The organism is Pseudomonas sp. S32 (assembly GCF_016648095.1).
GTDB classification, from domain to species: Bacteria; Pseudomonadota; Gammaproteobacteria; order Pseudomonadales; family Pseudomonadaceae; genus Aquipseudomonas; species Aquipseudomonas parafulva.
In genome coordinates this window covers 57,672-108,631 of the sequence record NZ_JACVVF010000016.1, presented here as the reverse complement: position 1 = coordinate 108,631, position 50,960 = coordinate 57,672, and the positions used below count along the sequence as shown (strand labels likewise).

Below are 50,960 nucleotides of genomic sequence, written 5' to 3'. Positions count from 1 at the left end.
ACAAACGTAGGAGCGAGCGCAGCTCGCGATGCGCCGCGCGGGCGGCGCTCGCCCTCACAAGCGCCACACCTCTTCCGCCAACCACATGCCAGCCCCACCCCAAAAGCCATCCCCGGCAAAACCCAGGATCAGGTCTATGCTTGAGACAACACAACCTGACCCCTCAACCGACAAACCATTGACCTGGCGCGCTACCCGCCCGGTCAAAAACTGCTAGAACACGCGCTTTTCGCATTTGCAAGTAGAGGAATCGCCAGATGAACTTTACAAGGTGCAGAACAGCCAAATTACATAACACCCAGTCAAATGATATTAATTATCATTCCGATATTTGTAATTCGTTACCACTCGCAAGAAACATAATTAACAAAACCGCGCGCAATCCCCGAATCTCAAGGCTTTCAGCCAGTTACAAAGGTGTTTTGTACTAAATCCTACGAATAAATTTGCCACAGAAATTTTACTTGCACCGGGTTTACCCATAAAATCAGCGCGATTGATTCAGCTGCGACATTTGGTCACTGCGTCTGCGACACCAGGTCGCCGTACTACTTAATTCAGACTGCAGAGCTGGGTCTCTGTATAAGGAACTCAAGCATGTCCGATTCGGCAGGACTCATCGCCCACAACTGGGGCTTTGCCATCTTCCTTCTGGGTGTCGTCGGCCTGTGTGCCTTCATGCTCGGCCTGTCCAGCCTGCTCGGTAGCAAGGCCTGGGGCCGCGCCAAGAACGAACCCTTCGAATCCGGCATGCTGCCCGTTGGCAGCGCCCGCCTGCGCCTGTCCGCCAAATTCTATCTGGTCGCGATGCTGTTCGTGATCTTCGATATCGAAGCCCTCTTTCTCTTTGCATGGTCTGTGTCCGTCCGCGAAAGCGGCTGGACCGGGTTCGTCGAAGCACTCGTTTTCATAGCAATTCTGTTGGCAGGTCTTGTCTACCTATGGCGCGTCGGGGCTCTTGATTGGGCTCCCGAAGGGCGCCGCAAGCGGCAAGCGAAGCTGAAACAATGAGGCTTTGGCATGCAATACAATCTCACCAGAATCGATCCGGATGCGCCCAACGAGCAGTACCCGGTCGGTGAACGGGAAACCGTCACTGATCAACTGCTAGAGGACCAGGTCCACAAGAACATCTACATGGGGAAACTCGAAGATGTGCTGCGTGGGGCGGTTAACTGGGGCCGCAAGAACTCCCTTTGGCCGTACAACTTCGGCCTGTCCTGCTGCTACGTGGAAATGACCACGGCCTTCACGGCACCCCACGACATCGCCCGCTTCGGCGCCGAAGTCATCCGGGCCTCGCCGCGTCAGGCCGACTTCATGGTCATCGCCGGTACCTGCTTCGTGAAGATGGCGCCGATCATCCAGCGCCTGTACGAGCAGATGCTCGAACCCAAGTGGGTCATCTCCATGGGTTCGTGCGCCAACTCCGGCGGCATGTATGACATCTACTCGGTCGTTCAGGGGGTCGACAAGTTCCTCCCCGTGGATGTCTACGTGCCTGGCTGCCCGCCACGCCCTGAGGCGTTCCTGCAGGGCCTGATGCTGCTGCAGGAGTCGATCGGCCAGGAACGACGCCCGCTTTCCTGGGTAGTGGGTGATCAAGGCATTTACCGTGCCGAGATGCCCGCCCAGAAAGACCTGCGTCGTGAGCAGCGCATTGCCGTCACCAACCTGCGCAGCCCCGACGAAGTCTGATCCAGCGACCTGCCGCCCGCTCCTCAAGGAGCCGGCGGCCTGGCTTCATTCTTAACGCTGACCCAAAGCGACCGAGACCATGACAGCGGACAACGCTATTTTCATTCCGCCCTACAAGGCAGACGACCAGGATGTGGTCGTCGAATTGCACAACCGTTTTGGCGCCGAAGCATTCGTCGCCCAGGAAACCCGCACCGGCATGCCCGTGCTGTGGGTCAAGCGCGCCCAGCTCAAAGAGGTGCTCAGCTTCCTGCGCGGCGTCGCCAAACCGTACAGCATGCTGTACGACCTGCACGGCGTTGACGAACGCCTGCGCACCCAGCGCCGCGGCCTGCCGGCGGCCGACTTCAGCGTGTTCTACCACCTGCTGTCCATCGAACGAAACAGCGACGTGATGATCAAGGTGTCGCTCAGCGAAGGCGACCTGAACCTGCCTTCGGTCACCAGCATCTGGCCGAACGCCAACTGGTACGAGCGCGAAGTGTGGGACATGTTCGGCATCGACTTTGCCGGCCACCCGCACCTGAGCCGCATCATGATGCCGCCCACCTGGGAAGGTCACCCGCTGCGCAAGGACTACCCTGCCCGCGCCACCGAATTCGACCCCTACAGCCTGACCCTGGCCAAGCAGCAGCTCGAAGAAGAGTCGGCACGTTTCAACCCAGAGGCCTGGGGCATGAAACGCCAGGGCGCCAACGAGGACTACATGTTCCTCAACCTGGGCCCCAACCACCCTTCGGCCCACGGTGCCTTCCGCATCGTGCTGCAGCTGGACGGTGAAGAGATCGTCGACTGCGTACCGGACATCGGCTACCACCACCGTGGTGCCGAAAAAATGGCCGAGCGCCAGTCCTGGCACAGCTTCATCCCCTACACCGACCGCATTGACTACCTGGGCGGGGTGATGAACAACCTGCCTTACGTACTGGCGGTCGAGAAGCTGGCCGGCATCCAGGTGCCGCAGAAGGTCGATGTGATCCGCATCATGCTGGCCGAGTTCTTCCGTATCACCAGCCACCTGCTGTTCCTGGGTACCTACATCCAGGACGTGGGCGCCATGACCCCGGTGTTCTTCACCTTCACCGACCGCCAGCGCGCCTACACCGTGATCGAGGCGATCACCGGTTTCCGCCTGCACCCGGCCTGGTACCGCATCGGTGGCGTTGCCCACGACCTGCCGCGCGGCTGGGACAAACTGGTGAAGGACTTCGTCGAATGGCTGCCCAAGCGCCTGGACGAGTACACCAAGGCGGCCCTGCAAAACAGCATCCTCAAGGGCCGTACCATCGGCGTCGCTGCCTACAACACCCAGGAAGCCCTGGCGTGGGGCACCACCGGTGCCGGCCTGCGTTCCACCGGTTGCGACTTCGACCTGCGCAAAGCCCGCCCGTACTCCGGCTACGAGAACTTCGAGTTCGAAGTACCGCTGGCCCACAACGGCGACGCCTACGATCGTTGCATGGTGCGTGTGGAAGAGATGCGCCAGAGTATCCGCATCATCGACCAGTGCCTGCGCAACATGCCGGAAGGCCCGTACAAGGCGGACCACCCGCTGACCACGCCGCCGCCCAAAGAGCGCACCCTGCAGCACATCGAAACCCTGATCACCCACTTCCTGCAAGTCTCGTGGGGCCCGGTGATGCCGGCCAACGAGTCGTTCCAGATGATCGAGGCGACCAAGGGCATCAACAGTTACTACCTGACGAGCGATGGCGGCACCATGAGCTACCGCACCCGCATCCGGACGCCGAGCTACCCGCACCTGCAGCAGATCCCTTCGGTGATCAAAGGCAGCATGGTCGCCGACCTCATTGCGTACCTGGGCAGTATCGACTTCGTTATGGCTGACGTGGACCGCTAAGCATGAACAGCACGCTTATCCAAACCGACCGTTTCGCCCTGAGCGAAACCGAGCGCTCGGCCATCGAGCACGAAATGCACCACTACGAGGACCCGCGTGCGGCGTCCATCGAAGCCTTGAAGATCGTGCAAAAGGCGCGTGGCTGGGTACCGGACGGCGCCATCCACGCCATCGGCGAAGTGCTGGGCATCCCGGCCAGCGACGTGGAAGGTGTGGCCACCTTCTATAGCCAGATCTTCCGCCAGCCCGTTGGCCGCCACATCATCCGCGTGTGCGACAGCATGGTCTGCTACATCGGCGGCCATGAATCGGTCGTCAGCCAGATCCAGAGCGAGCTGGGCATCGGCCTGGGCCAGACCACTGCCGACGGACGCTTCACCCTGCTGCCGGTGTGCTGCCTGGGCAACTGCGACAAGGCCCCGGCCCTGATGATCGACGACGACACCTTTGGCGACGTGCAGCCTGCCGGCGTCACCAAGCTGCTGGAGGGTTACGTATGACCATTACTTCCTTCGGCCCGGCCAACCGCATTGCGCGTTCGGCCGAAACCCATCCTTTGACCTGGCGCCTGCGTGAAGACGGCGAACCGGTCTGGCTGGCCGAGTACGAGTCCAAGAACGGCTACGCCGGTGCCCGCAAGGCCTTGGCGCAGATGTCGCAGGACGACATCGTGCAGGCAGTCAAGGACTCCGGCCTCAAGGGCCGGGGTGGTGCTGGCTTCCCCACGGGCGTCAAGTGGGGCCTGATGCCCAAAGACGAATCCATGAACATCCGCTACCTGCTGTGCAACGCGGACGAAATGGAACCCAACACCTGGAAAGACCGCATGCTGATGGAGCAACAGCCCCATCTGCTGATCGAAGGCATGCTGATCAGTGCGCGGGCCCTGAAGGCCTACCGCGGCTATATCTTCCTGCGTGGCGAATACACCACCGCCGCCAAGAACCTCAACCGCGCCATCGATGAAGCCAAGGCCGCCGGCCTGCTGGGCAAGAACGTGCTGGGCAGCGGTTTTGACTTCGAGCTGTTCGTGCACACCGGTGCCGGCCGCTACATCTGCGGCGAAGAAACCGCACTGATCAACTCGCTGGAAGGCCGCCGCGCCAACCCGCGCTCCAAGCCGCCCTTCCCTGCCGCCGTGGGTGTGTGGGGCAAGCCGACCTGTGTGAACAACGTCGAGACCCTGTGCAACGTGCCGGCCATCGTCGCCAACGGCAACGACTGGTACAAGGCGCTGGCCCGTGAGGGCAGCGAGGACCACGGTACCAAGCTGATGGGCTTCTCCGGCAAGGTGAAAAACCCGGGCCTGTGGGAACTGCCGTTCGGCGTTACTGCCCGCGAGCTGTTCGAGGACTACGCCGGCGGCATGCGCGACGGCTTTACGCTCAAGTGCTGGCAGCCGGGTGGCGCCGGTACTGGCTTCCTGCTGCCCGAGCACCTCGACGCACAGATGTACGCCGGTGGCATCGCCAAGGTGGGTACCCGCATGGGTACGGGCCTGGCCATGGCCGTGGACGACAGCGTCAGCATGGTTTCGCTGCTGCGCAACATGGAGGAGTTCTTCGCCCGCGAGTCGTGCGGCTGGTGCACCCCATGCCGTGATGGCCTGCCATGGAGCGTGAAGATGCTACGCGCCCTGGAAAAAGGCCAGGGCCGCGCCGAAGACATCGAGACGCTGCTGGGCCTGGTCAACTTCCTCGGCCCAGGCCGTACCTTCTGTGCTCACGCACCGGGTGCCGTCGAGCCCTTGGGCAGTGCCATCAAATACTTCCGGTCCGAGTTCGAGGCCGGTGTCGCGCCAGCAAGCGCTGCCGACGCCCTGCGCCCGAACCTGGCCCAACCGATTACGGTTGGCGCATAACAAGATGAAACGCGGGTGGTCCGTGCCACCCGCCGGCTTTGCAGGCGCGCGCAGGTATGACGCGAGTCGCGGGCCCACCGATTTCCATTAGCCACGCCCGCTCACGCGGGCCAACGAAGAACTTTGAACAATGGCCACTATCCACGTAGACGGCAAAGCGCTCGAAGTCAATGGTGCAGACAACCTGTTACAGGCCTGTCTGTCGCTCGGCCTCGACATCCCCTATTTCTGCTGGCACCCGGCGCTTGGTAGCGTTGGCGCTTGCCGGCAGTGCGCGGTCAAGCAGTACACCGACGAGAACGACACCCGTGGTCGTATCGTCATGTCCTGCATGACCCCTGCCTCCGACGGCACCTGGATCTCCATCGAAGACGAAGAGTCCAAGGCGTTCCGCGCCAGTGTCGTCGAATGGCTGATGACCAACCACCCGCACGACTGCCCGGTGTGCGAGGAAGGCGGTCACTGCCACCTGCAGGACATGACGGTAATGACCGGCCACAACGAGCGCCGCTACCGTTTCACCAAGCGTACCCACCAGAACCAGGACCTCGGCCCGTTCATCGCCCACGAGATGAACCGCTGCATCGCCTGCTATCGCTGCGTGCGCTACTACAAGGACTATGCCGGTGGTACCGACCTGGGCGTGTACGGCGCTCACGACAACGTGTACTTTGGCCGGGTCGAAGACGGCGTGCTGGAAAGCGAGTTCTCCGGCAACCTGACCGAGGTCTGCCCGACTGGCGTATTCACCGACAAGACCCACTCCGAGCGCTACAACCGCAAGTGGGACATGCAGTTCGCCCCGAGCATCTGCCATGGCTGCTCCAGCGGCTGCAACATCAGCCCCGGTGAGCGCTATGGCGAACTGCGCCGTATCGAGAACCGCTTCAACGGCTCGGTCAACCAGTACTTCCTGTGCGACCGCGGCCGCTTCGGCTACGGCTACGTCAACCGCACCGACCGCCCACGTCAGCCGCTGCTGGCCGACGGCACCAAGCTGGGCCTGGATGCTGCACTGGACAAGGCCGCCGACCTGCTGCGCGGCCGTACCATCGTTGGCATCGGCTCGCCACGCGCCAGCCTCGAAAGCAACTATGGCCTGCGTGAGCTGGTGGGCGCCGAGTACTTCTACTCGGGTATGGAGGCCGGCGAACTGGCCCGCGTACGCCTGGCGCTGAGCGTGCTGAACAACAGCCCGCTGCCGGTACCGACCCTGCGCGACATCGAAGACCATGACGCCGTGTTCGTGCTGGGTGAAGACCTCACTCAAACTGCCGCGCGCCTGGCCCTGTCGGTGCGCCAGGCCACAAAAGGCAAGGCCGAGGCCATGGCCGAGGCGATGAAAGTACAGCCTTGGCTGGACGCCGCCGTGAAGAACATCGGCCAGCACGCGCTGTACCCGCTGTTCATCGCATCCCTGGCTGAAACCAAGCTGGACGACGTGGCCGAAGAATGCGTACACGCCGCGCCAGCCGACCTGGCCCGCATCGGCTTTGCCGTGGCCAACGCCATCGACCCAAGCGCCCCGGCCGTTGCTGGCCTGGACAGCGAAGCCCAAGCCTTGGCCCAGCGCATCGCCGACGCCCTCGTGGCTGCCAAGCGCCCACTGGTGGTCGCCGGTACCTCGCTGGCCGACCCGGCGTTGATCGAAGCGGCTGCCAACATCGCCAAGGCGCTGAAGCTGCGCGAGAAAAACGGCTCCCTGAGCCTGGTGGTGCCCGAGGCCAACAGCCTGGGCATGGCCATGCTCGGGGGCGAGTCGGTAGACGCTGCACTGGATGCAGTGATTGCCGGCAAGGCTGACGCCATCGTGGTGCTGGAAAACGACCTGTACGCCCGCGTACCGGCTGCCAAGGTCGATGCTGCCCTGGCTGCGGCCAAGGTGGTGATCGTGGCCGACCACACCAGAACCGCCACCGTCGAGCGCGCCCACCTGGTGCTGCCGGCTGCATCGTTCGCCGAAGGCGACGGCACCCTGGTGAGCCAGGAAGGCCGTGCCCAGCGCTTCTTCCAGGTGTTCGACCCGCAATACCTGGACAGCAGCATCCAGGTTCACGAAGGCTGGCGCTGGATGCACGCCCTGCGTGCCACCCTGCTGAACAAGCCCGTGGACTGGACCCAGCTGGACCACGTGACCAGCGCCTGCGCCGAAGCCGCCCCGCAACTGGCCGGCATCGTCAACGCTGCGCCAAGCGCCGCGTTCCGCATCAAGGGCATGAAGCTGGCCCGCGAACCGCTGCGTTATTCGGGCCGTACCGCCATGCGCGCCAACATCAGCGTGCACGAACCGCGTACCCCGCAAGACAAGGACACCGCGTTCGCGTTCTCGATGGAAGGCTACTCGGGCTCTGCCGAACCGCGCCAGCAAGTGCCGTTCGCCTGGTCGCCGGGCTGGAACTCCCCGCAGGCGTGGAACAAGTTCCAGGACGAGGTCGGTGGCCACCTGCGTGCCGGTGACCCCGGCGTGCGCCTGATCGAATCCCAAGGCGATCGCCTGAGCTGGTTCACTGCCATTCCGGGCGCCTTCAACCCGGCCCGTGGCAACTGGACAGCCGTGCCGTTCTTCCACCTGTTCGGCAGCGAAGAAAACTCGTCGCGCGCCGAACCGGTGCAAGCGCGCATCCCGGCTGCCTACGTGGCACTGGCCAAGTCCGAAGCGGACCGCCTGGGTGTCAACGAAGGCGCCCTGCTGAGCCTGAACGTGGCTGGCGTGGCCCTGCGCCTGCCGCTGCGTATCAATGAACAACTGGGCGCAGGCCTGGTGGCATTGCCCAAAGGCCTGGCCGGCATCCCGCCTGCCATCTTCGGGGCAACCGTCGACGGCCTGCAGGAGGCAGCACAATGAGCTGGTTCACCCCGGAAGTAATCGATGTGATCCTCAGCGTCTTGCGCGCCATCGTGGTGCTGCTGGCGGTGGTGGTGTGCGGCGCGCTGCTCAGCTTCGTCGAGCGCCGCCTGCTGGGCTGGTGGCAGGACCGTTACGGCCCGAACCGCGTCGGCCCCTTCGGCATGTTCCAGATCGCTGCCGACATGCTGAAGATGTTCTTCAAGGAAGACTGGAACCCACCCTTCGTCGACCGGGTGATCTTCACCCTGGCACCGGTGGTGGCCATGAGCGCCCTGCTGATCGCCTTCGTGGTCATCCCCATCACCCCGACCTGGGGCGTGGCCGACCTGAACATCGGCCTGCTGTTCTTCTTCGCCATGGCGGGCCTGTCGGTGTACGCCGTGCTGTTCGCCGGCTGGTCGTCGAACAACAAGTACGCCCTGCTGGGCAGCTTGCGGGCGTCGGCGCAGACCGTGTCGTACGAGGTGTTCCTGGGCCTGGCGCTGATGGGCGTGGTGGTGCAGGTGGGCTCGTTCAACATGCGCGATATCGTCGAGTACCAGGCACAGAACCTGTGGTTCATCATTCCGCAGTTCTTCGGCTTCTGCACCTTCTTCATCGCTGGCGTCGCCGTGACTCACCGTCACCCGTTCGACCAGCCGGAAGCGGAACAGGAACTGGCCGACGGCTACCACATCGAGTATGCCGGCATGAAGTGGGGCATGTTCTTCGTTGGTGAGTACATCGGCATCATCCTCATCTCGGCGCTGCTGGTCACCCTGTTCTTCGGCGGCTGGCACGGCCCGTTCGGCATCCTGCCGCAACTGTCGTTCCTGTGGTTCGCGCTGAAGACCGCGTTCTTCATCATGCTGTTCATCCTGCTGCGCGCCTCGATCCCGCGCCCACGCTATGACCAGGTGATGGACTTCAGCTGGAAGTTCTGCCTGCCGCTGACCCTGATCAATTTGCTGGTGACCGCTGCGATCGTGCTTTACAACACGCCAGCCGTCGCGGCCCAGTGAGGATTTGACCCATGTTCAAGTATATCGGCGACATCGTTAAGGGCACCGGCACCCAACTGCGCAGCCTGGCAATGGTGTTCTCCCACGGGTTCCGCAAGCGCGACACCCTGCAGTACCCCGAAGAACCCGTGTACCTGCCGCCGCGCTACCGCGGCCGCATCGTGCTCACCCGCGACCCCGACGGCGAAGAGCGCTGCGTGGCGTGCAACCTGTGTGCGGTCGCCTGCCCGGTGGGCTGCATCTCGTTGCAGAAGGCCGAGACCGAGGATGGCCGCTGGTACCCGGAGTTCTTCCGCATCAACTTCTCGCGCTGCATTTTCTGCGGCCTGTGCGAAGAGGCGTGCCCGACCACCGCAATCCAGCTCACTCCGGATTTCGAAATGGCCGAGTTCAAGCGTCAGGACCTGGTGTACGAGAAAGAAGATCTGCTGATCTCCGGCCCCGGCAAGAACCCTGACTACAACTTCTACCGTGTTGCGGGCATGGCGATCGCTGGCAAGCCGAAAGGCGCTGCGCAGAACGAAGCCGAGCCGATCAACGTGAAGAGCTTGCTCCCATAAGGACAGAAAGATGGAATTCGCTTTCTACTTCGCATCCGGGATCGCCGTGGTTTCCACCCTTCGGGTGGTCACTGGCACCAACCCCGTGCACGCCCTGCTCTACCTGATCATTTCGCTGATTTCCGTGGCGATGATCTTCTTCTCCCTTGGCGCGCCGTTCGCAGGCGCCCTGGAAGTGATCGCCTATGCCGGCGCCATCATGGTGCTGTTCGTGTTCGTGGTGATGATGCTCAACCTGGGGCCGGCCTCGGTAGCCCAGGAACGTGGCTGGCTCAAGCCGGGCATCTGGGCCGGGCCGGTGATTCTTGGCGCCCTGCTGCTGCTCGAGCTGCTGTATGTGCTGTTCGTCGCCCCAAGCGGCGCCGCCATCAGCGGCACCACCGTGGGCCCGAAGGCCGTTGGCATCAGCCTGTTCGGCCCCTACCTGCTGGTGGTCGAGCTGGCGTCGATGCTGCTGCTGGCGGCAGCGGTCACCGCCTTCCACCTGGGCCGCAATGAGGCGAAGGAGTAAATCATGGGTGCTATCCCTCTCGAGCATGGTCTGGCGGTCGCCGGCATCCTGTTCTGCTTAGGTCTGGTTGGCCTGATGGTCCGCCGCAACATCCTCTTCGTGCTCATGAGCCTGGAAGTGATGATGAACGCCTCTGCCCTGGCGTTCGTCGTCGCCGGCGCCCGCTGGGTGCAGCCTGACGGCCAGGTGATGTTCATTCTGGTGATCAGCCTGGCAGCCGCCGAGGCCAGCATCGGCCTGGCCATCCTGCTGCAGCTGTATCGCCGCTTCCACACTCTCGACATCGATGCTGCCAGTGAGATGCGCGGATGAACCTTCTCTTTCTGACTTTCGTCTTTCCCCTCATCGGCTTCCTGCTGCTGTCGTTCTCGCGCGGGAGGTTCTCGGAGAACCTGTCGGCCGTGATCGGCGTGGGCTCGGTAGGCCTGTCGGCGGCTACCGCCGCCTATGTCATCTGGCAATTCAACGTCGCCCCGCCTGAGGGTGGCGCCTACAGCCAGCTGCTGTGGCAGTGGATGTCGGTGGACGGCTTCGCCCCGAACTTCACCCTGTACCTGGATGGCCTGTCGGTCACCATGCTGGGCGTGGTCACCGGTGTCGGCTTCCTGATCCACCTGTTCGCCTCCTGGTACATGCGCGGCGAAGCCGGTTATTCGCGCTTCTTCTCGTACACCAACCTGTTCATCGCCAGCATGCTGTTCCTGATCCTGGGCGATAACCTGCTGTTCATCTACTTCGGTTGGGAAGGCGTGGGCCTGTGCTCGTACCTGTTGATCGGTTTCTATTACAGCAACCGCAACAACGGTAATGCAGCGCTCAAGGCGTTCATCGTCACCCGTATCGGCGACGTGTTCATGGCCATCGGCCTGTTCATCCTGTTCGCCCAGCTGGGTACGCTGAATGTGCAGGAACTGCTGGTGCTGGCACCGCAGAAATTCCAGGCAGGTGACACCTGGATGGTGCTGGCAACGCTGATGCTGCTCGGTGGCGCGGTCGGTAAATCCGCCCAGCTGCCATTGCAAACCTGGCTGGCCGACGCCATGGCGGGCCCTACCCCGGTTTCGGCACTGATCCACGCCGCGACCATGGTAACCGCCGGCGTTTACCTGATTGCCCGCACCAACGGCCTGTTCCTGCTGGCGCCAGATATCCTGCACCTGGTAGGCGTGGTGGGTGGCGTGACCCTGGTGCTGGCCGGCTTCGCCGCGCTGGTGCAGACCGACATCAAGCGTATCCTCGCCTATTCGACCATGAGCCAGATTGGCTACATGTTCCTGGCCCTGGGCGTAGGTGCATGGGACGCCGCGATCTTCCACCTGATGACCCACGCGTTCTTCAAGGCCCTGCTGTTCCTGGCGTCCGGCGCGGTGATCGTTGCCTGCCACCACGAGCAGAACATCTTCAAGATGGGTGGCCTGTGGAAGAAACTGCCCCTGGCCTACGCCAGCTTCGTGGTCGGCGGCGCTGCGCTTGCGGCCCTGCCTATCGTGACCGTGGGCTTCTACTCCAAGGACGAGATCCTCTGGGAAGCCTTCGCCAGCGGTAACTCCGGGCTGCTGTACGCCGGCCTGGTGGGTGCGTTCATGACCTCGCTGTACACCTTCCGCCTGATCTTCATCGCCTTCCACGGCGAAGCCAAGACCGAAGCCCATGCGGGCCATGGCATCAGCTACTGGCTGCCACTGGGCGTGCTGATCGTGCTGTCGACCTTCGTCGGCGCCTGGATCACCCCGCCACTGGCCGATGTACTGCCGCAAAGCGCCGGCCATGCCGGTGGTGAAGCCAAGCACGCACTGGAGATCACCTCAGGCGCCATCGCCATTGCCGGTATCCTGCTAGCGGCGTTGCTGTTCCTGGGCAAGCGCAGCTTTGTCAGCGCGGTCGCCAACAGCAGCCTTGGCCGGGTGCTGTCGGCCTGGTGGTTCGCCGCCTGGGGCTTCGACTGGATCTACGACAAGCTGTTCGTCAAGCCTTACCTGCTGATCAGCCACCTTCTGCGCAAGGACCCGGTCGACCGTACCATCGGTTTGATCCCGCGCATGGCCCGCGGCGGCCACGTTGCCATGAGCAAGACCGAGACTGGCCAGTTGCGCTGGTACACCGCTTCCATCGCCGTAGGCGCAGTGCTGGTACTTGGCGCTGTGGTAGTGGCCGCGGTATGACCATGAACCTTGCGAACCTTGCGACCCTGCAAAAGGAAATGAACCCGTCATGATTTTGCCTTGGCTGATCCTGATCCCCTTCATCGGCGGCTTCCTGTGCTGGCTGGCTGAGCGCTTCGGCGCCACCCTGCCACGCTGGATCGCGCTGCTGACCATGTCCCTGCTGCTCGGCATCGGCCTGTGGCTGTGGGCTAACGGCGACTACACCCTGGCCCCCGCTCCGGGCGCCGAGCCTGCCTGGGCCCTTGAATACAAGGTCCAGTGGATCCAGCGCTTCGGCATCAGCATCCACCTGGCGCTGGACGGCCTGTCGCTGCTGATGATCCTGCTGACCGGCCTGCTCGGCGTGCTGTCGGTGCTGTGCTCCTGGAAGGAAATCCAGCGCCATGTCGGCTTCTTCCACCTGAACCTGATGTGGATTCTGGGTGGTGTGGTCGGCGTGTTCCTGGCCCTGGACCTGTTCCTGTTCTTCTTCTTCTGGGAAATGATGCTGGTGCCGATGTATTTCCTCATCGCGCTCTGGGGTCATAGCTCGGCAGACGGCAAGAAGACCCGCATCTACGCCGCCACCAAGTTCTTCATCTTCACTCAGGCCAGCGGCCTGATCATGCTGGTGGCGATCCTGGGCCTGGTGCTGGTCAACTACAGCAATACGGGTGTGCTTACCTTCAACTACAGCGACCTGTTGAAGGCTGACCTGCCGGCCGGTACGGAGTACCTGCTGATGCTGGGCTTCTTCATTGCCTTCGCGGTGAAGCTGCCGGTGGTGCCCTTCCACTCCTGGCTGCCGGATGCCCACGCCCAGGCGCCCACCGCGGGCTCCGTGGACCTGGCCGGTATCCTGCTGAAAACCGCCGCCTACGGCTTGCTGCGTTTCGCCCTGCCGCTGTTCCCCAATGCCTCGGCCGAGTTTGCGCCCATCGCCATGACCCTGGGCCTGATCGGGATCTTCTACGGTGCCTTCCTGGCGTTCGCCCAGACCGACATCAAGCGCCTGATCGCCTTCTCCAGCGTTTCGCACATGGGCTTCGTGCTGATCGGCATCTACTCCGGCAGCCAGCAGGCCCTGCAGGGCGCCGTCATCCAGATGCTTGCCCACGGTGTTTCGGCTGCCGCGCTGTTCATTCTGTCGGGCCAACTGTACGAACGCCTGCATACCCGTGACATGCGTCAAATGGGAGGCCTGTGGCACCGCATCGCCTACCTGCCGGCCATCAGCCTGTTCTTCGCCGCAGCCTCTCTGGGCCTGCCGGGTACCGGTAACTTCGTTGGCGAGTTCCTGATCCTGCTCGGTAGCTTCGTGCATGTACCGTGGATCACGGTCATCGCCACCACTGGCCTGGTATTCGGCTCGGTCTACTCGCTGATCATGATCCACCGTGCCTACTTCGGCCCGAGCAAGGCCGACACCGTGCTGGCCGGCATGGACGCTCGCGAACTGATCATGGTCCTGGGCCTGGCAGTGCTGCTGATCCTGCTGGGCGTGTATCCGCAGCCGTTCCTCGACACCTCTGCCGCCACCATGAGTGGCGTGCAGCAGTGGCTCGGTTCCGCTTTCACTCAACTCGCTTCGGCCCGGTAAGAGCGCTATGGAATTCACCACTCAACACTTCATCGCATTGGCGCCGATGCTGATCACCACCCTCACCACGGTGGTGGTGATGTTGGCGATCGCCTGGAAGCGCAACCACTCGCAAACCTTCCTGCTGTCCACCGTGGGCCTGAACCTGGCCCTGCTGTCGATCCTGCCGGCGCTGAAGGTTGCCCCCCTGGCAGTTACCTCGCTGGTGACCATCGACAAGTTCGCCTGCCTGTACATGGCGATCATCCTGGTGGCAACGCTGGCTTGCGTCACCCTCGCCCATGCCTACCTTGGCGATGGCGCCAAAGGCTTCCCGGGCAACCGCGAAGAGCTGTACCTGCTGCTGCTGATGTCGGCACTGGGTGGCCTGGTGCTGGTCAGCGCCAACCACCTGGCCGGCCTGTTCATCGGCCTGGAGCTGTTGTCGGTGCCGGTGTACGGCCTGGTGGCCTATGCCTTCTTCAACAAGCGGTCACTGGAAGCCGGCATCAAGTACATGGTGTTGTCGGCGGCAGGCTCGGCTTTCCTGCTGTTCGGCATGGCGTTGCTGTACGCCGACGCCGGCAGCCTCACCTTCGACCAGCTGGGCAAGGCCCTGGCCGCCACCAGCATGCCAAGCCTGCTGGCCCAGCTGGGCCTGGGCATGATGCTGGTCGGCCTGGCCTTCAAGCTGTCGCTGGTACCGTTCCACTTGTGGACCCCGGACGTGTATGAGGGCGCTCCTGCCCCGGTTGCCGCGTTCCTGGCCACGGCCAGCAAGGTGGCGGTATTCGCCGTGGTGGTACGCCTGTTCATGCTGTCGCCTGCTGCAAGCAGCGGTGTATTGAGCACGGTGCTGGCCGTGATCGCGGTGGCATCGATTCTGGTGGGCAACCTGCTGGCGCTGACCCAGAGCAACCTCAAGCGCCTGCTGGGTTACTCGTCCATCGCCCACTTCGGCTACCTGCTGATCGCCCTGGTTGCCAGCAAGGGCCTGGCCATGGAAGCCATGGGCGTTTACCTGGTGACCTACGTGATCACCAGCCTGGGTGCCTTTGGCGTTATCACCCTGATGTCGTCGCCCTACGCTGGGCGTGATGCGGATGCGCTGTACGAGTACCGTGGCCTGTTCTGGCGCCGCCCGTACCTGACCGCCGTACTGACCGTGATGATGCTGTCGCTGGCGGGCATCCCGCTTACCGCAGGCTTCATCGGCAAGTTCTACATCATCGCCACAGGCGTCGAGTCGCAACTGTGGTGGCTGGTGGGTGCACTGGTGGTGGGTAGCGCCATTGGTGTGTACTACTACCTGCGCGTCATGGTGACTCTCTACCTGGTAGAGCCGAACCTGCGCCGTCACGATGCCCCGTTGAAGTGGGAACAGCGCACCGGTGGCGTCATGCTGCTGGCCATCGCCGTGCTTGCGTTCGTGCTCGGCGTGTATCCGCAGCCGTTGTTGGACCTTGTTCAACAAGCCAGCCTGCAACTGATCGGCTGATCGGTCCGGCAACACGAAAACACCCCGCTTGTGCGGGGTGTTTTTGTATCTGCGCCATCAAGGTGGTGCGCCATCCATGGCCACATCGTTGCGCCTCACTCACCGTGGCAGCTCAGCGCTGTATCCGGTAACGCCGCCTTGCGCAAGTCGCCCTTGGCTGGCGGCAGGTACACGCCGGGGTTTGGCATGCCGCTAGGGGACAACTCGTGGGTCATCTCGAACTCAGCGCGCACTGACCAGCCGCACGCCTCGGTGGTGCATTGCAAATAAGCAATTCGCAAGAAAATATGACGGCCTTCGCTGGTACGTATGCGCATGCGGCTATGGCAATGCGGGCAGACCAGTTTATAAGTACTCACGAGAAGTACCTGCTAGCATTGTCCATGCCCCTGCGATGCAGGCATGATCCGAACGCCACGTAGGTTTTGGCTGAATGCAGGGCTGGGTGGCTCATCTTCAAGTTCCTCATGCGGGAATCCTCCTAAAAAAACACAGGGCTGTATTCATAACGAGTAGTTTAAGCCCATGGAATATCATTAAACCAGTGATGGATATTTGTTATGAGTACTCATGTACTTGCTGCAGTGATGGACCGCCTCAAGCAGCTGACCGGTGCCCAAACTGACGCGGAGCTTTCACGGGCGTTGTCGATCAGCCCGCAGACATTGAGCAGCTGGAAAGTACGCAACAGTATCCCGTACTCCCTTTGCATAAAAATGGCTACGCACTATGCGTGCTCTCTGGACTGGTTACTGCTGGGCAGAGACCAGGCCGGCTTTAGCCCTCAGGACGACGGTGCGTGGGAGTCGGATTTGCTGGGGCGATTGCGCAGCCTGTCCCCTACTGACCGGCAAGCCATCTTGCTGGTGATCAAGGACAAACAACGGATACAGCTTCTGGAACAGAGGCTGACCGAACTGGGCATGCACCCTGGCAGCAGTGGCATCCCTTAACCCCGCCGCCGCCAGCGCTGAATCAGCTCGCGCGGGTCCAGTGAATCCAGCCAGACCATGACCTTCAGGCTGATGGGGATGACCACAACAGCCGCGACGAAGGCCGACATGCCTGGGGTCAGCAAAGGCGCCACGGATGAAACCAAGGGTTCGAAAAGGTGCCCTACCCCCACCGTCACGAACACCAGCAGCATTTTCTTGCCCAGTGTAAGCCGCTTGGCCGTGTTGGTGATGAGCCGATCCCGGGCTGCGCTGACCAGCAAAGCGCCAAGCAAGGCGGCGAACAACACATTGGCCTCCCCGCTCAACAGCTGTATCACCGCCTGGGATAACCCCCCTGCATCAAGTCGTTCAGCCATGGTGAACACCCCGGCGTGAGGAGCGTACGTAGGGCACGCCCAGGTAATGCATGATTGCCGCGTCCACGAAGCACAGGTAACACACCCGCAGCGCACGCCCATGGTCATGCCCGCACACGTCATCCAGGCGTTTGTAGCCCAAGCTGCGCAACACGGCCCTCCAGTTGGCAAACTCGCGGGCGGCCTCGATCACGGCGCAACGAGCGGCTACCTCGATTGCTGCATCACCTGTGGTTCGCTGCAACCTCAGGCGCTTGCGAAGCTTGTTGAGCTCAATGCGTGGCCAGAACGGATCGTGACAGTCGGCAGCCCGTGCAGTGTCTTGATGATTCATGACCGTACCTCACGCTTCGGCCAACAGGCCGTAGCGAATGGCCTTGATCACTGCCCCTACCCGGGTAGGTACGTCAAATTTGCGCAGAATGTTGGACACGTGGAAATTCACCGTCGACTCCTTGCACCCCAGTATCTGCCCGATCTCCCACGAACTCTTGCCATAGGCGCACCACAGCAGTACCTGCTGTTCACGGGGCGTCAGGCGTGCGGGGTCGCCGGTGGGCGTGCCTGTGGGGGTAGAAGCGACGGATTGTTGCGGACCTCTTGCATCGGTAACCATGTTCGAACTCCAGGGGTTTGCGACCGGCGGTGCTGCCGACCTGTGGCCACCTTACGAAGCAAGTGCGTGCCCGCTCTAGCGACGGGCTTTGTAAAGAAACTTCGTACACTTGCGCCCTACCAAAAGTGCGATAGATTTGCTGGCTTTCGGCGTGCTCCGAGCGCCATTTCGCTCGTCTCAACGCAGTTGTTCATCCGCTATTTACCTGGAGCCCTACAATGCGTCGCGTTTTGTCCCTACCCCCCTGCGTGGGCCTGCTGGGTGCGTTCATGGCTGCCCAGCCCGCGCAGGCAGCTGCACCGGTCGAATTGGGCCAGGTGTTGATCACCGAGGAGGAGCAGGACGACCTGAGCGCCGCAGGTGAACGCTTGCGGGCCATACCGGGCGCCACCAACCTGGTGGACATGCACGGCGTTGGGCAGGGCCGCGTGGCCAGCAACCAGGACGTACTGGCCTACCAGCCGGGGGTATTCGCCCAGTCGGCAGGCAACGATGGGATCAAGCTGTCGATCCGTGGGTCGGGCATCAACCGGGCGCCGGGTGCTCATGGCTCGGGCGTATACACGATGTTCGATGGCCTTCCCCTGACCGGCCCAGGCGGCACCCCCTACGAGCTGTTCGAACCCTTGTGGTTGAGCCGCGCCGAAGTGCTGCGAGGCGCCAATGGGTTCGACCAGGGTGCCTTGGCCCTTGGCGGTGCGATCAACTATGTCACCCACACGGGCCGCGACGCCGCGCCGTTACAGGTGCGCTACGAAGTGGGCAGCCGCGGCTACCAGCATCGGCATGTCAGCTCGGGCCAGGTGCTGGGTGACCTCGATTACTACGTGGCCCTGACTGACGTTGAGTACAACGGCTACCAGCGGCACAGCAGTGGCAGTGCCAAAGGGGTTGCCGCCAACGTTGGCTACCGCTTCAACCCGAACCTGGAAACGCGGTTCTACCTGCGTTACCGGGAAACCGAAAACGAACTGGCCGGCCGCCTGACCAAAGACCAGATCAAGCACCACCCGCGGGCAGCCAACCCGGGCTACCTGGCACGCGATGACAGCCGCCCGCAACCGGGCAGCACCTGGGTGGGCAACAAAACCACCTTCTACCTCGATGACGACGCCAGGCTAGAGGCTGGCCTGGTGTACCACGACTACCCCATGGACCTTCGCGAAGGGCCCATGCGCCTGAAGGTCGCCTACACCGATGTCAGCGGCACGCTCAGCTACAAGCGCCGCGACACGGTGTTCGGGCGTGAAAGCAAGACCACCATCGGCTGGCGCACCACCAAGCACCTGCCCAACAGCGGCGCATCGCAGTTTGCACGCAATGGCCATGTGTTCGGTGACCGCACGCGGGACTTTACCTATCAAGGGTCCGATACCGTGCTGCACCTGGGCAACGACCTGGAGCTGATACCCAACGTATGGCTGACCACCGGGCTTGCCGCCATCTATACCCGCCGCGAGAGTGACGTAACCTACCCCGCCCAAGGCGGCAAGGTGTCGATGCACGACTGGGACTACGCGCCACGCGTGGGCGTGCGCTACGACATACGCCCCGACCTGCAGGTGTACGGCAACCTCAGCCGGTCGGTAGAGCCGCCGCACCCGTGGTCATTGATCTGGAGTTCGCCAAGCGTCGGCGGCAAGCAGATCCAGCCGATCAAGATGCAGAACCAGACCGCGACCACCCTGGAGCTGGGTGCCCGTGGCGACTCCGCACTCGGCCGCTGGGACCTCGCCTGGTATTACTCGCGGGTACGCCATGAGCTGCTGGCTGTTGAAGTGGTGCCCGGTTTCACTTCCGAATTCAACGCCAGCGCCACAGTACACCAAGGTGTGGAAGCTGGCCTGCAGAGCACGTTGTGGGAAAGGCCAGGCACTGGCAAGCTCAGCGCGCGCCAGGCCTACACGTTCAGTGATTTCCACTACCGTGACGACGACCGCTTCGGCGACAACCGCCTGCCCGGCATCCCCATGCACTACTACCAGGCCGAGCTTCGCTACGACTGGCCGAGCGGGTTCTATGCCGGCGTGAACACGCAGCTGGCGTCGAAAGTGCAGGTGGACTACGCCAACAGCAACTATGCCGATGCCTACGCGATCATGGGGGCGCGGCTGGGCTGGGACTCGCCAAAACAGGACTGGCAGGCCTGGCTGGACCTGCGCAACCTGGCCAACAAACGCTACGCCGCCACGGTGACCCCGGCGTACAACGATGCAGGCAGGGACAACCCCCGCTCCACGCCCGGTGAAGGTTTTGGGGTGTATGCAGGGGTTTCTTACAGCTTCCGCTAACAGGCCTTTACACCCGGGAGCGCCGCCATGCGGCCCTCCTGGGCGTCAACAGCTATCAAACAGCGCGGTTCAGCTTCACCCAAGAGGCGAACTTGTCGATGAACGCCTGCAAGAATGGCCGGGTCTTGTCATTGAGCTTGCCTGACTCGTCGAACAGGTTGGCCGCGCCGCCGATATAGGCCTCTGGCATCTGCATGCAGGGCATGTCAAGGAACACCAACGCCTGGCGCACGGCGTGGTTGGCGCCAAAGCCGCCGATGGCACCCGGCGATACACTGACGACCGCTGTTGGTTTACCCGCCCAGGCGCTTTGCCCATAGGGCCGGGAGCCGACGTCGATGGCGTTTTTCAGGCAGCCCGGTATCGAGCGGTTGTATTCCGGGGTGACGAACAGCACTGCATCGCTGTGGCGGATGTCGTCGCGGAACCGGGTCCAGGCCTGGGGTACAGCTTCAGCCTCGACATCTTCGTTGTACATAGGCAGGTCGCCGATTTCAACGATTTTCAAGGCCAGGCTCGAGGGGGCCAGTTCCGACAAGGCGCGGGCGACCTTACGGTTGTAGGACTCCTTGCGCAAGCTACCGACAACGACAGCAACCGAATACACCTGGGTCATGGCGATCTCCATACTTCACGGGTTCAAGGGACGATGTAGTTATAGATGACCCTTTTCAGGCGCTTTGGTTTTTTTTCGGGCGCACGAAAACTTCCCTGACCGTTCCACGGTCTATTACTGCATACATTTCTTACGCAATTCAGAGGGTTCCACCCAAATGGCAGCAGTAATGGTCGGCCAATTCCATGCCCGTGACGCCGAAGGCCGCATCTACCCCGTGCACGAGTTTCAGGAATCGACCCTGCAACTGGACGGCAGCACGACGGGCGCCCCTATCACCACCTATCGCCTTGCCATCGGCGACCGGGTCAACCACCTGGGTGAGAACCGCTTCGAGCTGGTGCGTACGGGTATTGAGATCATTCGTATCCCGTAACGCGAGCGATGTGCGGGGCTGCTTTACCCCTGTCCCTGTGGGAACGGGTTTACCCGCGAAGCAGGCAGCGCGGTGCATGGCACCGGCTTCGCCGGTGTTCGCGGGTAAACCCGCTCCCACAGGGATTGCGCCAACTTTGAGATCTTGTGGGAGATAGTTGCTCCCACTGTGATTGCACCAACATTCAGATCTTGGGGAAGACAGTTGCCCCCACAGGCCTCCTAACTACCCAGCTGTCGCCTCATTCAGGGCCTGCCACATCGATGGGCCACCCGCCGACTTGGCGATGGCCGCCAGGCGTTCGGCATGGGCCTCCAGTTCATCGGCGCTAGCCATCACCACCCGCCCTGGTGCGCGACCGGTGATGCGGCGGATTTCACTGCCGCCACTACCCTGCCCGTCTCCATCAGCGTCAGTACCATGCCCCGCCAGCGACAGGCTGGTCTGGCCCCCGGTCATCGCCAGGTAAACGTCGGCCAGCAGTTCGGAGTCGAGCAACGCGCCGTGCAACTCACGGCCGGAGTTGTCGATGTCGTAGCGTTTGCACAGGGCATCCAGGCTGTTGCGCTGCCCCGGGTGGCGCGCCCGCGCCAGCAACAGGGTGTCGAGAATGGCGCAGTGCTGCGAGATGTCCGCCCGGTCCTGCTGGCCCAGCAAGGCATACTCGTTATTGATGAACCCGACGTCGAACGCCGCGTTATGGATGACCAGCGTGGCGCCGCGGATGAAGTCGAAGAACTCTTCGGCCACATCGCCAAACCGGGGCTTGCCGATCAGGAAGGCATCGGTGATGCCGTGAACGTTGATCGCCCCCTCGTCGCTCTCGCGATCCGGCTGCAGGTACACATGAAAATGCCGCCCCGTCAGCCGCCGGCCAATCACCTCGACACAGCCGATCTCGATGATGCGGTGCCCCTCGCTCACCGGCATGCCCGTGGTTTCGGTATCGAGAATGACGAACCGTTTGTCTTGCTGCTGCTCCACGTGGCGTGCTCCAAGTTGCATCAGTTACAGGGGCGCGCAGTATACCAGCAAGCGCCAGGCATCACGTGCCAGCCTGTCGATCAGCGCCCAGCGCGGACCTCGTCGACGCCGCGGTTGGCCAACTGATCGGCGCGTTCGTTACCGGGGTGGCCGATGTGGCCACGCACCCACTTCCAGGTCACGCGGTGGCGGTTGACCTGTTCGTCAAGCTGCTGCCACAGGTCGGCGTTTTTAACCGGTTCCTTGGCGGCGGTTTTCCAGCCGCGCTTCTTCCAGTTCACCATCCACTCGTTGATGCCTTTCATCACGTATTGCGAGTCGGTGGTCAGCACCACGTCGCACTCACGCTTGAGGGCCATCAGCCCCTGGATGGCGGCCATGAGCTCCATGCGGTTGTTGGTGGTTTCACGCTCGCCGCCCCACAGTTCCTTCTCTACGCCCTTGAAAATCATCAGGACGCCCCAGCCGCCCGGGCCAGGGTTGCCCTTGCAGGCACCATCGGTATACATCTCGACGCTTTCGCTCATGCACCACTCATGTTCAGTTCTGTTCGGTATCGGTACTGGCCGCAGCGCGGTTCACCTTGGCCAGCGGCAACGGCAGCAGCTTGCCCATCGGCTCGCGCCGTTCGGGTCGCAATGGGCGCAGGCCCACCACCATCTTGCGCGCCACCAGCAGGTAGACACCGCCGCCTGCACTCTGCCAGCCGCCAGCGATGCGCTCCCAGCCTTGCAGGCGTTGCTGCCAGGCGGGTGAAGCGAGCGGCGGACGATAGCACCCGAAGCGGCGTTTCTCCAGCGCGAAGCCCAGCAGGTTCAGCCAGTCCCCTACCCTGGATGCCGGGATGCAGCGGGCCTTGCGCAAGGCCCCCTGGCTGAAGCAATGGCGGATGCCCCAACTGCTCCACGGGTTGATGCCGATGATCAACAGGTGCCCGCCTGGGCGCACGGCGCTGGCAGCCTCGCGCAGCAGGCCGTGGGGTGAAAGGCTGAAATCCAGGCCATGCTGCAGCACCACCACGTCGGCGGCGTGTTCGCTCAATGGCCAGGCCTGCTCTTCGCAGACGATTTCAACCCCCGGCAAAGGCGCGCCCAGGCGCACATTGCGTTGCACCTTGGGCGCACTAGGTGGCGCTTCGGCGCACGGGCCGTAATGCACGAGATAGCCACCAAAGAAGCGCCCCAGTTCCTCTTCGAGCAGCTTCTGCTCCTCCTGGAGCATCAACCGGCCCACCGGGCCGTTGAACCACTCACGGGCCAGGCTGGTCAGCGTGACCCACTCCGGGTCGGCCTGGGCAAAGGCTTGGTCGGTCATTGTGCTCTCCCTCGAAGGTTCTCGCGCCGCGCCATCGCGGCTAAGATGCCTTCATATGCCAAGCTAGGCGAATCGGATCCGCACCATGATACAGATCGATGCTCTCACCGCTTTCTCCGATAACTACATCTGGTTGTTACAGGATAATGCCAAACGCCAGTGCGCGGTGGTCGACCCGGGCGATGCCGGCCCAGTGCAGCGCTGGCTGGCCGCGCACCCGGAGTGGACGCTGACGGACATCCTGATCACCCACCACCACAATGACCATGTGGGCGGGGTTGAACAGCTCAAGCGGCAGACCGGCGCACGGATCTACGGGCCGGCCAGCGAAGCGATCCCGTGCCGCGACGTGGCCCTGGGCGAGGGTGACCAGGTCACCGTGCTGGGCCAGACCTACCAGGTACTGGCCGTACCCGGCCATACCCTGGGGCATATCGCCTTCTTCAGCGACCAACCCACACCCGCGGTGCTGTTCAGTGGCGACACGCTGTTCGCGGCCGGTTGCGGGCGCATGTTCGAGGGCACACCCGAGCAGATGCAGCCTGCCCTGGCACGCCTGGCGGCGCTGCCGGAGCACACCCAGGTGTACTGCGCCCACGAATACACCCTGAGCAACCTGCGCTTCGCCAAGGCGGTGGAACCTGGCAACGCGGACATCCAGCAACGCTTCGAAGACGTCAGCCGCCTGCGTGCAGAGGATCGCATCACGTTGCCCTCCACCATCGGCCTGGAACGGCGCACAAATCCATTTTTGCGCACCTCTGAAACATTAGTTAAACAAAAAGCAGACGAATGGAAGGGACATTCCAACACCACGCATGTCGCTGTTTTTGCTGCCTTGAGGTCTTGGAAAGACCAGTTCTGATAACCCCAAGATATATCGCAAGTGGTGGGGAAAGGTTGACCCGGTAGGGTGCGGTTCCTAGAATCGCCGAAATTTTTCGCCCGGATACCCGTACCCGCCGATGTCTTCCCGTAGCCGCAGAACCTCTCATTCCGTCGCGCTGACGCGCCTGGCCCAGGTCAGTGCGCTGGCCCTGGCCGCCATCCTGGTGGGTTGCCAGAGCACCCGTCAGCTCGAAGAATCCGACAGCGTTCGCGCGCACAATTACCAGGCGCGAATCAAGCCAAAGCCCGCGCCGTTGCTGGCCAAACCCGTGGAACAGGCACCGCGCGACGTCTGGGAGCGCATGCGCCAGGGCTTCGTGCTGCAGGACTACATCGACGTCAACCCACGCATCGACCAGCAGCGCCTCTGGTTCGCCAGCAACCCTACCTTTATCGAAAGCGCGGGCGAGCGCGGCAGCCTGTACCTGCACTACATCGTCGAACGCCTGGAAGAACGCGGCATGCCGCTGGAGCTGGCGCTGCTGCCAGCCATCGAAAGCGCCTACAACCCGATGGCCTACTCCCGCGCCAGTGCTGCCGGCATGTGGCAGTTCATGCCGGCCACCGGCCGCCACTTCAACCTGCGCCAGACCAACTTCTATGACGGGCGCCGCGACGTCACCGCCTCGACCAACGCGGCGCTGGACTACCTCACCCGCCTGCACGACATGTTCAACGGGGACTGGCTGCTGGCCCTGGCGGCCTACAACGCAGGCGAAGGCACGGTGAGCCGGGCCATGGAGCGCAACGAAAAGCTCGGCCTGCCCACCGATTACTGGAACCTGCCACTGCCTCAGGAAACCCGCGACTACGTGCCCAAGCTGCTGGCCCTGTCACAGGTGGTGTCCACCCCTGAAGCCTACGGCGTCAACCTCACGCCGATTGCCAACGAACCCTATTTCGAGTCCGTGGCCATCAATGACCGCCTCGACCTTACCCGCGTAGCGGCGTTCGCCAACATCGACGAAGACGAGCTTATTCAGCTCAACCCGGCATTCAAGAAGCGCATGACCGTCGACGGCCCCAAGCAACTGCTGGTGCCTACCGCCAAGGCGCAGTTGCTCACCGCCAGCCTTTCCAACCTCAAACCCGAGCAACTGGTGACCCTGCAGCCGCCGCAGGCAGCTTTCGCCCGGGCCGTGGCAGAAGCCAAGGCACCTGCCGCAGCCCGCAGCTACCGCGTCAAGCGCGGGGACAACCTGGGTGCGATTGCTCAGGCCAACCGTGTATCGGTGCAGGACATCAAGCGCTGGAACCGCCTGAGTGGCAACAACCTGCGCGCCGGCCAGGTGCTGGCCCTGCGCGGCGGCAATGCGCCGAGTGCAGCGGCCAACCGGGTCGCCAGCGCTGCTCAGCGCTCTACCCAGTACAAGGTGCGTAAAGGCGACTCCCTGTACCTGGTGGCCAAGCGTTTCAATGTGGAGATGACCCACCTCAAGCGCTGGAACCCACGCAGCGGCCATGCCCTCAAACCCGGCCAGACCCTGACCGTCTACCTCGGCCACTGAAAGTGTGCAGCTTCGGGCATGCAGCCTGAAGCTTTTTCCTACACTGGCAAGCTGTTACTGTACCCCGATCAAAGCCCAATGCCTCTGGATCGGATGCCGACTTGATACGTCCCCTCCTGCTTACGCTCAGCCTGGCCTTGAGCTTTCCCACAGTCGCGATGGTGAGCGAAAGCCACGGATACGCGCAGTTCGGCACGCTCAAATACCCAGCCACCTTCACCCACTTCGACTGGGTCAACCCGCAAGCACCCAAGGGTGGCACCTTGCGGGCCATGGCCTTCGGCACGTTCGACACCCTCAACCCCTATACCTTCAAGGGGTCGAGCCCGGTCACCACGCCCAACTTCCAGCAGTACGGCGTCAGCGAGCTGAACGAAACGCTGATGGTGGGCACCGGCCAGTACGACCCCTCTGGCGACGAGCCCACGTCCAGCTATTGCCTGATCGCCCGTTCGGTCGAATACAGCGAAGACCGCAGCTGGGTGGTGTTCAACCTGCGCCCCGAAGCCCGCTGGCACGATGGCAAACCGATTACCTCGGCAGACGTTGCCTTCAGCTACCGCACGCTGCTCAAGGAAGGCCACCCCCTTTACCGCACCAACCTGCAGGAAGTGCAGCGGGTGGACATCCTTGGGCCGTTGCGCATCCGTTTCGTGTTCAAGCGGGCGGGCAACCCGTTGTTGATCCTGCGCCTTGGCGAAATGCCGGTGCTGCCCAAGCACTATTGGCAGAACCGCGATTTCAAGGCCACCACCTTCGAGCCACCGCTGGGCAGTGGCCCCTACCGCATCACCGAGGTCCAGCCGGGCCGCCGGCTGGTGTTCGAGCGCGTCAAGAACTACTGGGGCAAGGACCTGGCGGTGAACCGCGGCAAGTACAACTTCGACCGCGTCGAATACGAATTCTACCGCGATGCAACGGTGGCCTTCGAGGCGTTCAAGGCGGGTGAGTTCGACATCTATATCGAGCACCAGGCCAAGAATTGGGCGAACGGCTACAACTTCCCCGCCGTGCGCCGGGGCGAGGTGATAAAGGCGCAGATCCCCCACCGCATACCCACGCAAACCCAGGGCCTGTTCATGAACAGCCGCCGCGCCACCTTCAGCGACCCGCGGGTGCGTGAGGCGCTGGGGCTGATGCTGGACTTCGAGTGGACCAACCGCGCGCTGTTCAGCAGCGCCTACCGCCGCTCTACCAGCTACTACCCCAACAGCGAATTCACCGCCGAGGGCCTGCCAAGCGGCAAGGAGTGGCTGCTGCTGGCGCCTTTTCGCGATCAACTGCCGGCCAAGCTGTTCACCGACCCCTACCAGGTGAGCCACACAGATGGCCGTGGCACTGGCCGCCAGACCCTGCGCAAAGCCCTGGGCCTGCTGGGTGAAGCCGGCTGGAAGCTGAACGGGCAGCGCCTGGTCGACGCCAAGGGTCAGCAGTTGCGCATGGAGGTGCTGCTGGTGAACCCCAACCTTGAACGCATCCTGCAACCTTATGTCGAAAATCTGTCCAGCATCGGTATCGACGCACACTTGCGCACCGTGGACCGCGCCCAGTACAAACAGCGGCTGGACCAGTTTGATTTCGACATGATCCTGATGACCCTCAACCAGACCCTCAGCCCCGGCCTTGAACAGTGGCTGTACTTCCACTCCAGCCAGGCGGCAACCAAGGGCAGCAAGAACTACGCAGGCGTCAAGGACCCTGTGGTGGACCACCTGCTCGACACGCTGCTGGCCGCACGCACCCGCGATGACCAGATTGCCGCTGCCCGTGCACTGGACCGGGTGCTTTCGTGGCAGTACTACATGATCCCCAACTGGTACCTGGACAACCATCGCCTGGCCTACCGCAACCGCTTCGCCTTCATCACCACGCCGCCCTACACCCTTGGGCTGAACAGCTGGTGGATCAAGACTTCGGAGAAAGCCCAATGACGCCAACCCACCGACTGCGCCGGTTGGCAGGCAGCCTTCTGCTGGCCTGCCTGAGCCTTCCCGCCCTGGCGGCGCCCCAGCATGCACTGACCTTGTATGACGAGCCGCCCAAGTACCCCGCCGACTTCAAGCACTTCGACTACGTGAACCCGGACGCCCCCAAGGGCGGCACCTTCCGCCAGTCCAGCTTCGGTGGCTTCGACAGCCTCAACCCGTTCATCAACAAAGGCGTGTCGGCCGAGAACATCAGCGTCATCTACGACACGCTGATGCGCCAGAGCCTGGACGAGCCGTTTACCGAATACGGGCTGGTGGCCGGCAAGATCGAGAAAGCGCCGGACAACAGCTGGGTGCGCTTCTACCTGCGCCCCGAAGCGCGCTTCCATGACGGTACGCCAATGCGTGCCGAAGACGTGGTGTTCAGCTTCAATGCGCTGGTAAAGGACGGCGCGCCGCTGTACCGGCAGTACTACGCCGACGTCGAAGAAGTGGTCGCCGAAGACCCGCTCAAAGTGCTGTTCAAGTTCAAGCACAAGGGCAACCGCGAGCTGCCGCTGATCCTCGGCCAGCTACCGGTGCTGCCCAAGCACTGGTACGCCACCCGGGACTTCAAGCGTGGCAACCTGGAAGTGCCCCTGGGCAGCGGCCCGTACAAGGTGGCCGAGGTCAAGGCCGGGCGCTCGGTGCGCTATGAGCGGGTAAAGGACTACTGGGCCAAGGACCTGCCGATCAACCGCGGGCTCTACAACTTCGATGCAATGACCTACGACGCCTACCGCGACACCACGGTCGCCCTGGAGGCGCTGAAGGCAGGTGCATTCGACTACGCGCTGGAAGTAAGCGCCAAGAACTGGGCCACCGCCTACAACGTGCCTGCCGTACGCGATGGCCGGCTGATCAAGGAAGAACTGCCCAACGGCAACCCTACCGGCATGCAGGGGTTCATCTTCAATATCCGTCGCCCGGTGTTCCAGGACGTGCGTGTACGCCAGGCACTGAGCCTGTTGCTGGACTACGAATGGACCAACAAGCAGCTGTTCAATGGCGCCTACACGCGCACGGGCAGTTACTTCGAGAACTCGGACATGGCGGCTCGCGGGCTGCCCAGCCCCAGCGAGCTGAGCATCCTCGAGCCATTGCGCGGCAAAGTGCCAGACCCGGTGTTCAACCAGGCTTTCCACAACCCGGTCAGCGACGGCAGCGGCATGATTCGCGACCAGCAGCGACAGGCCTACAAGCTGCTGCAGGAAGCCGGCTGGAAGATCGTCGACGACAAGATGGTCGACGCCCAGGGCAAGCCCGTGAGCATCGAGTTTTTGCTGGCGCAAACCGAGTTCGAACGTGTTCTGCTGCCCTTCAAGCGCAACCTGGCTGACCTGGGCATCGAGCTGAACATCCGCCGCGTCGACGTTTCCCAATACATTACCCGCCTGCGTTCGCGGGACTTCGACATGATCGTGGGCGGTTACCCGCAGTCCAACTCGCCCGGCAACGAACAGCGCGAGTTCTGGTCCAGCAATGCCGCCGACAACCCCGGCAGCCGTAACTTCATCGGCCTGCGCGACCCTGCCATCGACCAACTGGTGGAAGCGCTGATCAACGCCGATTCGCGCCAGAGCCTGATCGACCATTGCCGCGCCCTGGACAGGGTGTTGCTGTGGGGCTACTACGTGATCCCCAACTGGCACATCAAAACCTGGCGCGTGGCCTACTGGAACCACATAGGCCACCCCAAGGTTTCGCCCAAATATGACATCGGCATCGACACCTGGTGGATCAAGCCCGACGTTACCCCGGCCGTAAGCGCCGCCCCCGCGAACGAGGCCAATTGAGATGCTGGCCTACATCCTGCGGCGCCTCCTGCTGATCATCCCGACCCTGTTCGGCATCCTGGTCATCAACTTCATCATTGTCCAGGCTGCCCCTGGCGGCCCGGTGGAGCAAATGATCGCCAAGCTGGAGGGCTTTGAAGGCGCCACCAGCCGCATTGCCGGCGGCGGCGCCGAAGTGTCCGTGGCCGGCTCCAACTACCGGGGCGCACAGGGCCTGGACCCGGCGCTGATCGCCGAAATCGAGCACATGTACGGTTTCGACAAATCACCGCCCGAGCGCCTGTGGATCATGATCAAGAACTACGCCCGGCTGGACTTCGGCGACAGCTTCTTCCGCGATGCCAAGGTGATCGACCTGATCATCGAGAAAATGCCGGTGTCGATCTCGCTGGGGTTGTGGAGCACCTTGATCATGTACCTGATCTCGATCCCCCTGGGCATCGCCAAGGCTGTGCGCCACGGCAGCCATTTCGATGTATGGACCAGCTCGGCGATCATCGTCGGCTACGCCATCCCGGCGTTCCTGTTCGCCATCCTGCTGATCGTGCTGTTTGCCGGTGGCAGCTACTTCGACTGGTTCCCACTGCGCGGCCTCACCTCCAACAACTTCGACGAGCTGAGCACCACCGGCAAGGTGCTCGACTACTTCTGGCACCTGGTGCTGCCCATCACCGCGCTGGTCATCGGCAACTTTGCCACCATGACCCTGCTCACCAAGAACAGCTTCCTGGACGAGATCAACAAGCAGTACGTGGTCACCGCCAAGGCCAAGGGCCTGAGCAGGCCGCGGGTGCTGTACGGGCATGTGTTCCGTAATGCCATGCTGCTGGTGATCGCCGGCTTCCCGTCGGCGTTCATTGGCATCTTCTTCACCGGTTCCCTGCTGATCGAAGTGATTTTCAGCCTCGACGGCCTGGGGCTGATGAGTTTCGAGGCGGCCATCAACCGCGACTACCCGGTGGTCTTCGGCACCTTGTTCATCTTCACCCTGCTGGGGCTGGTGGTGAAACTGATCGGCGACCTGACCTACACCCTGGTCGATCCGCGCATCGACTTTGCCAGCCGGGAGCACTGACATGGCCTTGTCCCCTCTCAACCGCCGGCGCTTCGAGCGCTTCAAGGCCAACCGCCGTGGCTGGTGGTCGCTGTGGTTGTTCCTGATCCTGTTCGGCCTGAGCCTGGGCGCCGAGCTGATCGCCAACGACAAACCCATCGCCGTGCGCTACGACGGCGAGTGGTACTTCCCCGCGTTCAAGCGCTACCCAGAGACCACCTTCGGCGGTGAATTCCCGCTGGAAGCCAACTACAAAAGCCCTTACATACGCGACCTGCTGGCGAAGAAGGACAGCTTCGTGCTGTGGGCACCGATCCCGTTCAGCTACCAGAGCATCAACTACGACCTGCGCGTGCCGGCCCCCGCGCCGCCTTCGGCGGACAACTGGCTGGGCACCGATGACCAGGGCCGCGATGTGCTGGCCAGGGTCATCTACGGTTTCCGCATTTCCGTGCTGTTCGCCCTCACCCTCACCGTGCTCAGTTCCATCGTGGGGGTGATCGCCGGGGCCTTGCAGGGCTTCTACGGTGGCTGGGTAGACCTTGCCGGGCAGCGCTTTCTGGAGATCTGGTCGGGTCTGCCGGTGCTTTACCTGCTGATCATTCTGGCCAGTTTCGTGCAACCCAACTTCTGGTGGCTGCTGGGCATCATGTTGTTGTTTTCGTGGATGAGCCTGGTGGATGTGGTGCGCGCCGAGTTCCTGCGCGGGCGCAACCTGGAATACGTGCGCGCCGCCCGGGCACTGGGCATGCGCAATGGCGCCATCATGTACCGGCACATTCTGCCTAACGCCATGATTTCGACCATGACCTTCATGCCCTTCATCCTCACCGGCGCCATCGGCACGCTGACCGCCCTGGACTTCCTCGGCTTCGGCCTGCCGCCAGGGGCGCCGTCGCTGGGCGAGCTGGTGGCCCAGGGCAAGTCCAACCTCCAGGCGCCCTGGCTGGGCATCAGCGCTTTCGCCGTGCTGGCCCTGATGCTGAGCCTGCTGGTGTTCATCGGCGAATCCGCCCGCGATGCCTTCGACCCGAGGAAGTGACATGAGTGAACAGAACCTGATCGAAGTGCGCGACCTGGCCGTGGAGTTCGTGACCGGCGAGCACGTCAACCGTGTGGTCGATGGCATCAGCTTCGATATCCGCAAGGGCGAAACCCTGGCGCTGGTGGGCGAGAGCGGGTCGGGCAAGTCCGTCACCGCGCACTCCATTCTACGCTTGCTGCCCTACCCCCTGGCACGTCACCCGGCGGGCAGCATCCGCTACGAAGGCAAGGACCTGCTTCAGCAAAACGAAAAGAGCCTGCAGCGCATCCGCGGTGACCGCATTGCGATGATTTTCCAGGAACCAATGACCTCGCTGAACCCTTTGCACAGCATCGAAAAGCAGATCAACGAGATCCTGCTGCTGCACAAGGGGCTGACCGGCAAGCAGGCCACTGCACGTACCCTGGAGCTGCTGGACATGGTGGGCATACCGGAGCCGCACAAGCGCCTCAAGGCCCTGCCCCATGAGCTGTCCGGCGGCCAGCGCCAACGGGTGATGATCGCCATGGCACTGGCCAACGAGCCCGAACTGCTGATTGCCGACGAACCCACCACGGCGCTGGACGTGACCGTGCAGTTGAAGATTCTCGACCTGCTCAAAGCGCTGCAGGCACGCCTGGGCATGGCGCTGCTGCTGATCAGCCATGACCTCAACCTGGTGCGGCGCATCGCCCACCGGGTGTGCGTGATGCAGCGCGGCAAGATCGTCGAGCAGGCCGAGTGCGCGACGCTGTTCAGCGCACCGCAACACCCCTATACGCAAATGTTGATCAACGCCGAGCCCAGCGGGCTGCCGGCCCACAACCCGCAGGGTGCACCGCTGCTCGAGGTGGATGACCTGAAGGTCTGGTTCCCGATCAAGAAAGGCCTGCTGCGCCGCACCGTCGACCATGTAAAGGCCGTGGATGGGGTGAATTTCAGCCTGCCCCAGGGCCAGACACTGGGCATCGTCGGTGAGTCCGGGTCGGGCAAGTCCACATTGGGGCTGGCCATTTTGCGCCTGATAGCCAGCCGCGGCGCCATCCGGTTCAACGGGCAGGACCTGCAAGGGCTGAATCAGCAAGCGGTGCGCCCGCTGCGCCGGGAGATGCAGGTGGTGTTCCAGGACCCGTTCGGCAGCCTGAGCCCGCGCATGAGCGTGGCGGACATCGTCGGTGAGGGGCTACGCATTCACCGTATCGGCACCGCCGCAGAACAGGAGGCGGCGATCATCGCCGCGCTTGAAGAGGTCGGGCTCGACCCGCAAACCCGTCATCGCTACCCCCACGAGTTCTCCGGTGGCCAGCGTCAGCGCATCGCCATCGCCCGGGCCCTGGTGCTCAAACCTGCCCTGATCCTGCTGGACGAACCCACCTCCGCGCTGGACCGCACCGTGCAGCGCCAGGTGGTCGAGTTGCTGCGCAACCTGCAGCACAAGTACAACCTTACCTACCTGTTCATCAGCCACGACCTGGCCGTGGTCAAGGCACTGAGCCACCAGTTGATGGTGATCAAGCATGGGCATGTGGTGGAGCAAGGCGATGCCCAGGCGATCTTCCAGGCCCCGCAGCATGCCTACACTCAGCAACTGCTGGAGGCGGCATTTCTGCAGGCTGAAGTATCATGACACGCAGCAGCTGGCGCCTTGGCCACAGGCGCCAGCTGCGCAATCGCCCACAGCACTTCCAGCACCAGAATGCCCCACAGCAACGCGGAGGCCCCGTTGGCCAGCGCATACAGCTGCCAGGCAGAAAACAGCACCCGGCCAGCGGCGTCGTAGCGGCCGAACAACACCTGCGGGTGACGGATCCGCAGCCACGCCCACACACACACGATCGAGCCCATCAGGTTGGCCATCATCACGTGCATGGGTTCGAACACGGGTACCTCCCCTGCAAGGCCGAGGGTGCCGTGTAGCGCGCTGAGCCAGCCATGCAGCCAGGCAAAGGTCCAGGGGGTGGCAAAGCCCACGGTGATCAGCAAGTCGTAGAGGCCGCTGGCCCGCACCAGCTGGCGATACTGGGTGTTGCTCCACATGTTCGATGCCTCCTGCAATCCAATGAAGGCAGCAGGCTAAAGCCTGGAGTATGCTCCAGGGTCAAGCCCATGTTCAGGAAAAACACAGTGCGTATTGGTCAACTGGCCCAGGCCTGCGGCGTCAGCCGTGACACCCTGCGCTTTTACGAGGAGCGCGGGCTGATCCGCTCGCACCGGTTGGCCAATGGCTACCGCGACTACGATCGGGAAACTGCCCAACTGGTCGCGTTCATCCGTACGGCGCAGCAGCTGGGGTTCAGCCTGAACGAGATTGGCAGCAACGTGCAGGCGCTCTGGGCCGCCCCAGACCCGGACCGCGCAGTGGAGGCGCTGCTACGGGACAAACTGGCCTTGGTGGAACAGCGCCTGGCAGACCTGCAAGCCCTGCGTGCTGCCTTGCAGCAACGCCTGACCCTGGCCTGCCCGCTGCGCCCGGAATTACCCGCCGCTAGCGCAGGTCCTCGCTGACCCGCTCCACCGCTGCCACCACCCGTTTGGCGCCTTCCTGTATACCCGTGATGACGTGGCCGGCATGCCCGGCCAGTTGCAGCCCATTGGCGGCTTCGGTGCGGCTGCTTTGCACTTCGCCAACGGCCTGGCTGACCAGGGCCTGGTTGCGCGCTACCACAGCATCGATTTCGGCCGTAGCAGTACTGGTGCGGCCGGCCAGCTTGCGCACTTCATCGGCCACCACCGCAAAGCCACGCCCCTGTTCACCCGCCCGGGCGGCCTCGATGGCGGCATTCAAGGCCAGCAGGTTGGTCTGCGAAGCAATGGCACCGATGGTCTGCACGATCGCGCTGATGACCGTGGACTGTTCACCCAGCGCACTGATGGTATCGCCCGCCGATTGCAACTGACGGGCCACCCCCTGCATCGACTGCCCCACCTCTTGCATCACCAACACACCCTCGCTGGCGCCGCCGTCGGTACGCCGCGACACTTCCAGGGCCACCTGCGCGGCCTGGCGCACCGCCTCCTCGCGCTGCACCTGGTCGGTGACCACCGAGGCGAATTTCACCACCCTCACCAATTTTCCACTGGCGTCGCTGACAGGGTTGTAGCTGGCTTCCAGCCACACTTCATGGCCCTGTTTATCGAGGCGTTTGAAGCGGCCGGTCACATAACGGCCAGCATTGAGGGTGCGCCAGAAGGTGGCGTAGCCGTCCCCGGACACTTCCTCGGCGCTGCAGAACATGCGGTGGTGCTGGCCGACCACTTCTTCCAGCCGATACCCCAGGGCGTTGAGGAAGTTGGCGTTGGCCGAGAGCACCCTGCCGGTCAGGTCGAACTGGATGACTGCACTGGAGCGTAACAGGGCATCCACCAGCGCCTGGCTCTCCTGGGCAGGTTCGGCCAGCCACTGGGCCAACGGTTGCCCCACCACTTCGCCAGCCTCCACCCCCAGCGCCGCAGCAAAGGCCGGGCTGCAGGCGGCGATGCGGCGCTGGTCGTCCAAACGCAGGAAAGCGCCGCTTTCCAGTTGTTGAAGGCGCTGACGGAGTTCAGCGAGTTCGGCATCACGCGCGGCTAGCGTTGCTTTTAGTTGGCGATTGAACATGAATGTCACCTGCGGGTGGAGTGCGCCATTGTCATTAGCCGGCGACCTGGTCGATCTGCCGGGTGTTGCAGAACCATTGCACGAAATCGGCGACCGGCATGGGCCGGGCGATGTGAAACCCCTGGGCCTCGGCGCACCCCCAGGCCGACACCTGGGCGAGCTGATGCGCCGTTTCAACCCCTTCTGCCAGTACCCGGTATTTCAGGTTGCTGGCAAGGTCGATCACCGACTGCACCAGCACTGCCTCTCTGCAGCCTGGCAGCGCGTGGTGCACCAGCGACCTGTCGAGCTTGACGATGCTGGCCGGTATACGCGCCAGGTAAACCCAGTTGCAGTAGCCGGTGCCAAAGTCGTCAATGGCAATGTCGATGCCGGCTTGCTGGGCGCGTTGCAACTGCAACTGCAACGCCTCGGGCTGCTCGATCAGCACGCTTTCGGTGAATTCCAGTTGCACCCGCCTGGGGGAGATGGCTGCGCCCTGCAATGTGCTCAACAGCGCATCCATGAAGGCCGGGCTCTCCAGGTCACGGGCCGTGACGTTCAGGCTGATGCTGAAATCCATCCCCCGGGTATTGTCCAGAATGCCCACCACAGCGCGCATCACCCAAAGGCTGAGGCTGGCCATAAGCGCGGTCTTCTCTGCCAAGGGGATGAATTCTGCCGGGGATACGTTACCCAACTGGGGGTGGTGCCAGCGTAGCAGCGCCTCTGCCGACCGGCATTGGCCAGAGGGCAGCTCAATGCGCGGTTGCAGGTGCAGGCTGAGCTCACCTTCACTCAGCAAGGCGTGCCCCAGGGATGCCAGCAGCAGCAACGCACGGCGCTGGGCGGCATCGACCTCCGGCACATACCAGGCGTAGCGCCCCACATTGCGCCGCGCCGAGTCTGCTGCTGCCACCGCCCTGCGTAACCATTCCAGGCTGTTGCGTTCGTCGGCCGGGGGGGCGATTGGCGCAATGCCGATGCCGGCATCCAGCAACACCGGCACCTGGTGGCACTGGGCAGGCGCCTGCAGTGCAGCCACGATGCGCTGGCATAAGGGCTGAACGTTGCCAACATCTTCCAGCAAGACCGCAAAGCGCGTGGGGCTTATCTTGTACAGGCATAGCCCACCGTCCAACTGCGCAGCAATGCGTGCCATGGCCTGCAGGGTCAGGTCGTGGGCGAAGTTGTAGCCCAACCCGCGGATGATGTCGTTGAGCGCCTCGGGGGGCATGATGTCTACCGCCAGCAGGGTCAACGGCTGCCAACGGCCCAGCGCCGCGCTTACGTCGTATTCGAGCTTGAGCCGGTTGAACAGCCCAGTGTCCTGGTCCGTGAATACATTGCGGCGCAAGCCAGAGATGATCTGCATGGCGGTTTCGGCGAAGGCCACCAGCATGGCTTTTTGCGTGTCGTCCAGCGGTGGGCGCGTGGTGGTGTCGATGATGCAGAAACTGCCAATCGCAATCCGCTGCCCAACCATCAGCGGCGCGCCGCAGTAGTAGCGTACGCCGGGTGCGCCGGTGACCAGCGGGTTGCGCGCGAAGCGAATATCCGCGGTGGCGTCCAGCACTTCCATGGGCTGGGCCTGCAAAATGGTGTGGGCACAGAACGAAATGTCCCGGGGCATTGTCTGTGCATCCAGCCCGGCCCGTGCCGCAAACCACTGCTGGCACTCACCGACGATCGAAACCACGCAGGTGGGTACCCCGAAATAGCGGCGCGCCAGGTCGACCAGCGCCTTCAACTCGGTACTGGGCTCATGGTGCAACACGCACCACTCGGCAACCTCGGCCAGGCGGTCCTGTTCGTTGATCGGAACGGGTGCAACCATCATCTCGTTTCACCAGTCCTACAGGGCAGTGGATCATCAGGGGGGAATAATGGCGCTACGCTACACCAAATACTTGTACAAACCTAACTACTTGTACAGGTTTTTTGAAGGATCTTGCCGAGTGGTTGATCTCCGTCAAGCTATCGGGGCTGCTGCTTTTCAGAAAAACTGAAAATGATCGTCTTTCGTTGTCTGGCAAAACCCGCATAAATACGGGCTGCCTCCACCTCGATGACGGTAGCCCCATGCACAACCTTCCTGCTGATGCCTCTATACCTTTGATCGACCAACTGGCTGTGCGGGCCAGCCTGGCAAGCCCGGTGCTCAGTGCCAGCCAGGCCGCCACCCTGTTGCAAGCGCACTACGGCATTTCGGGTGAGCTGCAGGCGCTGGGCAGCCAGCAGGACTTCAACCTGCGCGTGGAAACGTCGCAAGGGCGTTACGTGCTGAAGGCCTGCCACGGCAGCTACGCCGAAACCGAGTTGCAGGCGCAACATGCCGCGCTGGATCATCTGAAGGCCCAAGGCCTGCCCGTGCCTGCGGTGATCGCAGCACACAGCGGCGACACCCTGCTGACAGTGAACGTCGGTGAGCAGCCGCTGCGTGTACGCTTGCTGGAGTATCTCGACGGCCAGCCGTTGACCCGTGTCGCCCACCTGTCACCGGACGTGGTGGGCCGCCTGGGCGCACTCTGTGCACAGGTCGACAGCGCGCTTGCCGGTTTCGACCACCCGGGGCTGGCCCGTACGCTCCAATGGGACCCCCGTCATGCCCGCACCTTGATCAACCACTTGCTGCCGTTGATTGAAGACGCCGGCCAGCGCGCCCGCCTGCACGAAGCCGCCCGGGTGGCAGGTGAGCGCCTGGCGCCGCTGGTCGATCGGCTGCCTACGCAGGCTGTGCACCTGGACATCACCGATGACAATACCGTGTGGGCCTTGGACCCACAGCGTCAATGGCGGCTGCAGGGCGTGATCGATTTCGGTGACCTCATCCGCACCTGGCGCATCGCCGACCTGTCAGTCACCTGTTCTGCCCTGCTGCACCATGCCGACGGCGACCCGTTCATGATCCTGCCCGCGGTGAGCGCTTACCAGGCAGTCAACCCGCTGACCGAGGCGGAGCTGTGCGCCCTTTGGCCGCTGGTGCTCAAGCGCGCCGCCGTGCTGGTGCTGAGCAGCGCCCAACAGCTGGCCGTCGACCCCGGCAACCAGTACACCCGTGACAATGTCGCGCATGAATGGGCCATCTTCGACACGGCCATGGCCGTGCCACTGGCCCTTATGGAAGCGGCCATTCTCCAGGCGGCGGGCCTGGAACCCGAGGGCCCTGCGCTGGACGGCTGCCTGCCGTTGCTGCCTGGTTTGGCCGGGCAACCTGTTACCCGGCTCGACCTGGGGGTGCTCAGCGCCCACTGCCAAGCCGGCAACTGGGAGCAACCCGGTTTCGACCAGCGCCTGCTGGCCGCTCAGGCGATGCCTGCATGCACGCTGCACGGGCAGTATCGCCTGTCTCAAACCCATATTGACCGCGCTGAAGCGCCCGCCACCTGCGCCTTGGGCGTGGAGCTGCACCTGGCGCCAGGCAGCCCGGTGCAGGCGCCCCAGGCCGGTACCTGGGAGGCCCACGATGACGGCGCCGGCTGCTTGCGCACTGCACGCTGGAGCCTGTGGCTGTACGGGCTGAGCACAGGCCTGCTGGACGGGCAACGCGTGCACCAGGGCGAGCCCCTTGGACAAACCGGTGACAGGCTGAGCGTACAGCTGTGCCTGGACAGCAGCCTGCGGCCGCCGTTCTTCGCCACGCCCGCCCAAGCCCAGGCCTGGCTGGCCTTGTGCCCCTCGCCGGCAGCATTGCTGGGCGTTGACTGCGACGCCGATCCCTTGCCAGACCCACAGGCGCTGCTGGCGCGGCGCGATGCCAGCTTTGCCCGCTCGCAGAAACACTATTATGCCCAACCGCCACACATCGAGCGGGGCTGGCGTAATTACCTGATCGACATGCAGGGCCGCTCGTACCTGGACATGCTCAACAACGTGGCCGTGCTGGGCCATGGCCACCCACGCATGGTGGCCGAGTCGGCGCGGCAATGGTCGTTGCTCAACACCAATTCACGCTTCCACTATGCGGCCATTACCGAGTTCTCGGAGCGGCTGCTTGACCTGGCGCCCGACGGCTTCGACCGGGTGTTCATGGTCAATAGCGGCACCGAGGCCAACGACCTGGCAATCCGCCTGGCCTGGGCCTACAGCGGTGGGCGCGACATGCTCAGTGTGCTGGAGGCCTATCATGGCTGGTCGGTGGCCACCGATGCCATTTCCACCTCCATCGCCGATAACCCCAAAGCCCTGGAAACCCGCCCCGGCTGGGTGCACCCGGTGGAAGCGCCGAACACCTTCCGCGGGCGCTTTCGCGGTGCCGACAGCGCCGCCGACTACCTGCGCGACGTGGACGCCAAGCTGGCCAGCCTTGACGCCACCGGCCGGCAGTTGGCGGGCATCATCTGCGAGCCGGTCTACGGAAATGCCGGTGGCATCGCCTTGCCGGCCGGCTACCTGAAAGCCGCCTACGCCAGCGTACGGGCCCGTGGCGGGGTGTGCATCGCCGATGAAGTGCAGGTGGGGTACGGCCGCCTGGGTGAGTATTTCTGGGGTTTCGAAGAGCAGGGCGTGGTGCCGGATATCATCACCATGGCCAAAGGCATGGGCAACGGCCAGCCCCTCGGCGTGGTGATCACCCGCCGCGAAATTGCCGAAGCCCTTGAGGCCGAGGGTTACTTCTTCTCTTCGGCCGGCGGCAGCCCGGTGAGTTGCCGCATCGGCATGGCGGTGCTGGATGTGATGGAAGATGAAGGCCTGTGGGACAACGCCCGCGACACAGGCCGCTACTTCAAGGCCAGGCTACAGGCGCTGGTAGACCGACACCCACTGGTGGGCGCTGCCCATGGCTCAGGCTTCTACCTTGGGCTTGAGCTGGTGCGTGACCGCCACACCCTGGAACCGGCCACGGAGGAAACCATGGTGTTGTGCAATCGCTTGCGTGACCTGGGTATTTTCATGCAGCCCACGGGGGATTACCTGAATATTCTCAAGATCAAGCCACCGATGTGCACGACGCGGGCCAGCGTGGATTACTTTGTCGACAGCATTGACCGGGTGTTGGCTGAAGGGGTGTGATGGTTGGGTGTTCGCCTTGAAGCAGTTGGCGCTTGCAAGCTTGGGCGCCGAAGTGCTTTTTCATGCTGCATCCCCTACCCTCCAAGCCCCGCGTCTGTGCTTTCAAGGTAACCACCATGGCCTTCACCAGCGACTCCCTGGCAATCTTCCTGGCGGTGCTGGAAGCGGGCTCCTTTTCAGCTGCGGCACGCAAGCTGGGGCGGGTGCCATCGGCCGTCAGCATGGCGATCGCTCAGCTGGAGGCCGAGCTGGACCTTGCGCTGTTCGACCGCACCACGCGCAAGGCCCTGCCCACCAGCGCCGCGTTGGCGCTGGAGCCGCAGGCCAGGCAGGTAATCTGCCAGCTGAACCTGCTGGATGCCCAGGCGCTGCAGCTGCACAAGGGCCTGGAAAAACGCCTCACCATCGCCATGGCCCCCGAGTTGCAAACCGGCGCCTGGAGCCAGCCGCTGCAGGCCCTGGCGCAGGAGTTTCCCAGCCTGGAAGTGGAGATCCGCTCCGCCACCCAGACCGAGGCCATCCGCCTGCTGCATGACGGCAGTGTGCAACTGGCCCTGGTGTTCGAAAGGCCTGGCATCGACGAGCGCGAATCCTTCCTGGAAGCAGGCAGCCAGTTGCTGGTGGCCGTGGCTTCACCGCGCCATCCCGCAGGGCAGAACGGCGGCATGCCCCTGCCTGAAGAGGCCTTTGCCGAGCAGCGGCAGATCATCGTGGCATCCGGCAAGGCCACAGGCTCCGACCCGCGCATGGTGTTGTCACGGCATATCTGGCTGACCGACAGTTACCTGGCCACGCTGGACCTGGTGCAGTCTGGGCTGGGCTGGGCTTACCTGCCGCAGCCATTGGTCGAACCGCTGATCGCCTCTGGCGCGCTGGCCGAAGTGCGCTTCGACAACATGGCCAGCCGGTTGCGCCTGTGGGTAGACATCATCTGGGTCAAACCGCGCCCGCTGGGGCTCGGCGCCCGGCGCTACCTGGAGATCATGCGCAAACTGTTCGAACAGGAGCCGCCCAGGGCATGAGGCCACTTGCCGGCCGGTTCAACCCGCCGGCGCCGCCAGCCGGTAGCCCACCCCGGGTTCGGTGATGATGTAGCGCGGCGCAGTCGGGTCGTCGCCAAGCTTTTGCCGCAGATGCCCGACCACGATGCGCAGGTAGTGGGTGTCGTCCACATGGGTGGGCCCCCAGATATCCTTCAACAGCTGCTGCTGGGTGATGACCCGGCCTGGGTGGCGGGCCAGCTGCGCCAGCAGCGCATATTCCTTACGCGTCAGGGCCACCTCGACGCCGCCGAGGGTGACACGGCGAAACGCGAGGTCCACGGTCAGCGGCCCAAGGCGCAGTGCAACCTCGGCGCCCTCTGCTTGCGGCACCTGGCGCAACAGCGCCCGCACCCGCGCCAGAAACTCCTGGATGCCGAACGGCTTGGTCACGTAATCGTTGGCGCCACCGTCCAGGGCATCCACCTTCTGCAGTTCGCTGGCGCGCACCGACAACACCATCACCGGCACCGCACTCCATTCACGCAGCTCGCGCAGCACGTGCTGGCCGTCCATGTCTGGCAGCCCCAGGTCGAGTACCACCAGGTCAGGCTTGCCCAAGGCGGCCTCGGCCAGGCCCTGGGCGCCGGTGGCCGCCTCGAGCACCTTGTAGCCCTGGGATGCCAGGCTGATGCGCAGGAACTTGCGAATCTGCGGTTCGTCATCAATGACCAGCAAGGTGGCGGTGTGGCTCATGGCATTTCACTTTCGCTTTCAGGTTGGACGGGGAGCGGCAAGCATAGGGTGATGCAGGTGCCCTTACCATCAATGCCGTCGTCGACCAGAATCTGCCCCCCATGCGCACCGATCATGCCCTGGCAGATCGCCAGGCCCAGCCCGGTGCCCTGCCCGCCCCGGTCGCCACGGGCGGCGGTGTAGAACATGTCGAAGATCTTCGCCCGGTCAGCCAGGGGAATACCGGGCCCTTCGTCGCTGACGGCCATGCGCAATTGCGGGTGGTGCACGGTTACCTGCAACTGCAAACGGCCTGCAGGCGGCGAAAAGCGCGCGGCGTTTTCCAGCACGTTGACCAGTGCCTGCTCGATCAGCGCGGCGTGCACGAACAGCAGCGGCAATTGCGCAGGCACGTCAGTGTGCACCTGCAAGGGCGCCAGCACTGCACGCAGGCGCTGCAAGGCACTGCCGACAATGTCGGCCGGGGCTACCCAGTCACGGGCCAGCTTGAGGCTGCCGTGGCCCAGGCGGGTCATGTCCAGCAGGTTCTGGATGTAGCGGTCCAGGCGTTCCGCCTCGTTGCGGGTGCCCTCCAACAGCTCGCGGCGGTCGCTCACCGGGATCGCTTCGCCCAGTGCCAACAGGCTGTCGATACTGCCGCGCATGGCCGTCAGCGGCGTACGCAGGTCGTGGGACACCGATGCCAGCAAGGCACTGCGCAGTTGCTCGGTTTCACCTTGCAGGCGCGCCGCCTCCAGCTGTTCGGCCAGGTCCGCGCGGGCCAAGGCCTGGGCCAAGGGTTGTCCCAACGCCCGCAGCAGGCGCCGGTGCGGGTCGCCCAGGGGCTCGCCGGAGCGCAGGCAAACGCCCAGCAGCGCCAGGGGGGCTTCATCGACCACCAATGGCCACCACCACCAGCGGCCATCGGGCAGCGTATCACTGCCGCGGCCTGCCGCCTGGCAATGCTGCCAGGCCCACTGCGCCGCCGCCTGTTCAGTGGCGCTGAAGCGCGGCACCTCGCCACTGGCCACCTGCAACTGGCCCTCGGCATCGCGCTGTAGCAGGCACACCTGCAAGCCTTGCTGGCCATCGAGGTACTGGCTGGCCGCAGTGAGCACCGCCTGCCGGTCGGTCGCCACCGTCAGCCGGCGTGACAGGTCGAGCAACTGGCTGGTTTGCGCCTGGGTTTCACGCAGGGCCTGCAACTGGCGGCGCTGACGGGCCGCCAGGTTGCCGGTGAGTGCAGCCATCAGCAGGAAGAACACCAAGGTCAGCACGTCTTCTTCGCGCTGGATGCTCAACGAGAAATTCGGCGGGATGAACAGAAAGTCGTAGGCCAGAAACGACAACAGCGCGCACGCCAACGCAGGGCCCAGGCTGCTGCGCACTGCCACCAGCAGCACTGCCGCCAGAAACACCAGCGATATGTTGGGCAACGCCAGCACGCTGGCAACCGCCCAGGCCAGGCCGGCTGCCGTCACGGTAGCCAACAGCGCCAGCACGTAATGACGCCACACCCAGACCTGCCGCACCACTGGCCTTGGTGCCGGGCGCTGCGCGTCACGGGCCAGTACGTTGACCTCCAGGCCGTGGCTGGCACGCAGCAGCCGCGTGGCCACGCCCGCCCCGAACAGCCGCCGGCGCAGGCGCTGTCGGGTCTGCCCCACCAGCACCAGGCTGGCGCGCCGCTCGGCCGCGTGTTGGATCAACGTGTGCGCCACCTCCCCTGCCCGCAGCACCACCACCTCGCCGCCCAGGCGCTCGGCCAGCTGCTGCGCCGCTTGCAGGCGCTGGCGGCCTGCTTCGTCACGTACCCCGCCGTTGTCCACATGCACCAGGCTCCACGGCAGGTGCCGACGCTGCGCCACACGGCTGGCATGACGCACCAGCCGTTCAGCCTGATCGTCACCGTCAACACCCACCAGCAAGCGCCCACGCAAGGCAGGCGCCGCCTCACCGCGCTGTCGGTAACCTTGGGCAACATCCACGTCCACCTGGGCCGCTGCGGCCTGCATGGCCAGTTCCCGCAGGGCGTTGAGGTTGCTCGGCGAGAAGAATGCATCCACCGCCGCCCGCGCCTGCTCTGGTACGTAGACCTTGCCGGCACGCAGGCGCTCCAGCAGTTCGCGGGGCGGCAGGTCGATCAGCAGCAGTTCGAAGGCATCCTGCAGCACCCAGTCCGGTACGGTTTCGCGGACCCGCACGCCGGTAATGTCCTGCACCTTGTCATTGAGGCTCTCAAGGTGCTGGACATTGAGGGTGGTGTACACATCGATACCGGCGGCCAGCAGTTCCTGCACATCCTGCCAGCGTTTGGCATGGCGGCTGCCGGGGGCGTTGGTGTGGGCCAGCTCGTCGACCAGTACCAGGCCGGCTGCGCCCTGAAGCACGCCATCAAGGTCCATCTCCTCCAGGGTGACGCCGCGGTACTGGCTGCGCAGCAGGGGTTGCTGTTTCAAGCCTGCCAGCAGCGCCTCGGTTTCGGCGCGCCCGTGGGTTTCCACCACTGCCGCCAGCACCGCCTGGCCCTGGCGCTGGCGGGCGTGGGCGTCCTTGAGCATGGCGAAGGTCTTGCCGACACCGGGGGCAGCGCCGAGAAACACCTTCAAGCGGCCCCGGCCGGTACGCGGGAGCGTGGCCAGCAGGGCGTCGGCGCGGGCGGAATCGCTCATGTTTAGGTCCTGGGGTTCTGCTTGGGTGAGGTGCGTCGTTCGGGCCTGCTGGGCACGCCGTCGCGAGCTGCGCGCGTGCCTGGCATTGTCTCGACGGCTAGTCGCTCAGGCGTGCCAATGCTTGGTTGAGCGCCAGCACATTGACCACCGGCGGGCCAATCAACGGGTGCAGGGTGGCCTGTTCCAGCAGGCCTTGCAAGCGCGCCGGGGGCAGGTTTCGCGCTGCTGCCACGCGCGGGATCTGGTAGGCCACAGCCTCTGGCGGCAGGTGCGGGTCCAGGCCGCTGCCAGAGGTTGTGAGCAGCGCCAGCGGTACCGGCCCGAGTTGCGCCTGGTACAGCTGCGCAGCGTCGCCCTTCACCCGCTCGGCCAGGGCCGGGTTGCCCGGCGACAGGTTGCTGGCCGCACTGGCGACGGTGGCATAGGCGCCTGCCGAAGGCCGCGAATGGAACCACGCGTCGCCCGTGAACGCCTGGGCGATCAACGCCGAGCCGCGCACCTGGCCCTGCTCGTCACGCACCAGGCTGCCGTTGGCCTGGGTGGGGAACACAAGCTGGGCAATACCGGTCACGGCCAGGGGGTACAGCGCACCCGTCAACAGGGTCATCAACAGCACCAGGCTCAAGGCCGGGCGTAGGTAAGCATTCATGTTGGCCTCCTCAGACCAGGTGCAAGGCGTTGAGCAGCAAGTCGATCAGTTTGATCCCGGCGAACGGCACGACGATGCCGCCCAGCCCGTAGATCAGCAGGTTGCGCCGCAGCAGCTGCGCGGCGCTGGCGGCCTGCACCCGCACCCCGCGCAGCGCCAGCGGGATGAGCACCACGATGATCAATGCGTTGAACACGATGGCAGACAGGATCGCGCTCTGCGGGCTGGCCAGGTGCATCAGGTTCAGCGCCCCCAGTTGCGGGTAGATGGCGGCAAACAACGCCGGCAGGATGGCGAAATACTTGGCCACATCGTTGGCAATGGAAAAGGTGGTGAGTGCGCCACGGGTCACCAGCAGCGCCTTGCCCACCTGCACCACGTCCAGCAGCTTGGTGGGGTCGCTGTCCAGGTCGACCATGTTGGCGGCCTCGCGGGCAGCCTGGGTGCCATCGTTCATGGCCATGCCTACGTCTGCCTGGGCCAGCGCTGGGGCGTCGTTGGCCCCGTCGCCGCACATCGCGACCAGGCGCCCGTCGTTCTGCTCCTGGCGAATGCGGGCCAGCTTCTTCTCAGGCGTTGCTTCGGCCAGCACGTCGTCGACCCCCGCCTCGGCGGCGATGGCAGCGGCCGTCAGGGGGTTGTCACCGGTCACCATCACGGTGCGGATACCCAGCTTGCGCAATTCGGCAAACCGCTCGCGGATACCCGGCTTGACCACATCCTTGAGGTGGATCACCCCCAGCAGGCGCTTGTCGACGCATACCAGCAATGGTGTACCGCCGCTTTGGGCAATGCGTTCTATCTCGCGGGCCAGCGCGGCTGGCACGTCCAGGCGCTGCATGCCAACGAAGGCCAGCACCGCGTCCACCGCGCCCTTGCGGTAGTGGCGCGGGCCCACATCAATGCCCGACAGCCGCGTCTGCGCGGTGAATGCCACCGGGTCGAACTGGCCAGCAGCCGGTTCGACGAAGTCATGCTGCTGGCGCAGGTATTCCACGATCGATTTGCCTTCGGCCGTGTCATCGGCCAGCGACGCCAGCAAGGCGCCCTCCCCCAGCTCGCGCGGGGTAATGCCAGGTGCCGCATGCAAGGCACTGCAGCGGCGGTTGCCGAAGGTGATGGTGCCCGTCTTGTCGAGCATCAGCGTGTGCACGTCGCCGGCCGCCTCCACTGCGCGGCCCGAGCGGGCGATGACGTTCAGGCGTACCAGGCGGTCCATGCCGGCGATACCAATGGCGGAGAGCAGCCCGCCGATAGTGGTGGGGATCAGCGTGACCAGCAACGCGGCCAGGAAAATCAGCGGCAGGCTGCCACCGACGAAGTGGGCGAACGGCTGCAAGGTCACCACCACGATCAGAAATACCAGGGTCAGCCCGATCAGCAGGATGTCCAGGGCAATCTCGTTCGGGGTTTTCTGCCGGCGGGCGCCTTCGACCAAGGCCACCATTCGGTCCAGGGTCGATTCACCGGGGTTGCTGACGATGCGGATCACCAGCCAGTCAGACACCAACCGAGTGTTGCCGGTAACCGCCGAGCGATCCCCGCCCGACTCACGAATCACCGGGGCGGACTCACCGGTAATGGCGGCCTCGTTGACGGCGGCGATGCCTTCGATGACCTCGCCGTCGCCGGGGATCATCTCGCCAGCCTCCACCCGTACCACATCGCTTTTGCGCAGCGCACTGGCGGCGACCGTCTCGTAGCTGCCATCGCCCAGGCGGCGCCGGGCAGCCAGGCCTTGGCTGCCTGCCTTGAGGCTGTCGGCGCGGGCCCTGCCGCGGCCTTCGGCCAAGGCTTCGGCGAAATTGGCGAACAGCACGGTAAACCACAGCCACAGCGCGATCTGCACGGCGACGCCCGTGCTCACCCCGCTGTCGGGTGCCAGGCACAACAGCGTGGTCAGCAGCGCGGTGATGGCCACCACCAGCATGACCGGGGATCGCTTGAGCTGGCGCGGGTCGAGCTTGATGAACGCCTGCACCAGGGCCGGGCGCCACAGGGCAGCCAGGCGGGTCTGGTCGACGGAGGCGTGCCGGGCCTTCACTTCAGGAATGGGCATGTTCATGGTGAGTCCTCAGTAGACCTGGCTCAGGTGTTCGGCGACCGGCCCAAGGGCCAGTGTGGGCAGGAAGGTCAGCCCCCCTACCAGCAGGATGGTCAGCAGCAGCAGGCCGGTGAACAGCGGCCCATGGGTCGGGAAACTGTTAAGCCCCTGCGCAGCGCTGCGCTTCGCCGCCAGGCTACCGGCCAGCGCCAGCACCGGGAGGATGTAGCCGAAGCGCCCGATCAGCATCGCCAGCGCGATCATCAGGTTGTGGAACACGGTGTTGGCGCCAAACCCGGCGAAAGCCGAACCGTTGTTGGCAGCACCCGAGGTATAGGCATACAGCAGTTGGCTGAAGCCGTGGGGCCCTGGGTTGCTGATGGCCGCCGCAGGGCCTGGCAGGCTGGCAGCGATGGCCCCGAGCACCAGCACGCCGACCGGCATCACCAACAGGGTCGCCACCAGCAGTTGCACCTCACGGGCCTGCAGTTTCTTGCCCAGGTATTCGGGTGTGCGGCCAATCATCAGCCCGGCCAGGAACACCGCGATCAACACGAACAGCAGCATGCCGTAAAGGCCCGCCCCCACCCCGCCGAAGATCACCTCACCGACCATCATGTTGATCATGGCGACCATGCCGGTCAGTGGGTTGAGGCTGTCGTGCATGGCATTGACCGAACCATTGGAAGCGGCCGTGGTGGTAGCCGTCCACAGCACCGAGCCCGTTACGCCGAAGCGGCTTTCCTTGCCCTCCAGCGGTGCGGTCTGCTGCACCTGGCTGCTTTGCAGGGCCGGGTTGGGCTGGTGTTCGGACCACAGCGCGGTGGCACCACCGATCAGGAACAGGGCCAGCATGCAGGCCAGAATCGCGCGGCTCTGGCGCAGGTCTTTCACGTAGTGGCCGAAGGTGAACACCAAGGCCACCGGGATGAGGATGATCGCGCCTACCTCCAGCAGGTTGCTCAACGCCGTGGGGTTCTCGAACGGGTGCGCCGAGTTGACGCCAAAGAAGCCACCGCCGTTGGTGCCCAACTGTTTGATGGCGATCTGGCTGGCAGCAGGGCCCAGCGGGATGACCTGTTCGGCACCTTGCAGGGTCAAGGCATGGGCATAGTCGGTGAAGGTTTGCGGTACGCCCTGCCACACCAGCAGCAGCGCCAGCACCAGGCACAGGGGTAACAGGCCGTAAAGGGTGGCACGGGTGAGGTCGACCCAGAAATTACCCAACGTGGCCGACGTGCGCCGTGCAATGCCGCGGCACAGGGCAACCAGCACTGCCAGGCCTGTGGCGGCGCTGACGAAGTTCTGCACGGTCAGCCCGAGCATCTGGCTCAGGTAGCTGACGGAAGCCTCGCCGCTGTAGGCCTGCCAGTTGGTGTTGGTCACGAAGCTCACGGCCGTGTTGAGTGCCAGTGACCATTCCTGCCCTGGCAGGTGCTGGGGGTTCAGGGGCAAATGGCCTTGCAGCAACAAAACCCCGAACAGCAGCACGAACCCGGCCAGGTTGAAAGCCACAAGGGCCAGCGCATATTGCCACCAGCCCTGCTCATGCCCTGGTGACACCCCTGCCAAGCGGTAACACGCCCGTTCGACCGGGCCCAGCACGGGGGTGAGCCAGGTGCGCTGGCCTTCCATGACGTTGTAGTAGAAGCGCCCGAGCCAGGGTGCAGGTAACAGGACGATGGCAAAAAAAGCCAGCAGCAACGCGACGTCGTAACTGTGCATGGCCGCCACCTAGCTGCGGTCGGCGCACAACAGCGCCACCAGCAGGTAAACCGCCAATGCCACTGCCAGCAGCAGTGACAACCCGTCGAGTACGTTCATGAATGGTTCTCCCCTTGGTGCGGCAGTGGCCGCTTTGGGGGAATTGTCCGGTTCAGGCGCGTAAAGGGGCGAGATCGCTCAGGGGGGCTTGGTATAAAGAATGCGTAAAGATCTGACCTGGGCCTGCCTACGGGGCGTCAGGCAGACGGCGGCTGTTCGGCATTGCGGCTCCAGTCCAGCAGCAGGCTGTAGCCCACCGCCAGCAATGTCGGCCCGATGAATAGCCCAATGAAGCCAAAGGCCAACAGCCCGCCGAAGACGCCCAGCAGCACGATGACCAAGGGCAGGTCGCCACCGCGGCTGATCAGGTAGGGCTTGAGCACGTTGTCCACGCCGCTGATGACGAAGGTGCCCCAGATGCTCATGAACACGGCCATGCCGTAATCCCCCTTCCACACCAGCCAGCCGGTGACCGGAATCCAGGCCAGCGGCGGGCCCATGGGGATCAGGCTGAGCATGAAGGTAACCAGGCCCAGCACGATGGCGCCGGGCACACCCGCAATCAGGAAGCCGATCATGGCCAGCAGGCCCTGCGCCGCGGCAGTGCCGATCACCCCGTTGACCACCCGTTGCACGGTGCCAGCGACCAGGTTGAGGTAGTACTCGGCACGTTCGCCCATCAGCCGGTGCAGCAGGCGCAGCACGAACGCCGACAGGCGTGGGCCGTCACGGTAGAAGAAAAACACGAATACCAGGCTGAGGGTGAGCTCCAGCACCCCGCTGCCGATCTGCGCGCTGCGGGCCAGCAACCAGTTGCCCACCTGCCCCAGGTAAGGCTTGACCGACGCCAGCAGTGCAGCGCCCTGCTGGTCCAGGGACTGCCACCCACTCACCAGCCCTTCACCGACGAAAGGCAGGCTGCCTACCCAGGCGGGGGCGTCTGGCAGGCCGTCGACCTGCACATCCCGCACGAATGCCGTGGCGTCACGAATGTGGTCGGCCAGGTTGAAGCCCAGCCATACCAGCGGCAGGGCCACGATAAGAATCCAGGCGGTGGTCAGCAGGCTGGCTGCCAGGGTTTCTCGACCGCCCAATGCGCGGGTGAGCAGGCGCATCACCGGCCAACTGGCAAAGGCCAGGATCGCGCCCCATAACAGGGCCGAGATGAAAGGCGCCATGACCCACAGGCCAGCGCCCAGCAGTGCCAGCAGCAGGATCTGGACCAGCAGGCGGTCGTTGTTAAGCATGGTGTTGCTCGTTCAGCGGATCAGTTCGAGGTGCAGGCCATCGGTTGGCGCATCACCCGTTTCAAGGCGCGCACTGCGTACCCCGGCCTTTATCAGTGCCTGGCGCCAGTCTTCGGCCTTGGCACCGCTGAGGCTTGCCCGCAGCGTGCTGTCGAGGTTCAGGCTACGCGCCAACAGGGTGGCCCAGTCAGCGTTGGGCGCTGCCAGGTCCGGGTAGTCGAGCTTGCCGGTGTCGCGCATTTCGCGCAGTACGGTGGCGGCGGTGGGCAACAGATCGCCAAGCGGGCTGGCTGCGACGAATTCTTCGACATGCAGGTAGGCACGGCGGTTGCCGCGGGTGACGCTGTACAGCGCGACCAGGGTGTCGGCTTGCTCTGCGGAGCGGCGCAGCAGGATAAATGCCTGCTGCTCGTCACCCCCATTGAGGCGGGCATTGGCGAACACGTCGTTGGCCCAGATGCTGGCCTCGCCACAATCGCGGCCCTGGCACCAGAACAGCGGGTAGCCGCCCGCCTGCTGCAGGGCCTCGCGGGCACTGGTGAACGCTTCGCGGGCGGTGCGTTCGACCGGCAGTTCGTAGGTAACCGAACTGACCTGGCCACGGCTTTCGACCTTGTTTTCAACCCGCGGGCGGCCACTGATCTTGCGCAGCGGGCCCATGGGGTAAATGCGCTCCTGCTCCACCGATGGCCGCTGGTCGACCACCTTGGCATCTACCGGCACCGGCAGGCTGCTGGCCCACAGCAGCGGGCTGGCCAGCGCAAGGCCGGCCGCCAAGGCGCAACGCAGGGCAATGGGCGCGCTCATTGGCGAACCACGCGGCGCGCGGCGCCGAGGTGAAGCATGTGGATGTCTGGCAGTTGCATGGTTGTCTCCCTGATCAACCCGCCAAGCCTCGACACTTGTCCGGTGCAAGTCAAGCAAAGCCAAAGAAGCGATTGAAACAGTCTGCGACAAGCTGCGCCCCCTGCT

At 63.9% G+C, this 50,960-nt stretch carries 45 protein-coding genes and 2 pseudogenes (1 of these 47 only partly in view); 26 read left to right on the top strand and 21 right to left on the bottom strand.

Annotation, left to right across the window (positions count from 1 at the left end; genetic code table 11):
* Positions 1 to 597: 597 nt before the first annotated feature.
* From IAE38_RS11530 to nuoN, 13 genes are all read left to right on the top strand, one after another.
* Positions 598 to 1,011 (top strand): NADH-quinone oxidoreductase subunit A, encoded by a 414-nt coding sequence (locus IAE38_RS11530; RefSeq protein WP_003251427.1) that lies wholly within the window; start codon positions 598 to 600, stop codon positions 1,009 to 1,011.
* A 9-nt stretch (positions 1,012 to 1,020) separates the two neighbouring features.
* Entirely contained in the window at positions 1,021 to 1,698 is a 678-nt protein-coding gene (locus tag IAE38_RS11525) for a NuoB/complex I 20 kDa subunit family protein (RefSeq protein ID WP_008096180.1), read from the top strand.
* A 79-nt stretch (positions 1,699 to 1,777) separates the two neighbouring features.
* The gene (gene nuoC, locus IAE38_RS11520; RefSeq protein ID WP_028632279.1) at positions 1,778 to 3,559 is read left to right on the top strand and encodes an NADH-quinone oxidoreductase subunit C/D; all 1,782 of its coding nucleotides are present in this window, start codon (positions 1,778 to 1,780) and stop codon (positions 3,557 to 3,559) included.
* Positions 3,560 to 3,561: 2 nt separating this feature from the next.
* Positions 3,562 to 4,059: an NADH-quinone oxidoreductase subunit NuoE gene (gene nuoE, locus IAE38_RS11515; protein WP_028632278.1), complete on the top strand. Its 498-nt coding sequence runs from the start codon at positions 3,562 to 3,564 to the stop codon at positions 4,057 to 4,059.
* Positions 4,056 to 5,420, top strand: coding sequence for an NADH-quinone oxidoreductase subunit NuoF (nuoF, locus tag IAE38_RS11510; RefSeq protein ID WP_201217644.1), 1,365 nt, complete (start codon positions 4,056 to 4,058; stop codon positions 5,418 to 5,420). Before nuoE ends, nuoF begins: the two co-directional genes overlap by 4 nt.
* A gap of 130 nt (positions 5,421 to 5,550) precedes the next feature.
* On the top strand, positions 5,551 to 8,265 hold the full coding sequence (gene nuoG, locus IAE38_RS11505) for an NADH-quinone oxidoreductase subunit NuoG (RefSeq protein WP_201217642.1): 2,715 nt from the start codon (positions 5,551 to 5,553) through the stop codon (positions 8,263 to 8,265).
* On the top strand, positions 8,262 to 9,269 hold the full coding sequence (nuoH, locus tag IAE38_RS11500; protein ID WP_028632275.1) for an NADH-quinone oxidoreductase subunit NuoH: 1,008 nt from the start codon (positions 8,262 to 8,264) through the stop codon (positions 9,267 to 9,269). The genes nuoG and nuoH overlap by 4 nt, the downstream gene beginning before the upstream one ends.
* Before the next feature lie 11 nt (positions 9,270 to 9,280).
* Positions 9,281 to 9,829 (top strand): NADH-quinone oxidoreductase subunit NuoI, encoded by a 549-nt coding sequence (gene nuoI / locus IAE38_RS11495; RefSeq protein WP_016488223.1) that lies wholly within the window; start codon positions 9,281 to 9,283, stop codon positions 9,827 to 9,829.
* Positions 9,830 to 9,839: 10 nt separating this feature from the next.
* On the top strand, positions 9,840 to 10,340 hold the full coding sequence (gene nuoJ / locus IAE38_RS11490; protein WP_028632274.1) for an NADH-quinone oxidoreductase subunit J: 501 nt from the start codon (positions 9,840 to 9,842) through the stop codon (positions 10,338 to 10,340).
* Positions 10,341 to 10,343: 3 nt separating this feature from the next.
* Positions 10,344 to 10,652: an NADH-quinone oxidoreductase subunit NuoK gene (gene nuoK, locus IAE38_RS11485; RefSeq protein WP_003251446.1), complete on the top strand. Its 309-nt coding sequence runs from the start codon at positions 10,344 to 10,346 to the stop codon at positions 10,650 to 10,652.
* Positions 10,649 to 12,502 (top strand): NADH-quinone oxidoreductase subunit L, encoded by a 1,854-nt coding sequence (nuoL, locus tag IAE38_RS11480; RefSeq protein ID WP_201162942.1) that lies wholly within the window; start codon positions 10,649 to 10,651, stop codon positions 12,500 to 12,502. The genes nuoK and nuoL overlap by 4 nt, the downstream gene beginning before the upstream one ends.
* A 49-nt stretch (positions 12,503 to 12,551) precedes the next feature.
* Positions 12,552 to 14,084 (top strand): NADH-quinone oxidoreductase subunit M, encoded by a 1,533-nt coding sequence (nuoM, locus tag IAE38_RS11475; RefSeq protein ID WP_201162943.1) that lies wholly within the window; start codon positions 12,552 to 12,554, stop codon positions 14,082 to 14,084.
* 7 nt (positions 14,085 to 14,091) lie between these two features.
* Positions 14,092 to 15,561 (top strand): NADH-quinone oxidoreductase subunit NuoN, encoded by a 1,470-nt coding sequence (gene nuoN / locus IAE38_RS11470; protein WP_201162944.1) that lies wholly within the window; start codon positions 14,092 to 14,094, stop codon positions 15,559 to 15,561.
* 95 nt (positions 15,562 to 15,656) lie between these two features.
* Here the strand turns inward: nuoN and IAE38_RS11465 are convergent, their stop codons facing one another.
* The gene (locus IAE38_RS11465) at positions 15,657 to 15,920 is read right to left on the bottom strand and encodes an ogr/Delta-like zinc finger family protein (RefSeq protein WP_060481467.1); all 264 of its coding nucleotides are present in this window, start codon (positions 15,918 to 15,920) and stop codon (positions 15,657 to 15,659) included.
* Between the two features lie 201 nt (positions 15,921 to 16,121).
* On the opposite strand from IAE38_RS11465, the gene IAE38_RS11460 reads away from it, so the two are divergent.
* Positions 16,122 to 16,514, top strand: coding sequence for a helix-turn-helix domain-containing protein (locus IAE38_RS11460; protein ID WP_201217640.1), 393 nt, complete (start codon positions 16,122 to 16,124; stop codon positions 16,512 to 16,514).
* Here the strand turns inward: IAE38_RS11460 and IAE38_RS11455 are convergent.
* From IAE38_RS11455 to IAE38_RS11445, 3 genes are read right to left on the bottom strand one after another with little or no spacing between them, the layout of a single operon-like run.
* On the bottom strand, positions 16,511 to 16,873 hold the full coding sequence (locus IAE38_RS11455; protein WP_028632269.1) for a hypothetical protein: 363 nt from the start codon (positions 16,871 to 16,873) through the stop codon (positions 16,511 to 16,513). The two genes, IAE38_RS11460 and IAE38_RS11455, sit on opposite strands and share 4 nt — an antisense overlap.
* Positions 16,866 to 17,207, bottom strand: coding sequence for a head completion/stabilization protein (locus IAE38_RS11450; protein ID WP_201162947.1), 342 nt, complete (start codon positions 17,205 to 17,207; stop codon positions 16,866 to 16,868). The genes IAE38_RS11455 and IAE38_RS11450 overlap by 8 nt, the downstream gene beginning before the upstream one ends.
* A 9-nt stretch (positions 17,208 to 17,216) precedes the next feature.
* Positions 17,217 to 17,489, bottom strand: a complete 273-nt coding sequence (locus tag IAE38_RS11445) for a helix-turn-helix domain-containing protein (protein ID WP_236403880.1) — start codon at positions 17,487 to 17,489, stop codon at positions 17,217 to 17,219.
* 218 nt (positions 17,490 to 17,707) lie between these two features.
* Between IAE38_RS11445 and IAE38_RS11440 the strand changes: the two genes are divergently transcribed.
* Positions 17,708 to 19,780 (top strand): TonB-dependent receptor family protein, encoded by a 2,073-nt coding sequence (locus IAE38_RS11440; RefSeq protein ID WP_201217639.1) that lies wholly within the window; start codon positions 17,708 to 17,710, stop codon positions 19,778 to 19,780.
* A 55-nt stretch (positions 19,781 to 19,835) separates the two neighbouring features.
* Here IAE38_RS11440 and IAE38_RS11435 read toward each other — a convergent pair whose 3' ends face one another.
* The gene (locus IAE38_RS11435; RefSeq protein WP_201162949.1) at positions 19,836 to 20,396 is read right to left on the bottom strand and encodes an NADPH-dependent FMN reductase; all 561 of its coding nucleotides are present in this window, start codon (positions 20,394 to 20,396) and stop codon (positions 19,836 to 19,838) included.
* A 157-nt stretch (positions 20,397 to 20,553) separates the two neighbouring features.
* On the opposite strand from IAE38_RS11435, the gene IAE38_RS11430 reads away from it, so the two are divergent.
* The gene (locus IAE38_RS11430) at positions 20,554 to 20,772 is read left to right on the top strand and encodes a hypothetical protein (RefSeq protein ID WP_028632265.1); all 219 of its coding nucleotides are present in this window, start codon (positions 20,554 to 20,556) and stop codon (positions 20,770 to 20,772) included.
* A 225-nt stretch (positions 20,773 to 20,997) separates the two neighbouring features.
* Here IAE38_RS11430 and dnaQ read toward each other — a convergent pair whose 3' ends face one another.
* The 3 genes from dnaQ to IAE38_RS11415 all read right to left on the bottom strand — a co-directional run bounded on the left by dnaQ (position 20,998) and on the right by IAE38_RS11415 (position 23,070).
* Complete coding sequence (dnaQ, locus tag IAE38_RS11425) at positions 20,998 to 21,756, bottom strand: DNA polymerase III subunit epsilon (protein WP_201162950.1); 759 nt, start codon at positions 21,754 to 21,756, stop codon at positions 20,998 to 21,000.
* An 80-nt stretch (positions 21,757 to 21,836) separates the two neighbouring features.
* Positions 21,837 to 22,283, bottom strand: coding sequence for a ribonuclease HI (rnhA, locus tag IAE38_RS11420; RefSeq protein WP_028632263.1), 447 nt, complete (start codon positions 22,281 to 22,283; stop codon positions 21,837 to 21,839).
* Between the two features lie 13 nt (positions 22,284 to 22,296).
* The gene (locus IAE38_RS11415; RefSeq protein ID WP_060481473.1) at positions 22,297 to 23,070 is read right to left on the bottom strand and encodes a methyltransferase domain-containing protein; all 774 of its coding nucleotides are present in this window, start codon (positions 23,068 to 23,070) and stop codon (positions 22,297 to 22,299) included.
* An 85-nt stretch (positions 23,071 to 23,155) separates the two neighbouring features.
* On the opposite strand from IAE38_RS11415, the gene gloB reads away from it, so the two are divergent.
* The 7 genes from gloB to IAE38_RS11380 all read left to right on the top strand — a co-directional run bounded on the left by gloB (position 23,156) and on the right by IAE38_RS11380 (position 32,934).
* A complete protein-coding gene (gloB, locus tag IAE38_RS11410) occupies positions 23,156 to 23,935 on the top strand; it encodes a hydroxyacylglutathione hydrolase (protein ID WP_201217637.1) in 780 nt (259 codons plus the stop codon).
* A gap of 100 nt (positions 23,936 to 24,035) precedes the next feature.
* Positions 24,036 to 25,466, top strand: a complete 1,431-nt coding sequence (locus IAE38_RS11405; RefSeq protein ID WP_201217635.1) for a transglycosylase SLT domain-containing protein — start codon at positions 24,036 to 24,038, stop codon at positions 25,464 to 25,466.
* Between the two features lie 101 nt (positions 25,467 to 25,567).
* Positions 25,568 to 27,397 (top strand): extracellular solute-binding protein, encoded by a 1,830-nt coding sequence (locus IAE38_RS11400; RefSeq protein ID WP_201217633.1) that lies wholly within the window; start codon positions 25,568 to 25,570, stop codon positions 27,395 to 27,397.
* The gene (locus IAE38_RS11395) at positions 27,394 to 29,229 is read left to right on the top strand and encodes an extracellular solute-binding protein (RefSeq protein WP_201217632.1); all 1,836 of its coding nucleotides are present in this window, start codon (positions 27,394 to 27,396) and stop codon (positions 29,227 to 29,229) included. Before IAE38_RS11400 ends, IAE38_RS11395 begins: the two co-directional genes overlap by 4 nt.
* A 1-nt stretch (position 29,230) precedes the next feature.
* Positions 29,231 to 30,304, top strand: coding sequence for a microcin C ABC transporter permease YejB (locus IAE38_RS11390; protein WP_028632257.1), 1,074 nt, complete (start codon positions 29,231 to 29,233; stop codon positions 30,302 to 30,304).
* A gap of 1 nt (position 30,305) precedes the next feature.
* A complete protein-coding gene (locus IAE38_RS11385; RefSeq protein ID WP_028632256.1) occupies positions 30,306 to 31,325 on the top strand; it encodes an ABC transporter permease in 1,020 nt (339 codons plus the stop codon).
* A 1-nt stretch (position 31,326) separates the two neighbouring features.
* On the top strand, positions 31,327 to 32,934 hold the full coding sequence (locus IAE38_RS11380) for an ABC transporter ATP-binding protein (RefSeq protein ID WP_201217630.1): 1,608 nt from the start codon (positions 31,327 to 31,329) through the stop codon (positions 32,932 to 32,934).
* Here the strand turns inward: IAE38_RS11380 and IAE38_RS11375 are convergent.
* Positions 32,889 to 33,344, bottom strand: a complete 456-nt coding sequence (locus tag IAE38_RS11375; protein ID WP_201217629.1) for a hypothetical protein — start codon at positions 33,342 to 33,344, stop codon at positions 32,889 to 32,891. The genes IAE38_RS11380 and IAE38_RS11375 overlap by 46 nt on opposite strands.
* Positions 33,345 to 33,431: 87 nt before the next feature.
* On the opposite strand from IAE38_RS11375, the gene IAE38_RS11370 reads away from it, so the two are divergent.
* Positions 33,432 to 33,812, top strand: coding sequence for a MerR family transcriptional regulator (locus IAE38_RS11370; RefSeq protein ID WP_201217628.1), 381 nt, complete (start codon positions 33,432 to 33,434; stop codon positions 33,810 to 33,812).
* Here IAE38_RS11370 and IAE38_RS24310 read toward each other — a convergent pair.
* The 3 genes and pseudogenes from IAE38_RS24310 to IAE38_RS11360 all read right to left on the bottom strand — a co-directional run.
* Positions 33,793 to 34,224 (bottom strand): annotated as a pseudogene (locus tag IAE38_RS24310) (methyl-accepting chemotaxis protein); the annotation flags it as partial. The gene IAE38_RS11370 and the pseudogene IAE38_RS24310 sit on opposite strands and share 20 nt — an antisense overlap.
* 105 nt (positions 34,225 to 34,329) lie before the next feature.
* Positions 34,330 to 34,905 (bottom strand): annotated as a pseudogene (locus IAE38_RS24305) (PAS domain-containing protein); the annotation flags it as partial.
* A 34-nt stretch (positions 34,906 to 34,939) separates the two neighbouring features.
* On the bottom strand, positions 34,940 to 36,721 hold the full coding sequence (locus IAE38_RS11360) for a sensor domain-containing diguanylate cyclase (RefSeq protein ID WP_236403875.1): 1,782 nt from the start codon (positions 36,719 to 36,721) through the stop codon (positions 34,940 to 34,942).
* 245 nt (positions 36,722 to 36,966) lie between these two features.
* On the opposite strand from IAE38_RS11360, the gene IAE38_RS11355 reads away from it, so the two are divergent.
* A complete protein-coding gene (locus IAE38_RS11355) occupies positions 36,967 to 39,897 on the top strand; it encodes an aminotransferase (RefSeq protein WP_201217625.1) in 2,931 nt (976 codons plus the stop codon).
* 116 nt (positions 39,898 to 40,013) lie between these two features.
* Positions 40,014 to 40,919: a LysR family transcriptional regulator gene (locus tag IAE38_RS11350; RefSeq protein WP_201217624.1), complete on the top strand. Its 906-nt coding sequence runs from the start codon at positions 40,014 to 40,016 to the stop codon at positions 40,917 to 40,919.
* 18 nt (positions 40,920 to 40,937) lie between these two features.
* On the opposite strand, the gene IAE38_RS11345 is transcribed toward IAE38_RS11350, so the two are convergent.
* The 9 genes from IAE38_RS11345 to IAE38_RS11305 all read right to left on the bottom strand — a co-directional run.
* Complete coding sequence (locus tag IAE38_RS11345) at positions 40,938 to 41,633, bottom strand: response regulator (RefSeq protein WP_201217623.1); 696 nt, start codon at positions 41,631 to 41,633, stop codon at positions 40,938 to 40,940.
* Positions 41,630 to 44,284 (bottom strand): sensor histidine kinase, encoded by a 2,655-nt coding sequence (locus tag IAE38_RS11340; protein WP_201217621.1) that lies wholly within the window; start codon positions 44,282 to 44,284, stop codon positions 41,630 to 41,632. The genes IAE38_RS11345 and IAE38_RS11340 overlap by 4 nt, the downstream gene beginning before the upstream one ends.
* 97 nt (positions 44,285 to 44,381) lie before the next feature.
* Positions 44,382 to 44,933, bottom strand: a complete 552-nt coding sequence (kdpC, locus tag IAE38_RS11335; RefSeq protein ID WP_028632247.1) for a potassium-transporting ATPase subunit KdpC — start codon at positions 44,931 to 44,933, stop codon at positions 44,382 to 44,384.
* A 10-nt stretch (positions 44,934 to 44,943) separates the two neighbouring features.
* Entirely contained in the window at positions 44,944 to 46,998 is a 2,055-nt protein-coding gene (gene kdpB, locus IAE38_RS11330; protein ID WP_201217619.1) for a potassium-transporting ATPase subunit KdpB, read from the bottom strand.
* 9 nt (positions 46,999 to 47,007) lie between these two features.
* Positions 47,008 to 48,702, bottom strand: coding sequence for a potassium-transporting ATPase subunit KdpA (kdpA, locus tag IAE38_RS11325; RefSeq protein ID WP_201217617.1), 1,695 nt, complete (start codon positions 48,700 to 48,702; stop codon positions 47,008 to 47,010).
* Between the two features lie 9 nt (positions 48,703 to 48,711).
* Positions 48,712 to 48,801 (bottom strand): K(+)-transporting ATPase subunit F, encoded by a 90-nt coding sequence (kdpF, locus tag IAE38_RS11320; RefSeq protein WP_033727914.1) that lies wholly within the window; start codon positions 48,799 to 48,801, stop codon positions 48,712 to 48,714.
* 137 nt (positions 48,802 to 48,938) lie between these two features.
* Positions 48,939 to 49,988 (bottom strand): AI-2E family transporter, encoded by a 1,050-nt coding sequence (locus IAE38_RS11315; protein ID WP_201217616.1) that lies wholly within the window; start codon positions 49,986 to 49,988, stop codon positions 48,939 to 48,941.
* A gap of 12 nt (positions 49,989 to 50,000) precedes the next feature.
* Positions 50,001 to 50,795: a DUF4892 domain-containing protein gene (locus tag IAE38_RS11310; protein ID WP_201217614.1), complete on the bottom strand. Its 795-nt coding sequence runs from the start codon at positions 50,793 to 50,795 to the stop codon at positions 50,001 to 50,003.
* Positions 50,796 to 50,904: 109 nt separating this feature from the next.
* On the bottom strand, positions 50,905 to 50,960 hold the 3' end of the coding sequence (locus tag IAE38_RS11305) for an alpha/beta hydrolase (RefSeq protein ID WP_201217612.1). 799 nt of this gene lie beyond the right edge of the window; 56 of the gene's 855 nt are visible here — the last part of the coding sequence; the start codon falls outside the window, past its right edge; it ends in the stop codon at positions 50,905 to 50,907.

What these genes read in the sequence shown, in the direction of transcription:
- IAE38_RS11530 (WP_003251427.1), top strand. Translation starts at nt 598, where the DNA reads ATGTCCGATTCGGCAGGACTCATCGCCCACAACTGGGGCTTTGCCATC.
- IAE38_RS11525 (WP_008096180.1), top strand. Translation starts at nt 1,021, where the DNA reads ATGCAATACAATCTCACCAGAATCGATCCGGATGCGCCCAACGAGCAG.
- nuoC (WP_028632279.1), top strand. Translation starts at nt 1,778, where the DNA reads ATGACAGCGGACAACGCTATTTTCATTCCGCCCTACAAGGCAGACGAC.
- nuoE (WP_028632278.1), top strand. Translation starts at nt 3,562, where the DNA reads ATGAACAGCACGCTTATCCAAACCGACCGTTTCGCCCTGAGCGAAACC.
- nuoF (WP_201217644.1), top strand. Translation starts at nt 4,056, where the DNA reads ATGACCATTACTTCCTTCGGCCCGGCCAACCGCATTGCGCGTTCGGCC.
- nuoG (WP_201217642.1), top strand. Translation starts at nt 5,551, where the DNA reads ATGGCCACTATCCACGTAGACGGCAAAGCGCTCGAAGTCAATGGTGCA.
- nuoH (WP_028632275.1), top strand. Translation starts at nt 8,262, where the DNA reads ATGAGCTGGTTCACCCCGGAAGTAATCGATGTGATCCTCAGCGTCTTG.
- nuoI (WP_016488223.1), top strand. Translation starts at nt 9,281, where the DNA reads ATGTTCAAGTATATCGGCGACATCGTTAAGGGCACCGGCACCCAACTG.
- nuoJ (WP_028632274.1), top strand. Translation starts at nt 9,840, where the DNA reads ATGGAATTCGCTTTCTACTTCGCATCCGGGATCGCCGTGGTTTCCACC.
- nuoK (WP_003251446.1), top strand. Translation starts at nt 10,344, where the DNA reads ATGGGTGCTATCCCTCTCGAGCATGGTCTGGCGGTCGCCGGCATCCTG.
- nuoL (WP_201162942.1), top strand. Translation starts at nt 10,649, where the DNA reads ATGAACCTTCTCTTTCTGACTTTCGTCTTTCCCCTCATCGGCTTCCTG.
- nuoM (WP_201162943.1), top strand. Translation starts at nt 12,552, where the DNA reads ATGATTTTGCCTTGGCTGATCCTGATCCCCTTCATCGGCGGCTTCCTG.
- nuoN (WP_201162944.1), top strand. Translation starts at nt 14,092, where the DNA reads ATGGAATTCACCACTCAACACTTCATCGCATTGGCGCCGATGCTGATC.
- IAE38_RS11460 (WP_201217640.1), top strand. Translation starts at nt 16,122, where the DNA reads ATGAGTACTCATGTACTTGCTGCAGTGATGGACCGCCTCAAGCAGCTG.
- IAE38_RS11455 (WP_028632269.1), bottom strand. Translation starts at nt 16,873, where the DNA reads ATGGCTGAACGACTTGATGCAGGGGGGTTATCCCAGGCGGTGATACAG.
- IAE38_RS11450 (WP_201162947.1), bottom strand. Translation starts at nt 17,207, where the DNA reads ATGAATCATCAAGACACTGCACGGGCTGCCGACTGTCACGATCCGTTC.
- IAE38_RS11445 (WP_236403880.1), bottom strand. Translation starts at nt 17,489, where the DNA reads ATGGTTACCGATGCAAGAGGTCCGCAACAATCCGTCGCTTCTACCCCC.
- IAE38_RS11440 (WP_201217639.1), top strand. Translation starts at nt 17,708, where the DNA reads ATGCGTCGCGTTTTGTCCCTACCCCCCTGCGTGGGCCTGCTGGGTGCG.
- IAE38_RS11435 (WP_201162949.1), bottom strand. Translation starts at nt 20,396, where the DNA reads ATGACCCAGGTGTATTCGGTTGCTGTCGTTGTCGGTAGCTTGCGCAAG.
- IAE38_RS11430 (WP_028632265.1), top strand. Translation starts at nt 20,554, where the DNA reads ATGGCAGCAGTAATGGTCGGCCAATTCCATGCCCGTGACGCCGAAGGC.
- rnhA (WP_028632263.1), bottom strand. Translation starts at nt 22,283, where the DNA reads ATGAGCGAAAGCGTCGAGATGTATACCGATGGTGCCTGCAAGGGCAAC.
- IAE38_RS11415 (WP_060481473.1), bottom strand. Translation starts at nt 23,070, where the DNA reads ATGACCGACCAAGCCTTTGCCCAGGCCGACCCGGAGTGGGTCACGCTG.
- gloB (WP_201217637.1), top strand. Translation starts at nt 23,156, where the DNA reads ATGATACAGATCGATGCTCTCACCGCTTTCTCCGATAACTACATCTGG.
- IAE38_RS11405 (WP_201217635.1), top strand. Translation starts at nt 24,036, where the DNA reads ATGTCTTCCCGTAGCCGCAGAACCTCTCATTCCGTCGCGCTGACGCGC.
- IAE38_RS11395 (WP_201217632.1), top strand. Translation starts at nt 27,394, where the DNA reads ATGACGCCAACCCACCGACTGCGCCGGTTGGCAGGCAGCCTTCTGCTG.
- IAE38_RS11390 (WP_028632257.1), top strand. Translation starts at nt 29,231, where the DNA reads ATGCTGGCCTACATCCTGCGGCGCCTCCTGCTGATCATCCCGACCCTG.
- IAE38_RS11385 (WP_028632256.1), top strand. Translation starts at nt 30,306, where the DNA reads ATGGCCTTGTCCCCTCTCAACCGCCGGCGCTTCGAGCGCTTCAAGGCC.
- IAE38_RS11380 (WP_201217630.1), top strand. Translation starts at nt 31,327, where the DNA reads ATGAGTGAACAGAACCTGATCGAAGTGCGCGACCTGGCCGTGGAGTTC.
- IAE38_RS11375 (WP_201217629.1), bottom strand. Translation starts at nt 33,344, where the DNA reads ATGTGGAGCAACACCCAGTATCGCCAGCTGGTGCGGGCCAGCGGCCTC.
- IAE38_RS11360 (WP_236403875.1), bottom strand. Translation starts at nt 36,721, where the DNA reads ATGGTTGCACCCGTTCCGATCAACGAACAGGACCGCCTGGCCGAGGTT.
- IAE38_RS11355 (WP_201217625.1), top strand. Translation starts at nt 36,967, where the DNA reads ATGCACAACCTTCCTGCTGATGCCTCTATACCTTTGATCGACCAACTG.
- IAE38_RS11350 (WP_201217624.1), top strand. Translation starts at nt 40,014, where the DNA reads ATGGCCTTCACCAGCGACTCCCTGGCAATCTTCCTGGCGGTGCTGGAA.
- IAE38_RS11345 (WP_201217623.1), bottom strand. Translation starts at nt 41,633, where the DNA reads ATGAGCCACACCGCCACCTTGCTGGTCATTGATGACGAACCGCAGATT.
- IAE38_RS11340 (WP_201217621.1), bottom strand. Translation starts at nt 44,284, where the DNA reads ATGAGCGATTCCGCCCGCGCCGACGCCCTGCTGGCCACGCTCCCGCGT.
- kdpC (WP_028632247.1), bottom strand. Translation starts at nt 44,933, where the DNA reads ATGAATGCTTACCTACGCCCGGCCTTGAGCCTGGTGCTGTTGATGACC.
- kdpB (WP_201217619.1), bottom strand. Translation starts at nt 46,998, where the DNA reads ATGAACATGCCCATTCCTGAAGTGAAGGCCCGGCACGCCTCCGTCGAC.
- kdpA (WP_201217617.1), bottom strand. Translation starts at nt 48,702, where the DNA reads ATGCACAGTTACGACGTCGCGTTGCTGCTGGCTTTTTTTGCCATCGTC.
- kdpF (WP_033727914.1), bottom strand. Translation starts at nt 48,801, where the DNA reads ATGAACGTACTCGACGGGTTGTCACTGCTGCTGGCAGTGGCATTGGCG.
- IAE38_RS11315 (WP_201217616.1), bottom strand. Translation starts at nt 49,988, where the DNA reads ATGCTTAACAACGACCGCCTGCTGGTCCAGATCCTGCTGCTGGCACTG.
- IAE38_RS11310 (WP_201217614.1), bottom strand. Translation starts at nt 50,795, where the DNA reads ATGAGCGCGCCCATTGCCCTGCGTTGCGCCTTGGCGGCCGGCCTTGCG.